Below are 44,122 nucleotides of genomic sequence, written 5' to 3'. Positions count from 1 at the left end.
GTATTGATTGCTCAATGCTGGCGCATCGCCGCCTCTAATGAGGCGCACGATTCGCTTTGATCTGGCTGAGCCTGATCAGTAAGTTGTTGGCGCAGGACCCGAAGGTCCGTTGCCGATATTGTTGACGTTTTGCTGTTCAGTTTTCAAGGTTCATGTTGTCACTGCTTTTTTCTCAGCAACTTTATTAGTATATCTCAATTCAATTTCGATGTCAACTACTTTATAAAAATTATAAATTCGTTTCAATCAAGTTGTTTTGAGGACGCTTATTAATATACCAAGTAAATCAAACTTCGTCAATAGTTTTAAGAAAAAAGTTCTGCAAAGAGTAAAGTTTTTTTCTCGAAGGAAACTTCTTCTAAAAGAGAAACTTGAGTTAAGAATATCCACTGCAACATTTTTTCTTCTCTCTATTATTTATAGACTAAAAATACATCGTTAATTTTCTTGATCATCTAAAGCTTTTAATCTATTTAAAAACCAGCCAAGAAAAAATCCCACTGGGAGATCCAGTGGGATAAAAATTATTCTTCATCTTCTTCTATTGTTTCTTCAACTTCAATGTTTCCATCAGCTACTACATCGTCCGCTTCTGTGTACACATCTGCTTCTGCACTTTCTTCAATTAGAGTTGCCTCGATGTTTTCATCTGGATTCTCGGATTCTTCCGGCAGATCGATATCTTTTTTCACTTTAGCAACGGTAGCGACGGTCTCGTCTTCAGACAAGCGTATCAACCGGACGCCTTGCGTGCTTCTTCCAGTAGTAGAGATATCATTCACATCCATGCGGATCAAAATGCCGTTGATTGTAATAAGCATAATATCTTCTGTGCCATTTACAGTACGAACAGCAACCAATGGACCATTCTTATCGGTGATTTGGCAAGTTTTGATTCCCATGCCGCCTCTGGATTGAACACGGTACTCGGCTTCTTTTGTTTGTTTACCGTATCCTTTTTCCGTAATGACCAGAATGTTGTCGCCCGGCTCAAGAATTTCCATGCCGACTACATTATCGCCATCGCGTAAACGGATGCCTCGTACGCCGCTTGCCGTCCGTCCCATGCTGCGAATATCTGTTTCAGGGAATCGAATTAAAGCACCGTCGCGCGTACCAATGACAATCTCTTTGGATCCGTCTGTCAGTTTGACCGAAATCAACTCATCTTCTTCACGCAAGCTGATGGCAATCAAACCATTTTGACGGATGTTTGCATAATTCGAAACCGGGGTCCGTTTGCTCACACCTTCACGTGTTGTAAAGAAGAAGAAAGCATCTTCCTTAAATTCTTCGACGCGGATTACGGCTGTAACTTTCTCGTTCTTCTCGATTTCCAGTAAGTTCACTAAAGGAAGGCCTTTAGCTGTCCGTCCGTATTCCGGAATATGGTATCCCTTTTTGCGGTAGACTTTCCCTTTATTGGTAAAGAACAAGATGGTGTCGTGTGTAGACGTATATAGAAGGTGTTCAACAAAGTCATCTTCGTTGGTTCCCATTCCTTGTACGCCCCGGCCACCGCGTTTTTGGCTGCGGTAGGTGTTCGCAGGCAAACGTTTAATATACCCATTGTGAGTCAACGTTAAAACAGAATCTTCCCGAGGAATTAAATCTTCGTCTTCAAACATTTCGGTTCCGCCTGAAGTGATTTCGGTTCTGCGTTTATCGCTGAAGCGCTCTTTTACTTCGAGCAATTCTTCACGGATGATTTCAAGGATGCGGTATTCATTCGCCAAAATTTCACGAAGCTCGTCGATCAGTTTCACCAATCCTTGATATTCTTCTTCAATTTTGTCGCGCTCAAGTCCTGTTAAACGCTGCAAACGCATGTCTAAAATTGCTTGGGATTGGCGTTCCGATAAATTGAAGTTGCTCATCAAGCCATTGCGGGCTTCTTCAGTCGTCTGTGACCCCCGGATCAAAGCAATGATGGCATCAATATGGTCTAATGCAATACGCAAACCTTCAAGAATATGTGCGCGGTCTTCCGCTTTTGTCAAATCAAATTGAGTTCTGCGGCGGATGACGACTTTCTGATGTTCTAAGTAATGATAAAGAACTTCTTTCAAGCCAAGAACTTTCGGATGGCCATCGACAAGCGCCAGCATATTGATCCCGAAGCTTGTTTGCATCGCCGTTTGTTTGTATAGATTGTTCAATAGAACACTTGCACTGGCGTCTCTGCGGACTTCAATAACGATGCGCATTCCGTTGCGGTCCGATTCATCGCGCAAATCCGTAATGCCATCAATTTTCTTGTCACGCACAAGTTCCGCAATTTTTTCGATCAAGCGGGCTTTATTCACCTGGTAAGGAAGTTCGTTTACGATAATGACTTCCTTGCCGTTTGGTTTAGTTTCAATATCAATGACCGAACGGATCATGATTGAACCGCGGCCTGTCTCGTAAGCTCGGCGGATTCCGCTGCGCCCTAGAATGATCCCGCCTGTCGGGAAATCCGGGCCCGGGATGAATTCCATCAATTCTTCCGTTGTAATGGCTGGATTTTCCGCCAATGCCAAGACGCCGTCAATGGTTTCACCTAAGTGATGCGGCGGAATATTGGTTGCCATACCAACAGCAATCCCTGAAGTTCCGTTCACCAATAAATTCGGGAATCGGCTCGGCAAAACAATCGGTTCTTTTTCTTGGCCATCGTAGTTGTCGCGATAGTCAATTGTGTTTTTATTCAAATCACGCAATAATTCCATGGAAATTTTTGACATCTTTGATTCAGTATAACGCATAGCTGCTGCTGCATCCCCGTCCACCGATCCGAAGTTTCCGTGGCCGTCTACCAGCATATAACGATAACTGAAATCCTGCGCCATCCGTACCATGGTTTCGTAAACAGCTGTATCTCCGTGAGGATGGTATTTACCAATAACATCTCCGACGATACGCGCTGATTTTTTATAAGCTTTATCTGAAGTAATCCCTAAATCATGCATTGCATAAAGGATGCGGCGATGAACAGGTTTTAGCCCATCTCGCACATCCGGTAAAGCGCGGGAAACGATAACACTCATCGCATAATCCAAGAATGAGGTCCGCATCTCCGTGCTTATATTTATTTCTTCAACACCACTGCTAGGCCGTTCAGCCATATCCGCAGCCTCCTCTCAACTCTACATCACTTAAACGTCCAGGTTTTTCACGTATTTTGCGTTTTCTTCGATAAAGTTCCGGCGTGGTTCAACATCATCGCCCATTAAAGTATGGAACGTTTCATCTGCCACCATAGCATCCGTTAATGTAACTTGAAGCAATGTCCGGACATCCGGATCCATCGTTGTATCCCATAGCTGTTCTGCATTCATTTCTCCAAGCCCTTTATAGCGTTGGACATTCGGTTTCGGCGTGCTTGATAAATTTTCAAGCGCCGTTTTTAGTTGGGCATCAGTATATACATATTCCACATGCTTGCCTTGTTTGATTTGGAATAAAGGCGGCTGAGCGATGTAAATATAGCCCGCTTCAAGCAATGGCCGCATGTAACGGAAGAAGAACGTCAGCAGCAATGTACGGATATGGGCCCCATCGACATCGGCATCGGTCATGATGACGACTTTGTGGTAGCGGGCTTTGTCCAAATTGAATTCTTCTCCGATTCCCGTGCCAAGTGCTGTAATGATATTGCGAATTTCCGCGTTTGTCAGGATTCTGTCCAAACGTGCTTTTTCGACGTTAAGAATTTTTCCGCGCAGAGGCAAAATGGCTTGGAAATGGCGATCTCGCCCTGATTTTGCTGATCCGCCTGCCGAATCGCCCTCTACGATATAGATTTCACTAATTTTCGGATCGCGTGAAGAGCAGTCAGCCAATTTACCCGGCAAGCTGGAAACTTCAAGAACCGATTTGCGGCGCGTGAATTCACGTGCTTTTTTAGCCGCCATGCGGGCATGGGAAGCCATGATCCCTTTTTCCACAATTTTGCGCGAAACGGACGGATTTTCCAAAAGGAATCGTTCAAAACCGGCTGAGAACAAGTTATTGACGATTGGACTGACTTCCGTATTCCCTAATTTTGTTTTCGTCTGCCCTTCGAATTGCGGATCTGGGTGTTTAACCGAAATGATCGCCGTCAATCCTTCACGCACGTCATCTCCTGTCAAATTCGCATCCTGTTCTTTCAACATGCCATTTTTGCGGCCATAATCGTTGATGACACGCGTCAAAGCCGTTTTGAAACCGGACTCGTGCGAGCCGCCTTCATGGGTATTGATATTGTTCGCAAATGAAAAGATATTAGCTGCATATCCAGCGTTGTACTGCATCGCCACTTCAATTGAAATGCCGTCTTTTTCAGACTCTACAAAAATCGCTTCTTCATGAAGCGGATCTTTTGATTTGTTCAGATGCTCCACATACGATTTAATACCGCCTTCGAAATGGTAGACCTTTTCTTTTTCTTCGCCTTCGCGTTCATCGCGGATCACAATCCGCAGACCGCGGTTTAAATAGGCAAGTTCGCGCAAACGGTGATCTAGAATATCAAATTCGTAGACCGTCGTTTCTTTGAAGATTTCCGCATCCGCTTTAAAGCGGATCGTCGTTCCTGTATGTTCAGATTCGCCGATTACTTTTAGTTCTTCCGTAACCGCTCCTCGTTCAAACTTAATGTAATGCTTTTTTTGGTCAAGATTGACATAAACCTCAGTCACTTCAGACAAGGCGTTTACAACTGACGCCCCTACGCCGTGAAGACCGCCGGACACTTTATATCCGCCGCCGCCGAATTTACCGCCTGCGTGCAAGACCGTCATGATGACTTCGACTGCCGGGCGGCCCATTTTTTCTTGCATGCCGACAGGAATTCCGCGTCCGTTGTCTTCTACACGGATCCAGTTGTCCTGCTCGATCGTTACTTGGATTTCATCGCAGTAGCCGGCTAAAGCTTCGTCTATACTATTGTCCACGATTTCCCAAACCAAATGGTGAAGCCCTTTTGAACTTGTCGAACCGATATACATTCCGGGTCTTTTGCGGACAGCTTCTAATCCTTCAAGAACTTGAATCTGATTTGCATCATAAGATTGTTTAAGTTCATTTTCTTCCATTGCCATTCCGTTCACCTGCTCTTCCCTACAACATTCTATTTCCTAATTGGCGTGCTATAAATTTGTTCGTTAAGACTCTTTAAGATTGCTTGCGCCTTTAAAGGCGAACCATAAACAAAATCATCAGTGACCACGTATGACTTTACATGCTCTATCGGCACGAGCAGCCGCACAAAAGCGGCCGGTACGTAATTTTCATAATGAATGACAGCGATGATTTCCTTTTTCCGGATGCTTTGCTCTTTACTGATTGAAATGTAAATGAGCGTTCACTCCTTAACGGTCCCTTTCGATACTTCGAAAAGCAAGGCATTTTGGATGGTTTCATGATGGATGCCTTCAACGCTGGTCGTGGTAACAAACGTTTGGACCGACCCTTTGATCGTATTCAACAAATGGGATTGGCGGTAATCATCCAGTTCGGACAACACATCATCCAATAACAGGACGGGCGCTTCTCCGACTTCTTGTTTGATCAATTCGATTTCTGCAAGTTTTAGCGATAAGGCTGTTGTCCGCTGCTGGCCTTGAGAGCCATAGGTTTGGACATCGTAGCCATTAACGAAAAACTGCAATTCATCCCGGTGCGGACCGACAAGCGTAGACCCCCGTTCGATTTCCCGTTTTCTTAATTCTGCCAGTTTCTGCTCTAAAAAAGACGCCATTTCTTCAGGCGTCCATTCGGGCTTTAAACCGCTGATCGGTTGATAGCGGATTTGAAGTTGTTCCAGCCCGCGGGAAATGCCGTGATGGATCGGTTCTGCCCATTTTTGCAATAAATCCATGAACTGATACCTTTTTCGGATAATTTTAACGGCAGCTTCAATAAACTGCTCGGTATAGACGTCAAACATCACGTCACTAATCGCTTGTTTGCCGTAATGCTGCTTTAATATATGATTTCTTTGCTTTAAAAGCTTTTGATAAATCAATAGATCATGCAAATAGACAGGAGAAATCTGGCCAATTTCCATATCGATGAATCGCCGCCGTACTTGAGGGCTGCCTTTGACCAAATTGAGATCTTCAGGAGCAAACATGACTACATTCAACTGACCGATATAATCACTAAGCCGCCGCTGCTCTAAATGATTGACTTTCGCCTTTTTGCCTTTTTTTGACAAAGTTATTTCTAAAGGCAATTTGCCGTATTTACGGTGCACATCAGCCTTTATTTTACCATATTCGGCTTCCCAGCGTATCAATTCTTTATCATTTGACGTACGGTGGGACTTTGCCATGGATAAAACATACAGCGATTCCATGATATTGGTTTTTCCTTGGGCATTTTCACCGATGAATACATTAATCTCCGGTGAAAACGACAATTCCAAGTTTTCATAGTTGCGGTAATTTAATAGTTCGAGACGGTCAATCCGCATCGAAGCTCATGCCTTCAGCGACAACGATACGAAACTCCCCAACTTCCGGAATCGCCACGGTGTCTTCTGGACGAAGTTTCCGGCCTCTGCGATCTTCCGCTTCCCCGTTTACAAACACTTCATGTTCACTCAAAAACCACTTGGCCATTCCGCCCGAACTAATGGTATCGGTCATTTTCAGCAATTGGCCTAAAGTGATGTATTCTGTTTCAATTCCGATTTCCTTCAAAATGCACTCATCCTTCGATTCGTAGTCTATCCCTCTATTTTACCCTATTTAGGGTAAAAAGTAAAAAGGATAGCCATATAGGCTATCCTCGAGGGTGCTTTTCAAATTTAATAGGTCCGGACAGGAAGAATCAGCTGCAAAATTGAGTCGTCCAATGCTGATTTCAAAATGAACGGACGCATAGCGCCTGTGAATTGGATCAAGACATCTTGTCCATCAATCGCTTTTAACGCATCCATCATGAATTTCGCGCTGAAAGAGATTTTCAACTCTTCCCCTTCAATGTTTTGCGCCTGCAGCTGCTCTTCTACTTTACCGACTTCCGGTGAGTTAGAAGAAACTTCCACTTCATTGCCGGCATTTGTCGAGAAACGGACCACATTATTGCGCTCTTCGCGTGCCAATAAAGAAGCACGGTCAATCGCTTGCAATAACGAACGGCCATTTACGACAACTTCCGTTTTGTATTCGGAAGGAATTAGGCGTGAAGTATCCGGATAATTTCCTTCTAACAAACGGGAGAAAAATAAAATATGTTTGGATTTGAACAGGACTTGCTGGTTGGTCATGACGATTTCGACCGGCTCTGACGTGTCATCAAGGATTTTGTTCAACTCGTTTAAACTCTTCCCGGGAATAACGACACTGTATTCGCCTTCTGGCAGAGTTTCCAATTTTGTTTTGCGGCGAGCCAAACGGTGGCTGTCCGTTGCTACACAAACCAGTTCCCCGTCTTTTACTTCCCAGTGTACGCCTGTTAATACCGGACGCGTTTCAGAACTTGAAACGGCAAAAACCGTTTCTCTGTTGATGGTTTTCAACAGATCTGCAGGAATTGAAAACAAACGGTCGTCTTGGATATCCGGCAATTGTGGATAATCCATCGCATCCAGGCCGATTAAATGGAACTCGGATTTGCCGGAACGGATATGCGTTTGGAAATTTCCTGTAATCTCCACTTCGACTTCATTGGTCGGCAGTTTCCGGATGATTTCACCGAATACTTTCGCTTGAAGCACGATGCTTCCTCCTTGGGAAACCCCAATGATCTGCTCGCCATCCTCTTCCGCTGGAATAAACGTCTGAATCGTGATGTCTGAATCGCTTCCTGTTAAACGCATCCCTTCTGATGAGACATCCATTTTGATCCCGGTCAAAATCGGAATCGTTGTTTTTGAACTGACTGCTTTCATTACATCATTTAAACCTTCAACTAAACGTTCACGCTTTATCTCAAATTTCATTATGGAACCTCGCTTATATATATATTTTATTTAGATCTTTAAAGTAATAATAGTAGTAGGGGTTGTGAATATGTGGATAACCCTGAAATAGTGAATAAAAGCAGCTTATCCACATGTAGACAGAATGTGCATAAACTGCTTTGTAACTTATCGGGTTATCCACAAGCGGAATTACCCTTTGCCAAGCGCGTTTCGAATTTCTTTTACATCTTGCTGAAGCTGCTGATCGTCCTTTAGCATCGTAGAAATCTTTTCATGCGCATGGATCACCGTCGTATGATCTCGCCCACCGAATTCTTCCCCGATTTTAGGCAGAGAAAAATCGGTCATTTCCCTCGACAAATACATGGCGACTTGGCGTGGATAAGCAATATCTTTTGTCCGGCGCTTCGTTTTAAAATCTTCCAATTTTACGTTGAACTGGCTGCCGACAGCGTTTTGGATGTCCAAAATCGTAATGACTTTCGGTTTTGAGTTCGGCATGATGTCTTTTAAGGCTTCGGCCGCAAGTTCGGCACTCATATCCCGGTTGATCAAGGAAGAATACGCCACTACACGGATCAAAGCCCCTTCCAATTCACGAATATTCGAATCGATCGAGTTAGCAATATAAGTCATCACGTCGTTTGGAATATCCAAACCGTCCGCTTTCGCTTTTTTGCGGAGAATTGCAATGCGCGTCTCCAGATCCGGCGGTGTGATATCGGTAATAAGGCCCCATTCAAAGCGGGATCTAAGCCGATCTTCCAAAGTTGGAATTTCTTTTGGAGGGCGGTCACTTGAGATGATGATTTGCTTGGATTCTTCATGGAGCGTGTTGAACGTATGGAAGAATTCTTCCTGCGTTTGCTCTTTGCCTGCCAAAAATTGAATATCATCGATCAAAAGAATATCGACGCTCCGGTATTTATTGCGGAAATCGACGGTTTGGTTGTCACGGATCGAGTTGATGAACTCATTCGTGAATTTTTCAGATGACAAATAAACCACTTTGGCATCGGGGTTGTGTTCGAGGACGTAATGTCCAATTGCATGCATTAAATGTGTCTTGCCTAAACCTACTCCCCCGTAGATAAACAGCGGATTATACGCTTTCGCCGGCGCTTCGGCCACGGCGAGTGATGCAGCGTGGGCAAAGCGGTTCCCGGATCCAATAACAAACGTATCGAATGTGTATTTTGGATTCAGCATGCCAGGAAGAAATTCCTGATGCTCATTCTGGCCGGGTTTAACGCGAGGTGCAGGAAGTTGAAAATCATCCATATCTTGATCTTTGGGCACGACAAATTTTATCAGCAGATCGTCACCAGTAAGGTCTGATAAGATTCCAGTAATTAAATGCACGTAATGGTTTTCCAACCAATCACGTGCAAACGAATTAGGTGCTGAAATTGTGACTGTCTCATTCTGATAAGATAAAAGTTTTGTCGATTTCAACCAAGTTTCAAAACTCGGTTTGGAGATTTTGGTTTCAACTTGGGCTAAGACACTTGACCATAGTTCGTCTAAGTGTTCCAATAGCTCTTCTCCTTTATATGTAAAATATTTTATAAGTATATCATACACAAAACCACAGCCTGTGGATAAACTTTGCAAACAAGCTGTGAAATAACTGTCCACATCTTATGCACAGTTTGTGGATAAGTATTTTGTGAATAAAATTGTCAACAAGTGAAAACAAGTTAATGTTAACAAAAAAACTGAGACATTACAAGAAGTTCTTAAACTTATCCACATTTCTTTTCTTGTGCACACGGAAGCTATCCACACGGGGTTCCTATGTGCAGAAGTTGTAGATAAGGGGTGTGGATAAAAAATTTCAAGAAAGTTTGATGCACATGGAATTTTTTATTTTGGGAAACGAATGTGGATAACTTCTATAGAGAAAGTGCGAGGCGGATCCTTGTCTTTTTTAATAAGACATTGACATTTCATACAAGAGGGCTTTATAATAGTCAAGACTGTCTTTGAGAAAAGAGTTACTTTTATTCAGGAGGTGTCACTACATGACATTACGCACATACCAACCAAATACACGTAAACACAGCAAAGTACACGGCTTCAGAGCACGTATGAGCACAAAGAACGGACGTAGAGTAATTGCTGCACGCCGTCGCAAAGGAAGAAAAGTACTATCAGCTTAAGTCCACTGACCGCATCAGTGGTCTTTTTTTCTTTTCTGCCGAATTTGAAAAAAGGATTCCAGCGTATATGGAGTGTTCAATGCCGCTCACTGGACGATCACTCCACCTTTTTCTTCAAGAATTGAGCAGAAATGAACCAAAATAAGCAGGTGAAAAGATGAACAAGCAGCAACGTATTAAGAAAAACAAAGAGTTTCAGCAAATTTTTAAAAAAGGGAAGTCTTTTGCGAACCGCCAGTTTATCGTCTATGTCTTGAAAAGTGATCAACCGGAATTTCGCCTAGGCTTATCTGTCAGCAAAAAAGTAGGAAATGCGGTGACAAGAAACCGTATCAAACGCTATATCCGGCAAACTTTCTTGGAATTGAAAGATGATTTAAAGCCGAATACCGATTATGTTATCATCGCCCGGCAACAGGCGGCCGAAATGGATTTTCACGAAAGCAAGAAGAGTTTAGAGCACGTTTTAAAAATTGCACGCGCTTTGCCCAAGAAGTAGAAAGCGTTTACGAATCGATGTTATTATAGAAGTAATCGAAAATTAGTTTGGGGGAAGAAGGTTGAATAAGCGAATAGTCATGCTTATTTCACTGATCGCAGTTGCATTGCTGCTTTCAGGCTGTACCGAATTTGATCAGCCGATCAGTGGAGATAGCGAAGGATTTTGGAATGAATTTATCGTTTGGCCCTTAGTTTCAGTGATTACGTATTTTAAAGGCTTGCTTGGAACTTACGGGCTCGGAATTATTGCTGTGACGATCATTATCCGTTTGGCATTATTGCCGTTGATGGTTAAACAGACAAAAAGTTCGAAGCGGATGCAGGAAGTGCAGCCGCAGCTGAAAGCTTTGCAAGAAAAATACAAATCCAAAGATGCAGTAACCCAACAGAAATACCAAAAAGAAATGATGGCGCTGTTCCAGGAAAAAGGCGTCAACCCGATGGCGGGATGTCTGCCGGTATTGATCCAGATGCCGATTTTAATCGGTTTTTACCACGCGATCAGCCGGATGAACAATACACCGTCAATCGATCTCGGGACTTTCCTCATATTTCCGCTTGCAGAACCAAGCATCATCTTGGCAGTGATTGCCGGCCTTATGCAGTTTGTAGTGCTTCGCACAGGCCCTGCGATGGACAATCCGCAAATGAAAATCATGATGTATTTCATGCCGATCATGATTATCGGATTTGGTATCGTCTTGCCATCTGCATTAACGCTTTACTGGGTAATCGGAAATATCATTTCCCTTATCCAAAACATGTTTATTTACCGTCCGTGGGAAAAGAAAGAAGTGCAGCAACCTGTTAAAACGAAAGCAGGAGGGGCTAAAAAGTGAAACAGATCACGCAAACGGGTACAACTGTTGAAAACGCGATCTCAGAAGCATTGAAAAAACTTCAAGCCACACGTGAAGAAGTAAACATCCGCATCATCCAGCAAGAGAAAAAAGGTTTTTTTGGCTTCGGAGCAAAACCTGCAGAGGTGGAAGTCGAAGTTAAGGAAATGGAAGCTGCCCCGGTTGAATCGGCAGTGACTGAAACACAAACGCCAGTAGCCGAACCGGAAGAGATTCTGGAGGAACTGGCAGAAGAAGCGCCTGCTGCAACGAATGAGCGGGCCATTCAAGAAACGAAAGATTATCTCCAAGCGATTGCAAAAGGAATGACGATCGAAGATCTGACCATCACCCATAGCCAAAAAGGCAAACAGGTCCGCTTCTTTTTAGAAAGCGAAAAAGTGGCCATGCTGATCGGGAAGCGCGGGAATACCTTAAATTCGCTTCAGCAGCTGGCTCAGCTTGTCGCCAATAAATACTCGAACCAATTCATGATGGTGGAACTGGACGCGGAGAATTACCGTGAGCGGCGCCAGGAAACGCTTGAGCAGCTGGCAGACCGAATGGCGGACAAAGCAATCCGGACAGGAGGGCGCGTTCAATTCGAACCGATGCCTTCCTACGAACGGAAAGTCATTCACCAAGCGTTATCCCGGAGAACTGACATTGATACGTATTCTGAAGGAAAAGATCCAAATCGTTATTTAGTAATTGAACCGCTGCGCTAATCAAAACGGTATGCATAAATATGCATACCGTTTTTTTTATGGGTTTTGGCGATAAAGCAGTTCTACAAATCTTATGCAAACTCAATAATAGAAATGATGCAGCTGAATGGGCCGATTAAGAGCCGCATCGATCTTTGTGAGCGGAGAATTCTGGTTTTATTGGCCTAAGCATTGTACCTTTCAGATTGGAGCACTTTGTGCTATTGTAATATGTTAGAAAGTCATGTGCTTTTACTGGTTGTCCACATGTGGACAACTTTTTTTAAGAGTAAAAATAGTTTGAGCTGAAAATGAATTTGTGGATAGATTTTAGTAGGTCCATGTTAAGCAGCAACGTTCGTTGTGCTTTTCATATAGAAGGAGGATTATCATGGAGTTCGATACAATAGCTGCAATCTCTACGCCAAGCGGAGAGGGAGCGATTGCGATCGTCCGTTTAAGCGGGCCGGAAGCAATCCCGATTGCAGACAAGCTATTCCAGGCGCCAAGCGGAAAGAAATTGGCTGAACAAGTTTCCCATACTATCCATTATGGCCATTTAGTGGACCCGTGGACGGAAGAGACCGTAGAAGAAGTCATGCTGTCGTTTATGAAAGCGCCGAAAACGTTCACGCGCGAAGATGTCATCGAGATCAATTGCCATGGCGGCATTGTGTCAGTAAACCGCGTGTTGGCTCTCGTTTTGCGGGCAGGTGCAAGGCTTGCTGAGCCGGGAGAATTTACAAAACGGGCATTCCTAAACGGCCGCATCGATCTGTCTCAGGCAGAAGCGGTGATGGATTTGATCCGGGCGAAGACGGACCGGGCCATGGATGTGGCGCTTAACCAAATGGAAGGCCGCCTGTCGAAGCTGATCGGTACGCTCCGCCAAGCATTGCTAGAATCGATTGCCCAAATGGAAGTAAACATCGATTATCCCGAATATGACGACGTTGAAGAAATGACGCGTCCGATCATGCTCGAAAAATCGATGTGGGTGCGTAGCGAAATTGACAAGCTGCTGCAGACTTCTTCGCAAGGGAAAATTTTGCGGGAAGGGTTGTCGACAGTCATTGTCGGACGGCCGAATGTCGGAAAATCTTCCTTACTCAACAGTTTGGTCCAGGAAAATAAAGCGATTGTCACAGAAATAGCGGGAACTACCCGTGATATAATAGAGGAATACGTAAATGTCCGCGGCGTGCCGCTTCGCCTCGTAGATACAGCAGGGATTCGTGAAACCGAAGATATCGTGGAGCGGATCGGCGTTGAGCGCTCTCGAAAAGTTCTCAAAGAAGCGGATTTGATCCTTTATGTGTTAAATTATTCTGAGCCGCTAACAGCAGAAGATGAACGATTATTCGAAGCGGTAAAAGATATGAATTATATCGTTGTGATCAATAAAACCGATTTGCCGCAGAAAATCGACTTGGAAAAAGTCCAGGCTTTAGCCGGCAGCCGGTTGCTGGTCACCACTTCGTTAATTGAAGAAGAAGGCATTGACCAATTGGAAGAAGCCATTGCCGATTTGTTCTTCGAAGGGGAAATTGAAGCGGGGGATATGACGTATGTCTCGAACGCCCGCCACATTTCGCTGCTCCACCAAGCGCACCAAACCATCTCAGACGCCATTGAAGCGGCCGAAATGGAAGTGCCGGTGGATATGATTCAAATAGACGTCACTCGAACTTGGGAAATCCTTGGGGAAATCATCGGCGATACAGCGGATGACGGACTCCTCAACCAATTATTCTCACAGTTCTGTTTAGGGAAATAAAACTCGAAGGGAATGAACGAACATGCCACAATACGAAGCAGGCACGTTCGATGTCATCGTCGTAGGAGCAGGGCATGCAGGAGCTGAAGCCGCACTTGCTTCTGCCCGCATGGGTGCCAAAACACTTGTGTTGACGATGAATCTGGATATGATCGCGTTCATGCCATGCAACCCGTCAATCGGCGGACCTGCAAAAGGCATCGTTGTACGCGAAATCGACGCACTTGGCGGAGCCATGGGACGCGTCATCGACAAAACACATATACAAATGAGAATGCTGAACACAGCTAAAGGGCCGGCTGTCCGCGCACTTCGCGCACAAGCTGATAAAGTGCTTTACCAACAGGAAATGAAGCGTCTGATGGAAGAAGAAAAGAATTTGACGCTCCATCAGGGAATTGCCGAAAAACTGTTAGTGGAAGACGGGAAAGTCCAAGGATTGATCACCCAAGTTGGCGGAATTTACCGGGCAAATTCCGTTGTCATCACAACCGGAACGTTTTTGCGCGGAGAAATCATCATTGGCGACCTTCGCTACTCAAGCGGACCGAATAACCAGCAGCCCTCGATCAAATTGGCCGAAAATCTGGAAGAACTCGGTTTTGAAACGGTGCGTTTCAAAACAGGGACACCTCCGCGGATCAACAGCAATTCAATCGATTACAGCCAAACTGAAATCCAGCCGGGCGACGACGTGCCGCGGGCATTCAGCTACGAAACGACTGAATTTATCATGGACCAGCTTCCTTGCTGGCTGACGTATACGAATGAAAAAACGCATCAGATCATCGATGCCAACCTTCATTTATCGCCGATGTACTCCGGCATGATCAAAGGAACCGGTCCGCGTTACTGCCCATCCATCGAAGATAAAGTGGTGCGTTTCAACGACAAACCGCGCCATCAGATTTTCTTGGAGCCGGAAGGGCGCAATACGCGGGAAGTTTACGTACAAGGGCTTTCCACGAGCTTGCCTGAACACGTCCAAAGACAATTGCTCGAATCGATTCCCGGGCTTGAAAAAGCGGAAATGATGCGTGCCGGCTACGCCATCGAGTACGATGCAATCGTACCGACGCAATTATGGCCGACACTCGAGTCGAAACAAATCGAAAACCTTTATACGGCTGGACAGATCAACGGGACTTCGGGCTACGAAGAAGCTGCTGGCCAAGGTTTGATGGCAGGCATCAATGCAGCTGCGAAAGTGCTGGGCAAAGAAGAAGTGATTTTGAGCCGTTCTGATGCTTATATCGGCGTACTGATCGATGATTTGGTGACTAAAGGAACGAACGAACCTTACCGGCTATTGACTTCCCGTGCGGAATACCGCTTATTGCTGCGCCATGACAATGCAGATATGCGTTTGACGGAATTAGGGCACCGAATCGGAATGGTCTCAGATGATCGCTACGAGAAATTCCTGGCGAAAAAAGAGCGCATTGGAGAAGAAATCAAACGTTTGAGAAACGTCATGATCAAGCCGAACGAAGCCACTCAGCAAATGATCCGCGACGCTGGCGGCAGCGAGTTGAAAGACGGCATCCGTGGGGCGGATCTATTAAAACGCCCGGAAATGGACTACGACATGATCCAGCGATTGACGGCTTCGGAAACCGAATTGGAAGATGAAGTGAAAGAACAAGTCGAAATCCAAGTGAAATACGAGGGATACATCGAAAAATCGCTTCAGCAAGTGGCGAAACTCAAAAAAATGGAAGACAAAAAAATACCAGAAAACATCGATTATCATTCGATTTCTGGGATTGCAACAGAAGCCCGCATGAAATTATCAGAAGTGCGTCCGCTTTCCATTGCACAAGCTTCCCGGATTTCCGGTGTAAACCCTGCTGACATTTCCATTCTTTTGGTGTATATTGAACAAGGTAGAATTGCGAAAGTATCCGTTTAAACAGGATAAATATAAATGGGCTGGCGCTGACCAGCCCATTTTTACATAGGAGAAACGAAACAGGCTTTATAGCCGCACATAACCTCTAAAGCCATACAGCATACATGAAAAAAGAGGGAGGAAGAAAAAATGAACGAACAGCAATTTAAAGAAGCCCTCAGCGAAAAGGGGATCCATTTGACGGATACCCAGTTAGAGCAGTTTCGTGTTTATTTCGAGGAATTGGTTGAATGGAATGAAAAAATGAATTTAACGGCCATCACCGATCAGCCGGATGTCTATTTAAAGCATTTTTATGATTCTATTACGGCCGCTTTTTACCTGGACTTCAGCAATCCGTTAAAAGTTTGCGATGTTGGGGCAGGCGCTGGCTTCCCAAGCATTCCCCTGAAGATCTGCTTCCCTCAAATCAACGTGACGATTGTGGATTCGCTTAACAAACGCATTCAATTCCTCACGCATTTAAGCGAAAAACTAAATCTGTCCGGTGTTGAATTTGTCCATGCGAGAGCAGAAGACTTTGGCCAATCTGCTCAACGTGAAAGCTTCGACCTTGTCACAGCAAGAGCAGTTGCGCGTTTGTCGGTGCTTGCAGAACTTTGCGTGCCTCTTGTTAAAAAAGGCGGAGTGTTTGCAGCGATGAAAGCGGCGTCGGCTCCGGATGAATTGAAGGATGCTGAAAGTGCTTTACAAAAATTGGGAGTGAAGTTGGAAGAAGTGCATTCTTTTAAACTGCCAGTAGAAGAAAGCGACCGCTATATTCAAGTGTTTAAAAAGTTCAAGGATACTCCGAAAAAGTATCCAAGAAAAGCGGGCATGCCGAATAAATCCCCAATCAGCTAAATCGATGCCAATGTTTCACGTGGAACATTCATTCATAAAGGTATTTTTATATAATGCAGCGAATAATGAACAAGTGAGCTTTTAAAAGGTGGTGCTTGAGGATGAAGAGTCCTTTTTCCCGTTTCTTCGGCGGCGGCGATAAAGAAGAACCGGTGAAGGCAGCAAATGAAACGACAGAAAATGTCGTGAAATTGCCGATTGAAAAAATTAGCGCAAATAAATTTCAGCCGCGAACCGTTTTTGATCAGGAAAAGATAGAAGAGCTGGCGAAAACGATTCATATCCACGGCGTGATCCAACCAATTGTCGTTCGCACAACAGGCGAAGACGGCCAGTACGAAATCATTGCAGGAGAACGCCGTTTCCGTGCCATGAGCTCTCTTGGTTGGGAAGAAGTTCCTGCCATTGTCCGGGAATTGAGCGATAAAGAAACCGCTTCGATCGCCTTGATTGAAAATTTGCAGCGAGAAGAACTGACAGCGATCGAAGAAGCGAATGCTTATCATAATCTTTTAGGGATCCACGGCATTACGCAAGAAGCATTGGCACAGCGGCTCGGCAAAGGGCAGTCGACGGTGGCCAATAAGCTGCGGCTCTTGAAGCTTCCGGCTGAAATCCAGGAAGCGTTGCTGAACCGGCAATTGACGGAGCGGCATGCCCGGGCTTTATTGAAGATAAAAGATCCGGAACTTCAGCAAAAACTGTTTAATGAAACCCTTGAACTGGGGTTGAACGTTAGCCAGTTGGAAGCGAAAGTGGCTAAGCTGTTGTCTGATGAACCGAAAAAGCCGAAGCAGCGGAGAAAAACGGTAAGCCGTGATGTCCGCATTGCGATGAACACGATCAAGGAATCGCTGAATATGGTGACCAAAACGGGCATCGAATTGACAACAGAAGAAGAAGACCATGACGATTATTATCAAATCACCGTAAAAATACCAAAGAAAAAAACGTAAAAAGCTCTTTCTGCTTACAGAAAGGGCTTTTTTAATAGGAATGTAATCATAAAAAGTACAAAGGTTTGCTACAATAGATAAAGAACTATCATTATTTCTAGGTTTCTAATGGTATTAAGCGTGTCACCGCAGTAAAATGGAAGAAGTATGAAAGAAAGTTGGTGCAAGTGTGGGTAGAATTATTGCGATCGCCAATCAAAAAGGCGGCGTAGGAAAAACAACCTCTTCAGTGAACTTGAGTGCCTGCCTTGCTTATTTAGGCCAAAAAGTTCTCTTAATAGATATCGATCCCCAAGGAAACGCGACGAGCGGAGTAGGGGTCAACAAAGGCGATGTCGACCAGTGCATTTACGAAGTGCTGATTGATGATGTCAACATCCAAGACACCATTATGGAGACCAAAGTGGAGAACCTTCATATTGTGCCTGCGACCATCTCACTCGCAGGAGCAGAAATCGAGCTGGTGTCGACAATTTCAAGAGAAGTTCGGCTGAAAAATGCCATAAATGAAGTGAAAGACCAATACGATTTCATCATTATTGATTGTCCGCCATCACTCGGGCTGCTGACGATCAATTCGCTTACCGCCTCTGATTCCATTATTATTCCGGTACAATGTGAATATTATGCGCTTGAAGGGTTAAGCCAGCTGCTAAGCACCGTCCGTTTGGTCCAGAAGCATTTAAATCATGACTTGATGATTGAAGGCGTGTTATTGACGATGCTGGATGCACGGACAAATTTAGGGATACAAGTGATTGAAGAAGTGAAAAAGTATTTCCAGGACAAAGTTTACCGGACGATCATTCCGCGGAATGTCCGGTTAAGCGAAGCACCAAGCCACGGCGAACCGATCATCATCTATGATCCGAAATCTAGAGGGGCCGAAGTCTATCTAGAATTAGCGAAGGAAGTGATTCGTAATGGCTAAAGGACTAGGCAAAGGAATCAATGCATTGTTTCCGGGCGAAACAGTGAGTGAATCCGAAAAAATCAATCAGATCAGCATCAGCCAGTTACGGACGAACCCATACCAGCCCCGTAAAATTTTCGATGAAGCGGCATTGCAGGAGTTGTCCGACTCAATCAAAGAGCACGGCATCCTGCAGCCGGTCGTGGTCCGGAAAGTCGGCACCCATTTTGAATTAGTAGTAGGAGAAAGACGGTTCCGGGCAGCCAAACTTGCGAAAATGAAGGAAGTTCCAGCGATTGTAAAAGACTTAAATGATCAGCAAATGATGGAATTAGCTATATTAGAAAACCTTCAACGGGAAGATTTAACGCCGATTGAAGAAGCGGAAGCTTATCAGAAGTTGATGGAAGCTTTAAACCTCACGCAAGAACAGCTGGCTTTCCGACTCGGCAAGAGCCGTCCGCACATTGCAAACCACGTTCGCTTGCTTGCTTTGCCGGAACCCGTCCGCCAAATGATTTCCGATAAGAAATTGACGATGGGCCATGGACGGACCTTGCTCGGGCTAAGAACGAAAAAGCTCATTTCAGAAACCGCTGAAAAAGTGGTAAAAGAGAGCATGAATGTGCGCCAATTGGAAAATTTGGTGCAGCGCTTGAATGAAGATGTTCCACGTGAAACAGTGGAAAAGAAAAAGAATTTATTTATCGAAGAAAAGCAGTCCGAATTGAGAGACCGTTTTGGGACCAATGTCCAAATCAAGAAATCAAAAAACAAAGGAAAAATTGAAATCGAATTTTTCTCTGAAGAAGACTTGGAACGCATACTTGAACTCTTAAACTGACAAGCGCCTATTTCCTGAAAAGGGAAATAGGTTCTGTTTTGTCAGAAGAAAAGCGGAGGTTCTCGTATAGGCTCGACAAGCTTAAGGCGCATGGCGTGGAAATCTTGATTTCCTAAGCCAGGTGACTTAAGACCTCGAGAGCCTGGGGGGCCGCAGCTGGACAAGAAAAGCGCAGGCCCGCGTATAGGCTTGACAAAAAGAGGAAGCGATTGAAAATTACATAGCACCGGGGAAGGGGAAGTAAAGCGATGGTTCTCTTAGGAACATTGGTAAATGCGATTTTGATCGTAGTGGGAACGGTGATCGGCAGGGCGCTTCGGAACATTCCCGAGAAGATGAAAGAAACGGTAATGTATGTGATTGGCTTGGCTGTAGTGGTATTGGGGCTGCAGATGGGGTTGGAAAGCCAAAACTTCATTGTTGTCATCATCAGTTTGGTGTTTGGTGCGGTAATCGGCGAATGGATGAACCTGGATAGAAAATTAAACGATTTCGGCCGATGGATCGAAGTAAAGCTAGGGGCTAAAGAAAGCAAAGACAGCATTGCCCAAGGATTTGTGACCGCTACGCTCATATTTGTAATTGGCGCGATGGGCATTATCGGGGCGCTTGAAAGCGGATTGAGCAACGAACATGGCGTATTGATATCAAAAGGTTTGATAGATGGCTTTACATCGATTATACTGGCGTCTACCCTTGGAATCGGCGTGCTTTTAGCGGCCATTCCGGTATTTGTTTACCAAGGGCTGATCGCTTTATTCGCCACTCAGATCAGTTTGATCGTACCGGAAGCGGCATTGGATATGTTCATTACGGAAATGACCGCGACCGGAGGCGTCATGATTGTCGCCATTGGATTGAATTTGATGGGGCTGACAAAAATGCGCGTGGCGAATCTATTGCCGGGTGTTGTCGTTGTTGGATTGATTGTCACGGTGATGTTTAAAATGAACATAGGATAATTGTTTGCAAGGAAGGTGAAACAGTGGCAGTAGATACAAAAGAAATCGAAGATCCGTTAGAAACAATGGATCCGGTAGGTGCAGTAAGTACATTTACGGAAAATGTGAAAGAAATATTAACCGATGAAGCAATGTGGGTCGGCGTCGGGTTTGTGGCGATTAAAGTGATGCTGATCATTATCGCAGCCATGATCGTCGTGAAAATCGCCCGTCCATTGATTCGAAAAACGTTTTCAGTGCGGATTAAAGGGCCGCTGCATTACAACGAACGCCGCCAGCAGACGCTATCGAAATTGCTCGAAAACGTGGTCGCTTATGTCGTTTATTTTGTAGCGATCATCGCCGTGCTGTCGGCTTTTACCATCGATGTGACCGGGCTGATTGCCGGGGCCGGGGTGCTCGGGCTCGCAATCGGTTTTGGCGCACAGAACTTGGTTCGTGATGTGATCACCGGGTTTTTCATCATCTTTGAAGACCAGTTTTCAGTAGGCGATTATGTCCGGGTGGGCCAAGCGGAAGGAACGGTTGAGGAAATCGGCCTTCGCACCACGAAAATAAAAGGCTTCACGGGAGAGCTGTTTATCTTTCCGAATGGCAATGTAACCGACGTTGTGAACTTTTCCATTCATAACTCGATTGCTGTGGTGGATGTAAACATCTCCTACGAATCGGATATTGCGAAAGTGGAAAAATTGATTCAGGAATTTCTCGTGGATCTGCCTCAAAAATACGAGCAGATCATCAAGCCGCCCGAATTGCTCGGCGTCCAAAATATTACGACAACAGAAATCATTATGCGCATCACGGCAGAAACGCTGCCGATGCAGCATTTTGCCGTTTCCCGCGGCATCCGGAGAGATTTGAAAGAATACCTGGACCGCAAAGGTGTGGAGATTCCGTATCCACGGATGGTCATGGTGCAGCGTTCGCCGGAAGAATCCAATCCTTCTGTTATTAATAAAAAATAATAAAGGAGACTAACATGGATGGAAATGAAAGAATTTGGCTTAAATGATGTAGTGGAAATGAAAAAAGGGCATCCTTGCGGGGCCAATGCTTGGAAAATCATTCGCATGGGCGCAGATATCCGCATTAAATGTGAAGGCTGCCAGCATAGCGTGATGATTCCGCGGGTCGAGTTCAATAAAAAAATGAAAAAGGTTTTAGTCAAAGCGGAAGTGCAGGAATAGGTTCTTTGGTTTTGATGAAGTTTTGAAGAATGGACAGATTCGTGTTTCATTTCTATAATGGAATGGTTGCATAAAAATAATTCGTTTGATATAGAGGAAAGGTCGTGAATCCTATGGCATTAACTGCAGGGATTGTAGGATTACCAAACGTGGGGAAATCCACATTATTTAACGCTATCACAAAAGCGGGGGCTGAAGCAGCCAACTATCCGTTTTGTACAATAGACCCGAACGTCGGAATCGTAGAAGTTCCGGACGAACGTTTAGACAAATTGACTGAATTAGTCGTACCGAAAAAAACCATCCCAACCGCATTCGAATTTACCGACATTGCCGGAATCGTTAAAGGCGCAAGCAAAGGGGAAGGACTTGGAAATAAATTCCTTTCGCATATTCGTGAAGTCGATGCCATTTGCCAAGTGGTCCGTTGCTTCGCTGACGAAAACGTGACGCACGTATCCGGAAAAGTAGATCCGGTTTCCGATATTGAAGTCATCAATTTGGAATTGATCCTGGCGGATATGGAAAGCATTGAAAAGCGCATTGCGCGTGCTGCAAAACTGGTCAAACAAAGGGACAAAGATGCGGTTGCAGAAGAGCCTGTATTGATGAAGCTGCGTGAAGCATTTGAAGCAGGGCAGATGGCGCGTTCTATCGACTTTACCGACGATGAATTGCAAATCGCGAAGAACTTGAACTTGCTGACGCTGAAGCCGATGCTTTATGTAGCCAACGTTTCTGAAGATGAAATCGCAGATGCAGAAGACAACGAATACGTTCAAAAAGTGCGTGAATACGCAGCAGAACAAAATTCTGAAGTGATCATCGTCTGTGCGAAAATCGAAGAAGAAATGGCTGAATTGGAAGATGAGGAAAAAGAAATGTTCCTGGAAGAGCTCGGCATCCAAGAGTCAGGGCTTGATCAATTGATCAAGGCTTCTTATAATTTGCTTGGACTGGCTACTTACTTCACAGCAGGCGTTCAGGAAGTGCGTGCATGGACCTTTAAAAAAGGAATGAAAGCACCGCAATGTGCGGGGATCATCCACTCGGACTTCGAACGCGGATTCATTCGCGCTGAAACAGTGGCATACGAAGATCTAGTCGAGTTAGGTTCGATGGCTTCAGCAAAAGAAGCAGGGAAAGTACGCCAAGAAGGCAAAGAGTATATCGTAAAAGACGGCGATGTAATGCTGTTCAGATTCAACGTTTAAAAAGTTAATTTCAACACCACTGATGAGAATATAAGGTCGCAGCAGCGATAAAAATAATAAAAACCGGATGCCTCAACCGCATCCGGCTTTTTTTCGGGGAGGCATATCAAAATGTTATTATTTGTATACGGAACATTGAAACAAGGCGGCAAGTATCATGCGTATTTGGAAGAAGCGAATTTAGTAGCCGAGCATGCATCAGCAAAAGGAGCGCTTTATGACACAGGACTTGGCTATCCAGCCCTTAGTTTAGCTGAAAACGATGAGGTGGCAGGAGAAGTCTACGATATTCCGGACGTCTTGTGGCCGGCCCTCGACTTTTTAGAGGATTGTGTGGGCGAAGAAAGCGATCTTTACGAGAAAAAGGCGATAGCTGTCCAGACGGAAAACGGGACGCTAGAGGCGGTCGTCTACGAGGCAAAACAAAAGGATTTATTGAAAACAAAGATTTCTTCAGGCAACTGGGAAATCGCATACGCATAACAAAAGCCCTGAGTGATTCACTCGGGGCTTTCGTTTATCGGCTTGCTGTCATAAAGGTGAAGGCGCGGAAGTTCCGGATCGTCCAGCACCCAAATATCTTTCTTTTCTTTCAGAAGTTCACGGTACATGATGAAATCGCCGGCCGCTCCGGCAGCCAGCATGGCGCCAAGCAGCACCAGGATTTGGCTCTCGATCCAAAAGCCGATAAGGGTCGGAAGGACAGCGGTCGTCCAAAAGGGCAGCAGCAGCGCTTTTCTCATGGCCGAACTGGGCAGCGGGGTGCTGGTCGTGGCATAGGCAATGCCCAATTTTAAATTGAGCCCGTATTTTAAAGAAGCGAACGAGACTTTTCCAAAGAGCAGAAAACCGATTAAATGAAAAAGTTCATGCAGCACAATCAAAAGGGCATAGCCGATGATGAAATAAAGAATAGCGGAAAGAGAAAAACCAAAAGACAGAGGTTCCGCGAAAAAATGAAAAGCAGCGGCAAAAACAGCCAACAGCAAAATATTGATCCATAACAGTTTAGGGGCAATCTCTTCCAAATTGATGTCGATAACGCGAGAAGGTTCCATTTGACCACTTCCTTTATTATTTTCTAACTCCACTATAGCTTATGGGAATGCGAAAACACACTTGCAGAAGCAATGGCTGTGTGATACAATACAGTGATGTGAGTAATATTATGAATTGCTTGCTCCTTGCCCGCTGGAAACAGCAGGGCCCAAGTCCATGAGGAGGTGAAAACACGATGAGAGAATACGAATTAATGTATATCATTCAGCCTGCAATTGAAGAGGAAGCGAAAAAAGCTCTAGTTGAGCGTTTTAACGACATCCTTACTTCTAACGGTGCTGAAATCATCGAGTCGAAAGAGTGGGGTAAACGTCGTTTAGCTTACGAAATCAACGATTTGCGTGAAGGTTTCTACCATATCGTAAAAGTAAACGCTGGTTCTGAAGCTATCAACGAATACACACGTCTTGCGAACATTAACGAAGACATTATCCGTCATATCGCGATCAACAAAGAAGCGTAAGCGGTAAACCTGTAAATATTGACTAAAAGGGGGTTGAATTCTGATGATTAACCGAGTTGTTTTAGTCGGAAGACTGACAAAAGATCCTGACCTTCGCTATACGCCAAGCGGAGCGGCAGTCGCTCGCTTTACACTGGCTGTAAACCGGACGTTCTCCAATGCGCAAGGTGAGAAGGAAACGGATTTTATCAATTGTACGGTTTGGCGCAAGCAAGCTGAAAACACGGCAAACTTCCTGAAAAAAGGAAGCCTCGCTGGTGTAGAAGGCCGCATTCAAACTGGCAGCTACGAGGGACAAGACGGAAAACGCGTTTACACGACTGAAGTAGTAGCAGACAGTGTTCAATTCCTTGAACCTAAAAATTCTGGTGCTGGTGCAGATCGTTCACAAGGGCAGCCATCTTATCAGCAGAACCAATCGCCAAGTCAACAAAACCATACCCGTGTAGACCAAGACCCATTCTCAAGCGGCAGCGGCCCGATCGAAGTATCGGATGACGATTTGCCATTCTAAGAACGGCTTGAACTGACGGACACAAATTTAGTATAAAGGAGGTAATTCGATATGGCACCACGTCGCGGAGGCAAAAAACGCAAAAAGGTTTGTTATTTCACTTCAAACAACATTACGTACATCGACTATAAAGATACTGACCTATTGAAGAAATTCATTTCTGAAAGAGGAAAAATCTTGCCACGTCGTGTTACAGGCACAAGCGCTAAATGGCAACGCAAGTTGACAATCGCTATCAAACGCGCTCGTATCATGGCACTTCTACCGTTTGTTGCGGAAGAAAAATAAATAAGAAAAGCGGAAGCACCTGATCAGGTGTTGGAGTGTGGACAAAACATTCTCCTTTTAAGCTATTTTCATATGATGAGAAAGGCCGGGAAACCGGCCTTTTTTTATTTGGCGATTTCTCGTCTCATCAAGTAGACTCTTCTTTCCATCCTCTTCCGCTTCTTTGGAAGAGGCGTTTTTTGTTCCTGCACTTCAATCATGTTACAATTACAAGGATGAAATAAACCCGAAAGAAGGGGACAACCACTCGAATGCAGAATCAACAAACAAGACAACTTACACAGGGTGCCATGATGGCCGCAGTCTTTACCGTGCTGCTGGCGATTTCTGTTTATGTGCCTCTTTTACAGATTGTCAGTTCGCTATTTCTGGCGCTGCCAATCGCTTGGTATAGTGCAAAATACGGCGGCAAAGCTTCTGCGCTTTTCTCAGCCGTCTGCCTGATTTTGACGTTTATCGTCGGCGGGCTCCTGTCGCTGCCGCTAGCACTGATCCATATCCCGCTCGGCTTGGTCATCGGTTTGTCCATTTTCAACCGAAAAAGCAAGCTTTTTATGTTTATGGGAGCAAGCATTGTCCTTTTGATATCGATCATCGTGCAATATGTCGCATCCATTGCGCTGCTCGGGATCAATATCTTAGAAGAAGCGATGACCGAGATGAAAAATTCATTTGAGCAGACGAGTGCTTTAATGGAAAGTATCGGCACGTTGCCGGAGGATTACAATGAAAACGTGATTCAGTTTTTGCTGGCGATGGAAACCTTAATGCCAACGTGGTTGGTATTGGGCGTATTTATAGGGACATGGGTCCTGTTTCTCCTCCTGCTGCCGGTTTTGAAGCGGCTTGGAACTGAAGTTCCGGCATTTCCGCCTTTCCGGGAGTTGAAATTGCCAAAATCGGTCCTATGGTATTACTTAATCGTTATCGTGGTTTCCGCATTCAGCGAATTCCAGCCGGGAACCATGCCTTATATGGTATTGATGAATGCCACTGTTATGCTTCAATTCCTGCTGTTCCTGCAAGGGATATCGTTCTACCATTTCTACATCAAGCAGGAAGGCTGGCCAAAATGGGTAACGGTCATCGTGACCATTTTAGCCATTCCGCTGCAATCATTTACGAGCATCGTTGGAATCGTGGACCTTGGATTTGATATCCGGGGCTGGGTGAAGCGGGCACACGAGTTTAAAGGAAAATAAGGAGCTGAAGAGAATGTCGGCTTTTTTTAGGAAAAGAAAACTTCGATATCCGCTTATAGCGCTGCTGATCCTTGGGATCGCAGCCGCAATTCTGATTTCACTTTGGTCGGAATGGGCAGCAGGAGGATTTGTCCTGCTTTTTGCGGCAGCATTTGCCGCTGCCTGGATGACAGAAAAAAGAGTGTACGAAGAAACGGAAAAGCATATCGAAACGCTATCTTACCGCGTCAAAAAAGTGGGCGAAGAAGCGCTGCTGGAAATGCCGATCGGGATTTTGCTCGTCAATGAAAATTTTGATATTGAATGGGCCAATCCCTATATGACAACTGAATTGGAATACGACACCTTAATTGGTGAATCGATTTATACGTTATCGGATGAATTCCATACGATGATAAAATCAGAAGAAGCGAAAGAAACCATCATTACGCTGGGCGAACGGAAATACCGGGTCTATTATAAAGCGGATGACCGCTTGTTCTATTTATTCGACATCACCGAACAAGTGGAAATCGAAACGCTCTATTATGCCGATCGGACGGTTCTTGGAATTCTCTTTATCGACAACTACGATGAATTGTCCCAAGGGATGGATGACCAGACGCGAAGCAATTTGAACAGCCTGGTCACATCGCTGATCAATGAATGGGGCGCCGACCACGGAATTTTCGTGAAGCGCATTTCTTCGGACCGGTTTATGGCCGTGTTCAACGAATCCATTCTAAAAGAGCTGGAGCTGTCGAAATTCGCGATTCTGGACAATATCCGGGAAGTGACGTCGAAAGATAATTTGGCGTTGACTTTGAGCATTGGAGTCGGTGCGGGATCGGCTTCCTTAGTGGAGCTTGGCAGCATGGCACAATCCGGGCTTGATCTGGTACTAGGGCGCGGCGGCGACCAAGTGGCGATCAAGCACCCAAGCGGAAAAGTGAAATTTTATGGCGGCAAGACCAACCCTGTTGAAAAACGCACGCGGGTGCGGGCGCGCGTCATTTCCCATGCACTTCGCGATTTGATGCAGGAAAGCGACCAGGTCTTTGTCATGGGCCATAAAATGCCGGATATGGATGCCATCGGGGCGGCAGTCGGCGTTGCGAAAATGGCTGCGATGAATAAAGTCCAGGGACGCATCGTTCTGGATTTCAATGAGTACGACCGCAGCGTGATGCGCTTGATGGAAGAAATTGAACAGGATCCGGATCTGTTCGACCGCTTTATCACACCGGAAGAAGCGCTTGCCGATATGACGGACAATTCGCTGCTCGTCATCGTCGATACGCACAAACCTTCGATGGTCATTGATGAGCGGCTGCTCCAGCGCATGGAGCGGATTGTTTTGATCGACCACCATCGCCGCGGCGAGGAATTCATCACCAATACGATGCTCGTCTATATGGAGCCATATGCGTCTTCGACGGCGGAACTGGTGACCGAATTGATCGAGTATCAGCCGAAATATGAAAAACTGTCGATGCTTGAAGCGACGGCCATGCTTGCCGGCATCATCGTCGACACGAAAAGTTTTACGCTCCGTACCGGGGCGAGAACCTTCGAAGCGGCCTCGTATTTGCGCTCGAATGGTGCGGATACGGTGCTGGTCCAGCGTTTACTAAAAGAAGACCTGGACACATACGTGGAACGTGCGAAAATCGTCCAGACCGTCGAGTTTGTCGGAGACGGCATCGCGATTGCGAAAGGCGAACCGGGCCGCATCTACAGCCCGGTGCTGATTGCCCAGACTGCGGACATCCTGCTGACCATGAAAGACGTCAATGCGTCGTTCGTGGTTGCGGAAAGAAGCGAAGGCGGCATTGGCATTTCGGCGCGCTCCCTTGGAGAAGTAAACGTGCAGATCGTCATGGAGAATATGGGAGGCGGCGGGCATTTAACGAATGCGGCGACGCAAATCCCCGGCTCGACGATCGAAGAGGCGGTTGCCCAATTAAAAGAAGTCATTACCGAACAATTTGAAGGAGGCACAACGGAATGAAAGTGATATTCTTGAAAGACGTTAAAGGAAAAGGCAAAAAAGGCGAGATCAAAAATGTGGCGGATGGCTACGCACATAACTTTTTATTGAAAAACAACTTAGCGAAAGAAGCCGACCAGGCAGCAATCAGCCAATTGGCCGGCCAGAAGAAAAAAGAAGAAAAAGAAGCAGAAAAAGAATTGCAGGAAGCAAAAGAGCTGAAAGCAAAACTTGAAAACCTGACCGTCGAATTAAAAGCGAAATCAGGGGAAGGCGGCCGTTTATTCGGTTCGATTACAACGAAGCAAGTGGCAACAGAACTTGAGAAGAAACATGGCATCAAAGTGGATAAGCGCAAAATGGAATTAGATGATGCAATCCGTGCACTTGGCTATACGAACGTGCCTGTAAAATTGCACCACGACGTCACAGCTACTCTTAAAGTCCATGTAACAGAAGAAGCGTAAGGTGATGAACCGATGAACGAAACACTGGATCGCGTCCCTCCGCATAACCATGAAGCCGAGCAATCGGTTATTGGGGCCATCTTTTTAGAACCGCAATCGCTGATCACGGTGGCAGAAATTGTCATGCCGGAAGATTTTTACCGCATTGCCCATCAAAAGATTTTCCAGACGATGCTGACCTTGTCAGACCACGGGAAAGCGATTGATGTCGTGACCGTGACGGAAGAATTATCGGTCAAGAAAGAACTGGAAGACGTTGGCGGATTGTCGTATTTGACGGAAATCGCCAACGCGGTTCCGACAGCGGCAAACGTGGCGCATTACGCCCATATCGTCGAAGAAAAGTCGCTGCTGCGGCGCTTGATACGGGTGGCGACTTCGATTGTGGAAGACGGGTTTACACGCGAAGATGAAGTGGAAGCCTTGCTGTCGGAAGCTGAGAAAAAGATGATGGAAGTGTCGAACCGCAAGAACGCGGGCGACTTTATCCACATCAAAGATGTACTCGTAAAAACGTATGATAATATCGAATTGCTCCATACCCGAAAAGGCGACGTTACAGGCATTCCTACCGGCTTCCGGGACTTGGATAAGGTAACAGCAGGGTTCCAGCGAAACGACTTGATTATCGTGGCTGCACGGCCTTCAGTCGGTAAGACGGCATTTGCCTTGAATGTGGCCCAGAACGTAGCAACAAAAACCGATGAGAACGTCGCGATCTTCAGCCTCGAGATGGGTGCTGAGCAGCTGGTCATGCGTATGCTTTGTGCAGAAGGAAACATCGATGCGCAAATTATGCGGACGGGTGCGCTGCAGAACGAAGACTGGCGCAAACTCACCATGGCAATGGGAAGCTTGTCGAACGCCGGAATCTTTATCGATGACACGCCGGGAATCCGGGTCAACGATATCCGCGCCAAATGCCGCCGTTTGAAACAGGAATACGGCCTTGGCATGATCATGATCGATTACCTTCAGCTGATCCAGGGCCCCGGCAAATCAGGAGAAAACCGGCAGCAGGAAGTATCGGATATTTCCCGCTCGCTGAAAGGCTTGGCGCGTGAACTGGAAGTTCCGGTTATCGCCTTGTCCCAGCTGTCGCGGGGCGTTGAGCAGCGGCAAGACAAACGTCCGATGATGTCCGATTTGCGGGAATCCGGAAGTATTGAGCAGGATGCCGATATCGTTTCCTTCCTTTACCGGGAAGATTATTACGATAAAGAAACCGAAGACCAGAACATGATTGAAATCATCATTGCCAAACAGCGTAACGGCCCGACCGGTACAGTGAAATTGGCATTTGTGAAAGAATACAATAAATTCGTGACCATTGACTGGAGCCAGCACGAAGGCGGTCCGGATTTCTAGAAAAAAGCGAACGATAGATGAGTAATTTCGTCTATTGTTCGTTTTTCTTTGGGATTTTATTGACGAAAGGGCATTTCACTGCTACAATGGAGACTGTTTGAGATAGGGCAGAGGCCTAACGGAGGTGCGGACAATGACATCAGTCGTAGTAGTAGGAACGCAATGGGGAGACGAAGGAAAAGGGAAAATCACAGATTTTCTATCTGAGCACGCAGAAGTGATTGCGCGTTACCAAGGCGGAAACAATGCTGGACATACCATCATTTTCGGCGGCGAAACGTATAAATTGCATTTGATTCCATCGGGGATCTTTTATAAAGACAAAATTTCAGTGATCGGCAACGGAATGGTTGTAGACCCGAAAGCGTTGGTAAAAGAGCTGAAAGCTTTGCATGAACGCGGCGTCACAACTGAAAATCTGCGCATTTCCAATCGCGCGCACGTGATCTTGCCTTACCACATCAAGCAAGACGAAGTGGAAGAAGCGCGCCGCGGAGCGAATAAAATCGGAACAACTGGCAAAGGCATCGGACCTGCTTATATGGACAAAGCAGCACGTGTCGGTATCCGCATGGCGGATCTTTTAGACCATGTCGTGTTCGAAGAAAAATTGCGCATGAACTTGAATGAGAAAAACCGGATGTTCGAGAAATTCTACGAAACTGAAGGATTTACAGTAGAAGAAATTCTGGAAGAATACTACGAATATGGCCAGGAAATTGCCAAATACGTAACCGATACGTCGAAAGTATTGAATGATGCCATCGATGACGGCCGACGCGTTCTTTTCGAAGGCGCTCAAGGCGTGATGCTCGATATCGACCAAGGAACTTATCCGTTTGTTACTTCTTCCAACCCGGTAGCGGGCGGTGTAACCATCGGAGCAGGCGTTGGACCGACTACGATCCAGCACGTCATTGGCGTATGCAAAGCCTATACGTCACGCGTTGGAGACGGCCCGTTCCCGACTGAACTCTTTGATGAAGTCGGACAGCAGATCCGCGAAGTCGGCAAAGAATACGGTACCACTACAGGCCGTCCGCGCCGCATCGGCTGGTTCGACAGCGTAGTCGTACGCCACGCACGCCGCGTCAGCGGGTTAACGGATTTGACGGTCAACTCAATCGACGTATTGACGGGCCTTGAAACGGTGAAAATCTGTACAGCGTACCGCTATAAAGGCGAATTGATCACGGAATATCCGGCGAACTTGCGCATGCTTGCAGATTGCGAACCGGTTTACGAAGAACTGCCAGGCTGGTCAGAAGACGTAACGAAATGCAAATCACTGGATGAACTTCCGGCCAATGCCCGCCACTATTTGGAGCGCATTGCCCAGTTGACAGGGGTACAGATTTCGATTTTCTCCGTCGGACCCGACCGCAACCAGACAAATATCGTTACAAGCGTTTGGCGCTAAGAAACGGCAACGCCTGTTAAGTAAAAAATAGGATAAAAGAGTTGAAGTGGATCTCCATTTCAACTCTTTTTTGCGTTTTTTTGTTATTTTAACAAAATGTACACATTTATCGAGGTTGGACAGGGCTCCTATGTAACATTTATGACAATAAAACATCATTTCGACAAAAAATATTAGAAAATATTTCTAATAACGCGGGAAAAGCGTGAAAAAATACATAAAAATAGCCAGTAATTAGAATTTATTGCCAAGAATGCGACAGCTGTTTTACAAAAAGGCAATTGGTGTTATTTCAAAATAAGAATGTGCTAGAGTGGTAAAAGCTTCGAAAAAGAGCGGAAACCATACAGGAATTTATACAGATAAAAGCAGGAGGAAAACCGATACAATGAAAGAAATAAAGAAAGCCGGCCAATCGATCAAATTGAAATGGGCGGCTGCATCTATTTTGTTAGTGACAGGCTTTGGGATTACTACCGTTTCAGCAAAACCGATTGAAGAATCCGGGCTAGAACCCGTTTACCATATTTATAACAATGGCGAATACTTAGGTGCTGTCAGCGACAGCGCATCGCTGAAAACCGCAGCAGCAGAGCGAATCGACCATATACAAACGTCTTATGAAGAACTAGATCTCCAGGTGGACCGTGGCGTGAAGGTAATCGAGGAGAAAGTCTTCGCTTCGCCTATTTCAAGGGTTGGCGAAGCATTCGACCGGGTAGCGGCAGCGTTGCCAATCAAAGCAGCTGCTTTCAGGCTGGCTGCAGGCGATGAGACGGCAGTGTATGTGAAAGACCGGGAAGCTTACAATGAAACCATCAAGCAAGTGAAGCTGGCATTTGCATCGCCCGAGGAGTTGGCGGAATGGGAAGAGCGGATGGAGACAGGGAAAGCACCTGCAGAAATCGGAGTCGGCGAAAGCCGGCTAACGGATTTAGCTATTGCCGAGAAAATTTCCGGCGCTTCCCAGCAAGTCGATCCTTCGGAAGTAATGACGGTGGACCAAGCCGTGAGCTACTTGCTGAAAGGTGAACGGTTCCACCGAGCGGCAAATGGGGAATCTGCCCAAATGATCGCGGAGAAATTTGATGTGACCGTAGAAGATTTGAAGGAAATGAATCCGAAGCTGAATTTGGCTGCGTTTGACTCCGGCACTTCCATAAAGATTGCTGAAGAAGGGCCGAAAGTGACCGTGTACGTTCAACGTGAAGAAAAAACGGCAAAAGCCATTCCGAATAAAACCGTCACGAAAAAAGACAAGCATGTGCTGGTCGGCGAGAAAAAAGTGAAAGAAAAAGGCGCGGCCGGGGAAAAGCAATTAACCTATGCAATCCGGGAAGAAAACGGCAAGAGGACCGGGCGTACATTGGCAGCAGAAGCTGTGGCGAAAGAGCCGGTTGACCGGATCGTCCTCGAAGGCACAAAGCCATTGCCGAGTGTCGGGACCGGAAAATTTGCTTGGCCAGCTGAAGGCGGCTATATCTCAAGCGGCAGAGGCGAACGGTGGGGCCGTCTGCATAATGGCATCGACATAGCCCGCCCGGACGGACTGGCGATCAAAAGTGCCGACCACGGTGTAGTAAAAGCAGCCGGAGCGGCCGGAACTTTTGGCAACCGCGTCGTAGTAGACCATAAAAACGGCTATGAGACCATCTATGCGCATCTTTCATCCATCGATGTCAAAGTGGGCGAAAAAGTCCCGAAAGGCAAAAAGCTGGGCGTCATGGGCTCGACCGGACGTTCTACAGGCCTCCATTTGCATTTTGAAGTTTCTTATAAAGGCGTCACCAAAAACCCGTTAAATTATATTAAATGAACGTTTCAATCGATCCACCCCGGTGGATCGATTTTTATTGTTTTATGGGAGTTTCCAAATTAGCGGAAATACAGCCAGCATTATTTCCCGGGGAATACCGGAGAGGGAGTCATAGATGCGAAACCTCTTCAACAATGATAAAGTAAAGGGTAGAAAAGAATGTACAGCGAAGGAAATTCCATCGAAAGCTGGAATAAAAAGGGGAGAAAAACTGATGAGTAAAACGATTTTGGTTGTAGACGATGAGAAGCCGATTGCAGACATCCTGCAGTTTAATTTGAAAAAGGAAGGCTTCAATGTCGTTTGTGCGTATGACGGGGATGAAGCTGTCAAGATTGCAGAAGAAATTCAGCCGGATTTGATGCTGTTGGATATCATGCTGCCGAACCGCGACGGCATGGAAGTATGCCGGGAAATCCGCAAGAAATTCGATTTTCCGATCATTATGCTGACGGCGAAAGACTCGGAAATTGATAAAGTGCTCGGGCTTGAACTGGGAGCGGATGATTATGTCACAAAGCCGTTCTCTACCCGTGAATTGATTGCGCGCGTAAAAGCGAATTTGCGCCGCCAGAATGTTACGCCTGCAGACGAAGAAGGGCCAAGCTCAAACGATATCGAGGTAGGTTCTTTGACGATTCAGCCGGACGCTTATTTGGTTCAGAAGCGCGATGAAACAATTGAATTGACGCACCGCGAGTTTGAATTGCTGCATTACCTCGGAAAGCATATTGGCCAAGTGATGACCCGCGAGCATTTATTGCAGACGGTATGGGGCTATGACTATTTTGGCGATGTCCGCACCGTCGATGTGACGATTCGCCGCCTTCGTGAAAAAATTGAAGACAACCCAAGCCACCCGGCCTGGATCGTCACCCGCAGAGGAGTCGGTTATTACTTGCGGAATCCTGAACAGGAGTAGGTTGAATGCACAAGGTAGGATTTTTTAAATCGATTCACGTGAAATTTGTGCTGATCTATATTCTGCTCATTTTACTTGCGATGCAGATTATCGGCTTGTATTTCGCGCAGCAACTGGAAGAGACATTGAGCAAAAACTTTAAGGACTCCATCGAAGACCGTATGAACATTGTGGAGTTCAGTGTCCGGGAAGAAATGATCAAGGTCCGGTCAGAAGAAGATTTAACGCTGGAACAAAGCTTGTATTCCGTCCTGTACGGATTCCAGTCGGAGGATATTGACGAAATTCGGGTCATCGATTCGAGCTATCGGATCTTGGCCTCTTCAGCGATTGAAAATCAATCCTTGGTAGGGCAGCGCTCGACCGATGAATTGGTCATGCAGTCGATTGTCGGCGAAACGCCGCTCGACCGGACGAAAATCAATCGCCAATCCGAACGGCGCATCTGGATCCGGACGCTGCCGATTATGACAGCAGGCGGCGAAGTGCTTGGCACTTTATATATGGAAGCGGATATTGAAAACGTCTATGAACAAATGAACGAAATCAACTCCATCCTGGCCGTCGGAACCGCTATTTCGATGGCGATCACGGCAATCCTCGGTGTCCTAGTGGCGCAGACGATCTCAAAACCGATTTCCGATATGAGAAGGCAGGCCCAGGCAATGGCAAAAGGCAATTTCTCACGGAAAGTCCGCGTTTACGGAGAAGATGAAATCGGCCAGCTGGCCCGTGCTTTTAATAATTTGACGAACCGGCTGCAGGAATCGCAGCAATCGACAGAAAGTGAACGTAGAAAATTGGCATCGGTCCTGTCGAATATGACAGACGGCGTGTTGTCGACTGACAGAAGAGGGCGTGTCATCCTGATTAACGATCCAGCCCTTCGCCTGCTCAATGTTTCACGTGAAACGGTCATTAACCGGCCGATTACGTCGGTTTTAAACTTGGAATCTGAATATACATTTGAAGATTTGATCCATATCAAAGAAGCGATTACGCTTGATTTCAGCACGTATGAAGAAAGCACGCTGCTCCGGACAAGCTTCTCGGTCATCCAAAAAGAAACGGGCTTTGTCAACGGGGTTATCGCAGTTTTGCATGACAATACCGAGCAGGAGAAAATCGATATGGAACGCCGCGAATTTGTGGCGAACGTGTCGCATGAATTGCGGACACCGCTTACGACGATGAGAAGCTACTTGGAAGCACTGGCAGACGGTGCGTGGGAAGATCCAGATTTGGCTCCGAATTTCTTGAACGTCACCCAAACGGAAACCGAGCGGATGATTCGGCTTGTCAACGATTTGCTGAAACTCTCGAAAATGGATTCCAATGAAACGGAATTGAACAAAGAAATGGTTGAGTTCAACGTATTCTTTAACCGCATCATTGACCGTTTTGAAATGTCGAAATCTCAAAACGTCCATTTTGAACGCCAATTGCCGAAAGAACAGTATTTCGTGGAGATCGATCCCGATAAACTCACCCAAGTAATCGACAATATCATCTCCAACGCATTGAAATATTCGCCTGAAGGCGGAAAAGTCCGTTTTGACATGATGGAGCAAGATGGATACATCATGATCCGCATCAGCGACCAGGGAATGGGTATTCCGAAAGAAAATATCGATAAGATTTTCGACCGGTTCTATCGAGTCGACCGCGCGCGTTCCCGGGAAATGGGCGGCACAGGCCTTGGCCTTGCGATTTCAAAAGAGATGATCAATGCGCACGGCGGCGTAATCTGGGCGGAAAGCCAATATGGCAGAGGGACGACGATTTATTTCACCTTGCCTTATGAACTTGATGATGGAGATGAATGGGAATGAAATACATTGAACAAATCAAATCCATTGCCTTAGCCTTATTAATTTTCCTGAGTTTAGCCCTGACTTTTACCATTTGGACGTTTACCCCGACACTTGAAACAATTGAGACGACTTCGGCTGTTGAAGTGGAGTTGGGCGAAAAGAAAATTGTGGATCAAGTGATCCAGCCAACCAATGTGCTTTATCAGTTCAGTGATGAAAACATCACTGGCACCAGCGAGCAGGAGCAAATCACGCTTCTGCTGAGCGAGATGGAGCAATGGCAAATCCATGATTTAGCGGTTGTGGTGGAAGATGCGCCGCTTGAAACATTGAGAGCCTATCTTCATGGGACAAACCGGGCCGTCCTCTACTATCCGGCACCGGTGCCATTTCCCGTCTATGATGACATGATGGATATCACGGACAAGACCATTCCGGAAGCGTCTTTTGACCGGGTCGTCATTGATTGGGGCAATATGAATGCTAATAACTTTAACCTGTATTTTGTGAACAGCAAGTCGAAACGAATTTATACCGGAAGCGTATCAGCCATTCAGTTGGAACGGTTCGAATCGACGATTGTCCAGCGCGCGTTTGAGTACGCTCCTTATGTGACAAATGAAAACATTGGAGAATTGCCGATTTACATCCAAAGAGATGCCAAAGATGTAACGACTTACCGCTATTTGCAAGAAGATATCCCGCCGCAGCGGTTTGTCGACGGCCTGTTTGAAAACCCGGGCAGCGTCCAATCAACCGGCGCCATCACCAATAAAGAGTACAGCGACGAGTCGGATGCGATCATGGGCGTCGAAGATACAAATAAGAGCATTACGTATGTCCAGCCAAAAGCGGAAACGTCCGATCCCGCGATTCCGTCCGATTTGATTTTTAAAACGGTGGATTTCATCAACAGCCACAGCGGATGGACGAATGATTACCGCTATTTCAATATGGTGCCACTGAACCAGCAGATCGAATACCGCCTGTTTGTCGACGGGGCGCCGGTCTTTGGGCCGCTTGCCACCGATTTAAAGCTGAATTGGGGCATTGATTCGGAAGTGGAGCAGATTTTCCGCTACGAACGGCCATTTTATATCCTGGAATCCTGGGGAGAAACCGGCACGACGAAGATGGAGGCCGGCGAATCCATTTTGAAGGCGTTCAACCATTTGGATGAAAAGGATTTAGCGACCATTACGGACATCGTACCCGGCTATGAACTAAGACGTGATGACCGGGAGCCCGAGCGGCTATTGAGCTTAGAGCCGGCTTGGTATTTCAAAGCCGACGGCAAATGGCATCACCTTTCAAAAGAAATGCTGGGAGGTGGCAAATTTGGATTGGAGTAAAACGAAATCCATCTTTATCATCGTCTTTGCCATTTTGAACATCTTTTTATATTCGCTGTATTTGGAACGGTATAACGCCGGCCAGCGATTGGAAGAGCTGACGATTCCATCGATTGATGAAAAGCTGGAACTGGAGAATATCACCTACGATGAGCTGCCGGAAAATGTGGAAAACCAAGCCTATTTGACCGGCAAGAAGAAATTATTTGTAGCGAATGACGTTCCGGGTGTAGACTTACAGATGAACACGACAAATGAAAATGCGTTAATCGTGACATTCGATGAACCGCTGCCACTCAGCGGAGACCCGAGTGAAGAAGTTTTGACCGAATTTGTGGAAGAAACCATCTATGCGGGGGACGATTACGTCTTCTGGAAAATGGATGAAGAAGAGCAAGAAGCGGTCTTTTTCCAAGAGTTGAACGGGAAGCCGTTGTTTTACAGCGACAATGGGCTGCTGACGCTGCATTTTAATAAAGATGCGAAAGTCACTCATTATGAACAGACCTTATTTGAAAATGTGGAAGAAGCGGAGCTGCAGAAGAAAGTGATTCCGCCGCTTCAAGCGATCCACACCCTTTATCAGCGACAAGTTTTAAAGCCGGATACGCATATTGATTCGGCAGCGCTTGGCTACACGGAATATGTCACGGTTTCCGAAAACACAGTGATGTTTTTGCCGACTTGGCGCATTCGGGCTACGCTTTCAGATGGCAGCAAAGATGAATATTTTGTCAATGCCATCAAAGACGGTGTAGTGGAAGTCAAGAAAGATGAGATTGAGCTCGAAGAATAAGGAGTTTTTATTATGCGTTTTAGTGTGTTAGCAAGCGGCTCAAGCGGCAATGCTATCTATATAGAAAACGATCAGCATTCATTTCTTGTGGATGCGGGGTTGAGCGGGCGGAAAATGGAAGAGCTTTTCGCTTCGATCGGCAAAAGCATGAGCAACCTGGACGGCATCTTGGTGACGCATGAACACAGCGACCACATCAAGGGCCTCGGGATTGTTGCCAGAAAGCATAAAGTGCCGATCTACGCGAACGCCAAAACATGGGAAGCCATGGACGGCTTGGTCGGTGCGATTCCGGTGGAGCAGCGATTCCATTTTGATATGGAAACGGTGAAAACCTTCGGTTCGATTGATATCGAATCGTTTGCAGTGTCCCACGATGCGGCGGATCCGATGTTCTACGTATTCCACGAAAACGGCCGGAAATTGGCGTTGATCACCGACACCGGCTATGTCAGCGACCGCATGAAAGGCATTATTCAGGCATCGGATGCGTTTGTCTTTGAAAGCAACCACGATGTCGGGATGCTGCAAATGGGCCGTTACCCGTGGTCAGTCAAACGGCGCATCCTGAGCGATGTCGGCCACGTATCGAACGAAGATGCCGCTGTGGCGATGAGTGAAGTGATGGCGGAAAAACCGACGCGCATTTACTTGTCCCACCTGAGCAAAGACAATAATATGAAAGACCTCGCACGGATGAGCGTTGAACAGACCTTGCAGTCAAAAGGCATCATCGTCGGCGAATATGTAGACCTGCTCCACACGGATGCGAATATCCCAACCGAGTTAGTGATTGTATAATTGGGAGAGCCGGAAGCTTTGATGCTTCCGGCTTTTTTTAGTTTGGAGCGTATTTTGTCGGCAATGGGGCGTATTTTGGGTATTACTGTGCGTATTTCCAGCGTTATCGAGCGTATTTTGAATTCAACTGGAGCATGATCAAATCCAGGTTGCTGCAGCTTTGCATTGTCCGTTTCGGATTCTTAAACTAAGGTTATATAAAGAGTAGTTGAAGAGAGAAAGAGAGGATGAACGCCATGGGATACTATAATAGCCCACAGAAGCCGAGCCGTGCTGGAACGTTCCTTGCAGGAGTAGCAGGTGTCGCGGTCGGTGCGCTTCTTGTGTGGCTTTTGTTTTATTCAGTGCCCGGTTTAGCGCCTGGCAATAAGGAAGAATCGGCGAACACGTCGGAAGCGGTAAAGACAAACAGCTCTACAGAACAGTCGTCAACAGCAGTGGAAATTACGACAGATGTCACGAAAGCCGTGGAAGAAGTGGCGGATGCGGTGGTCGGGATTACGAATCTACAAGCGGGATCTGATTTCTGGTCGCAGACGCCAGGACAGGAACAAGCCGTCGGAACAGGTTCAGGCGTCATTTATAAAAATGAAGGCGGGACCGCTTATGTGGTGACGAACCATCACGTGATTGAAGGAGCCAACGGAATTGAAGTCACGCTTTCGGATGGCTCGAAAGTGGAAGCGAATTTGGTCGGAAGTGATATTTGGACCGATTTGGCGGTGCTTGAAATGGACGGCGCCAATGTGCCGGATGTAGCTGAATTTGGTGATTCGGACGTCTTGAAGCAGGGCGAAACCGTTATTGCCATCGGAAATCCACTCGGCCTTGATTTTTCGGGATCGGTGACGACAGGCGTCGTTTCCGGAACGGATCGTGCGGTTCCGGTGGATTTGGACGGGGACGGCCAGGAAGACTGGCAAGCTGAAGTTCTTCAAACCGATGCAGCGATCAATCCAGGAAATAGCGGCGGCGCGCTCGTGAATTTAGCCGGCCAGCTTATCGGCATCAACTCGATGAAAATTGCCACTTCTGCTGTAGAAGGGATCGGTTTTGCCATTCCGATCAATTCCGCGCGCCCGGTGATTGAGTCGCTGGAGGCGAATGGGGAAATGGTGCGTCCTGCAATGGGTGTTACCTTGCTCGATTTGGCGCAAGTGCCAAGGACTTACCGCGCTGAAACGTTGAAACTGCCGGAAGATGTGACGGAAGGCGTCGTGGTGAATTCCGTTGTGGCAGGATCGGCTGCTGCCAAAGCGGGAATGGAGCAATTTGACGTCATTGTCGAAATGGACGGAGAAGCGGTCGGCGACATTATCGAACTCCGCAAACATTTATACAATGAAAAGAAAATCGGCGATACGTTGGCCGTCAAAGCTTACCGCAACGGAGAGCTCATGGATTTTGAATTGGAGCTTGTGGATAACTCCGCATTATAATTTTTGAAAGAAGCTGTTTTCGCAACAGCTTCTTTTTTGTGTGTGGCAGGAATTCAATCCTCCATACCGAATAAAACACGGTAACACATTAAATTTTTGGAGGGATTCCATGTTTGCAAGCATTGATGAATTTTTGCGGGAATGGCAGCCGGAAGCGGAAGGCACTCAGAAGGTTTTGGATAATTTAACAGATGCGTCGCTCGCCCAGCAAGTCACAGCGGACCACCGGACACTGGGACGGCTTGCGTGGCATTTGACGACGACTTTTGATGAAATGGTAGCTGGGCATACGGGTCTGGAGTTTGAAGCGGCTAAATTCGGAGAACCGGTTCCGGCAACAGCTAAGGAAATTGCGGATGCGTACCGACGCACGAATGAATCGATGATCGGAGCCATTCGCGACCAGTGGACAGACGAAACCTTAACCGAAGAACGGGATATGTATGGTGAGATGTGGACGATTGAAACGGTCCTGAAAGTCCTCTTTACCCATCAAATTCATCATCGGGCGCAGATGACGGTGTTAATGCGGCAAGCAGGTTTGGAAGTTCCCGGATTATACGGTCCGTCAAAAGAGGAATGGACGGCGATGGGCGGGCAACCGCCAGAAATTTAATAAAGTTTTAGGAAGCCATCTTTCATTTTTAACCGGAAGATGGTTTTTTTAAGGATAAAATTTTGTAATACTATTGTAATCTTTGTAAAGAGTTTTAATGAAAATGCTCTGCATCGTTCGGGAAAGCATAAAAATAACATGTGGATAACTTTTTTAGAAAAGCCAATCTATTCACAATCAACAGGCATTTAAAACCCCGGCTTTCAGTAACCGTTTTCTTCTGGTAAAATAGCTTGTGGATAAACGTGAACGAATTGTGCATAACTGTGTGGAATATTCGGAAATTAAAGGAGGCGGAAAATATGGAGATCAAATCATGCAAAACCCACGTGGAGCATGCGTTGGACATGTTTGTAGCGGAAACAAAAAGTTATCCTATTCTTACAGAATTATCAGATGACAAAAAGTTATCCACAAAGTGTGACTACTGTGAAGAGGCTGCTACGTATCTTGTGGCGAACGGATGAGCGGACACAAGATATAGGAAATACTGTGGATATGTGTATAACTTCTGTTAATAAGTTGTTTGTAAAGATCGTGTAAAGGGGGATAAGTTGTGAATATCTCAATTGTCAGTGTAGGAAAGCTAAAAGAGAAATACTTGAAATCGGGAATTGAAGAATACACAAAGCGGCTGGGAAGCTACGCAAAAGTCAATGAAGTGGAAGTGGCGGATGAAAAAGCGCCGGAACAATTGAGCGAAGCGGATATGGAAATCGTTAAAAAGAAGGAAGGCGAACGGATCCTGGCGAAAATTTCACCGGATGCCTATGTCATCGCTTTAGCTATCGATGGCAAGATGAAAACATCCGAACAGCTCGCCAAAGACATCGAATCGCTGATGACTTACGGCCGCAGCAAAATCGTCTTCGTCATCGGCGGATCTCTCGGGCTGCATGACGAAGTGTTGAAGCGAGCGGATGAGAAGCTGTCGTTTTCGAAGATGACCTTTCCGCACCAGCTGATGAAGCTGATTCTGGTGGAGCAGGTGTATCGTGCTTTCCGGATTATGAAGGGTGAACCGTATCATAAATAGGAAGAAGCATGGCTTTAGAAAATTTAAACTAAGCAAAGAAGAGGCATTAAAGAAATTTAATGTTTCTTTTTTATTGAAGTCCAGCTACTAAATACAAATACAAATAGATATATTTCATCGAAATGTAAATTTTTGTTATAATGAAAGTGAATTATTAGCAAAAAGAAACTTTAATTAATCCATAAATGAGAAAGGCGTGGTTTAAATGAATCAACTGCTTCAAATGGGGGCAAACACCGCTTTGAATTCTCCAAAAGGCAATGTTGCGGTGAGCTACGAAGTTTCTGATGCAATAGATATTTCCTTAACGGCTTTTCTCTTAACAGATTCAGAAAAGGTACAGGGAGACACTGGAATTATATTTTATAACCAGCCAGAGAGCTCTTCCGGAGCAGCCACACTTAGGCCTTCCGCGAAAATTGGGAATACAAAAGTACATAACATCGATTTTGATTTGAGTAAAGTCCCTCCAGGTATTACTAAAATAGCTGTTACGCTTACAGAGGACAATAACACGGGTTTTTCAAATGTAAAAAATTTAAAGGCAGAGATACGCAGTGGTGATAGTAGCATCCAGTTAACCCCTGCTAATTTCTCAAAGGAAAATGGGATCGTCGTATTGGAGTTGTACTTAAGGAATGGCCAAACAAAGGCCAAATCAATCTGGCGTGGATTTGATTCTGGTCTTGAAGGGCTATGCAAGAATTACGGAGTGGAAGTTGAGCCGGTGGAGCCGATAAAGCCTTCAGAGCCAAAAGAGCCTGCGAAACTCTTTGCAGAACCCAAAAATAAAAGCAGCCAGAATCCATTTTCATCGATAAATCTTGAAAAAGTAAAAGGCAAGGTAAATCTTGATAAAGGCCAAAAGCCGATTATAATTGATAAAACACCGGAGATTACAGCTACAGTATCTTGGAAAACGGGGACAGACTACGATATATATGCGTTAGTTTACACAAAGAATGGCAAGCAGGTGGATGTTGCTATGTTCGGGGCGGCGGGAACCCCGCCTCTCAGCCGGTTTGGCAACGGCGCAGTGGAACATATGGGGGATATCGGGCGAGACAGCAGCTCAGTTAAGAAAGAGATTATTAAAATAAGATTGACGAATGATATTCTCGCAGTGGTTCCTGTGGTTTATTCGGCCCAGTCAAATGGGACAGGCTCATTCTACAGATATAAGGTATCTATGAGTATAGATAACCACAACGGGACTTCTGTTACCATCTCCTCCAAAAACGCAAATAATAATGACAGAATTTATACTTGTGTGCCGGGAATTCTTCAAAATACTGAAGACGGGGTGATGATCAGTCCAATAGAGCTGTACAGTAAGCCGAACTCGGAATATAGACCTAAACTTAAGAAGGGCTCTTCAAATATAGTAGAAGTTATGATGGATGAAGGACCAAAAAACGACTATAAGTAAACAAGGGTATGATTAAATCTTGTACTAGAATCCACTGTAATCGAGGAGAATACGGTTAAAAGAAGGTTACTGATCAAACCATGATAATTGTGAACTCGCGCTGTCTTTGTTCGGCTTAAAATCGAATTAAGCAAGGACAGATGCGTTCTGTGAAGAGCTAATAGACTTATTTAGTAAAGCAACTTCGCAAAAAGAGCTTAGTCATTAGACTTAGCTCTTTTTGTTTTAAAGAAGAGTTAATTAAACAAATCTCAATTAGATACAGTACTGAGAGCCTTATTATAAGTATCTGATTAGGTCACGGTGCCTACTAAAATCACCCCATCACCAAACCAACCAGGTCCCTTTCCCTTTCTCTTTTTTTAAAAAGCTATATAATGATAAATGATAAATTTTTTAGCTGGAATCTTCTCGTAAGGCGTTTTTACACATAGAGTTAAGAGAAAGCTTGAAGCATAGAAGGCGGGACGGAAATTAATGAAAAACATTGGATTTGATTCGGAGAAATATTTGCAGGAACAATCAGCTTACATCCTGGAACGGGTGGAGCAGTACGATAAACTTTATTTGGAATTTGGCGGGAAATTGATCGGCGACAAGCACGCGAAGCGTGTCTTGCCCGGATTTGATGAAG

The 44,122-nt window shown here is 45.7% G+C and carries 42 protein-coding genes (1 of these 42 cut by a window edge); 35 read left to right on the top strand and 7 right to left on the bottom strand.

The annotated features are described in order from the left end of the window. Nucleotides 1-524 precede the first annotated feature (524 nt). From gyrA to dnaA, 6 genes are all read right to left on the bottom strand, one after another. The gene (gene gyrA / locus MTR82_RS11020; RefSeq protein ID WP_246809047.1) at nt 525-3,107 is read right to left on the bottom strand and encodes a DNA gyrase subunit A; all 2,583 of its coding nucleotides are present in this window, start codon (nt 3,105-3,107) and stop codon (nt 525-527) included. A gap of 30 nt (nt 3,108-3,137) precedes the next feature. Beyond that, the gene (gene gyrB, locus MTR82_RS11015) at nt 3,138-5,066 is read right to left on the bottom strand and encodes a DNA topoisomerase (ATP-hydrolyzing) subunit B (RefSeq protein WP_425024019.1); all 1,929 of its coding nucleotides are present in this window, start codon (nt 5,064-5,066) and stop codon (nt 3,138-3,140) included. Nucleotides 5,067-5,329: 263 nt separating this feature from the next. Next, nucleotides 5,330-6,442 carry a DNA replication/repair protein RecF gene (gene recF / locus MTR82_RS11010; protein WP_246809046.1) on the bottom strand — a complete coding sequence of 371 codons (1,113 nt, stop codon included), beginning with the start codon at nt 6,440-6,442 and terminating at the stop codon, nt 5,330-5,332. Then, nucleotides 6,432-6,671, bottom strand: coding sequence for a S4 domain-containing protein YaaA (yaaA, locus tag MTR82_RS11005; RefSeq protein ID WP_052649554.1), 240 nt, complete (start codon nt 6,669-6,671; stop codon nt 6,432-6,434). The genes recF and yaaA overlap by 11 nt, the downstream gene beginning before the upstream one ends. Before the next feature lie 107 nt (nt 6,672-6,778). Continuing rightward, nucleotides 6,779-7,915 (bottom strand): DNA polymerase III subunit beta, encoded by a 1,137-nt coding sequence (dnaN, locus tag MTR82_RS11000; protein ID WP_246809045.1) that lies wholly within the window; start codon nt 7,913-7,915, stop codon nt 6,779-6,781. Between the two features lie 171 nt (nt 7,916-8,086). After that, nucleotides 8,087-9,433 carry a chromosomal replication initiator protein DnaA gene (gene dnaA, locus MTR82_RS10995; RefSeq protein ID WP_052649556.1) on the bottom strand — a complete coding sequence of 449 codons (1,347 nt, stop codon included), beginning with the start codon at nt 9,431-9,433 and terminating at the stop codon, nt 8,087-8,089. Nucleotides 9,434-9,921: 488 nt separating this feature from the next. Between dnaA and rpmH the strand changes: the two genes are divergently transcribed. The 15 genes from rpmH to MTR82_RS10920 all read left to right on the top strand — a co-directional run bounded on the left by rpmH (nt 9,922) and on the right by MTR82_RS10920 (nt 23,200). Beyond that, nucleotides 9,922-10,059 carry a 50S ribosomal protein L34 gene (gene rpmH / locus MTR82_RS10990; protein WP_006830546.1) on the top strand — a complete coding sequence of 46 codons (138 nt, stop codon included), beginning with the start codon at nt 9,922-9,924 and terminating at the stop codon, nt 10,057-10,059. Between the two features lie 157 nt (nt 10,060-10,216). After that, entirely contained in the window at nt 10,217-10,558 is a 342-nt protein-coding gene (rnpA, locus tag MTR82_RS10985) for a ribonuclease P protein component (RefSeq protein ID WP_246809044.1), read from the top strand. 61 nt (nt 10,559-10,619) lie between these two features. After that, nucleotides 10,620-11,399, top strand: a complete 780-nt coding sequence (gene yidC / locus MTR82_RS10980) for a membrane protein insertase YidC (protein ID WP_052649558.1) — start codon at nt 10,620-10,622, stop codon at nt 11,397-11,399. Beyond that, a complete protein-coding gene (gene jag / locus MTR82_RS10975; RefSeq protein ID WP_246809043.1) occupies nt 11,396-12,127 on the top strand; it encodes an RNA-binding cell elongation regulator Jag/EloR in 732 nt (243 codons plus the stop codon). The genes yidC and jag overlap by 4 nt, the downstream gene beginning before the upstream one ends. A 370-nt stretch (nt 12,128-12,497) precedes the next feature. After that, the gene (gene mnmE, locus MTR82_RS10970) at nt 12,498-13,883 is read left to right on the top strand and encodes a tRNA uridine-5-carboxymethylaminomethyl(34) synthesis GTPase MnmE (RefSeq protein WP_052649560.1); all 1,386 of its coding nucleotides are present in this window, start codon (nt 12,498-12,500) and stop codon (nt 13,881-13,883) included. Between the two features lie 22 nt (nt 13,884-13,905). Then, nucleotides 13,906-15,795 carry a tRNA uridine-5-carboxymethylaminomethyl(34) synthesis enzyme MnmG gene (gene mnmG / locus MTR82_RS10965; RefSeq protein WP_052649561.1) on the top strand — a complete coding sequence of 630 codons (1,890 nt, stop codon included), beginning with the start codon at nt 13,906-13,908 and terminating at the stop codon, nt 15,793-15,795. Between the two features lie 129 nt (nt 15,796-15,924). Next, nucleotides 15,925-16,638: a 16S rRNA (guanine(527)-N(7))-methyltransferase RsmG gene (gene rsmG / locus MTR82_RS10960; RefSeq protein WP_052649562.1), complete on the top strand. Its 714-nt coding sequence runs from the start codon at nt 15,925-15,927 to the stop codon at nt 16,636-16,638. Nucleotides 16,639-16,739: 101 nt separating this feature from the next. Continuing rightward, nucleotides 16,740-17,594, top strand: a complete 855-nt coding sequence (gene noc, locus MTR82_RS10955) for a nucleoid occlusion protein (RefSeq protein WP_246809042.1) — start codon at nt 16,740-16,742, stop codon at nt 17,592-17,594. A 169-nt stretch (nt 17,595-17,763) separates the two neighbouring features. Further along, nucleotides 17,764-18,525: a ParA family protein gene (locus MTR82_RS10950; protein WP_052649564.1), complete on the top strand. Its 762-nt coding sequence runs from the start codon at nt 17,764-17,766 to the stop codon at nt 18,523-18,525. After that, nucleotides 18,518-19,351, top strand: a complete 834-nt coding sequence (locus MTR82_RS10945; RefSeq protein ID WP_246809041.1) for a ParB/RepB/Spo0J family partition protein — start codon at nt 18,518-18,520, stop codon at nt 19,349-19,351. The genes MTR82_RS10950 and MTR82_RS10945 overlap by 8 nt, the downstream gene beginning before the upstream one ends. Before the next feature lie 248 nt (nt 19,352-19,599). Continuing rightward, nucleotides 19,600-20,313, top strand: a complete 714-nt coding sequence (locus tag MTR82_RS10940) for a DUF554 domain-containing protein (RefSeq protein WP_052649566.1) — start codon at nt 19,600-19,602, stop codon at nt 20,311-20,313. Between the two features lie 131 nt (nt 20,314-20,444). Continuing rightward, entirely contained in the window at nt 20,445-21,281 is an 837-nt protein-coding gene (locus MTR82_RS10935; RefSeq protein ID WP_407674794.1) for a mechanosensitive ion channel family protein, read from the top strand. Nucleotides 21,282-21,299: 18 nt separating this feature from the next. Then, the gene (locus MTR82_RS10930) at nt 21,300-21,503 is read left to right on the top strand and encodes a DUF951 domain-containing protein (RefSeq protein ID WP_052649567.1); all 204 of its coding nucleotides are present in this window, start codon (nt 21,300-21,302) and stop codon (nt 21,501-21,503) included. 113 nt (nt 21,504-21,616) lie between these two features. After that, nucleotides 21,617-22,717 carry a redox-regulated ATPase YchF gene (ychF, locus tag MTR82_RS10925; RefSeq protein WP_246809067.1) on the top strand — a complete coding sequence of 367 codons (1,101 nt, stop codon included), beginning with the start codon at nt 21,617-21,619 and terminating at the stop codon, nt 22,715-22,717. 111 nt (nt 22,718-22,828) lie between these two features. Next, on the top strand, nt 22,829-23,200 hold the full coding sequence (locus tag MTR82_RS10920) for a gamma-glutamylcyclotransferase family protein (RefSeq protein ID WP_246809040.1): 372 nt from the start codon (nt 22,829-22,831) through the stop codon (nt 23,198-23,200). Between the two features lie 17 nt (nt 23,201-23,217). Here MTR82_RS10920 and MTR82_RS10915 read toward each other — a convergent pair whose 3' ends face one another. Beyond that, nucleotides 23,218-23,775, bottom strand: coding sequence for a DUF3267 domain-containing protein (locus MTR82_RS10915; RefSeq protein ID WP_246809039.1), 558 nt, complete (start codon nt 23,773-23,775; stop codon nt 23,218-23,220). Nucleotides 23,776-23,951: 176 nt separating this feature from the next. Between MTR82_RS10915 and rpsF the strand changes: the two genes are divergently transcribed. The 20 genes from rpsF to MTR82_RS10815 all read left to right on the top strand — a co-directional run. After that, nucleotides 23,952-24,239, top strand: coding sequence for a 30S ribosomal protein S6 (gene rpsF, locus MTR82_RS10910; protein WP_052649570.1), 288 nt, complete (start codon nt 23,952-23,954; stop codon nt 24,237-24,239). A 43-nt stretch (nt 24,240-24,282) separates the two neighbouring features. Next, the gene (gene ssb / locus MTR82_RS10905; RefSeq protein WP_052649571.1) at nt 24,283-24,753 is read left to right on the top strand and encodes a single-stranded DNA-binding protein; all 471 of its coding nucleotides are present in this window, start codon (nt 24,283-24,285) and stop codon (nt 24,751-24,753) included. 51 nt (nt 24,754-24,804) lie between these two features. After that, a complete protein-coding gene (gene rpsR, locus MTR82_RS10900; protein ID WP_052649572.1) occupies nt 24,805-25,041 on the top strand; it encodes a 30S ribosomal protein S18 in 237 nt (78 codons plus the stop codon). 251 nt (nt 25,042-25,292) lie between these two features. Continuing rightward, the gene (locus tag MTR82_RS10895) at nt 25,293-26,243 is read left to right on the top strand and encodes a YybS family protein (protein WP_246809038.1); all 951 of its coding nucleotides are present in this window, start codon (nt 25,293-25,295) and stop codon (nt 26,241-26,243) included. 13 nt (nt 26,244-26,256) lie between these two features. After that, nucleotides 26,257-28,233, top strand: coding sequence for a DHH family phosphoesterase (locus MTR82_RS10890; protein WP_246809037.1), 1,977 nt, complete (start codon nt 26,257-26,259; stop codon nt 28,231-28,233). Continuing rightward, entirely contained in the window at nt 28,230-28,679 is a 450-nt protein-coding gene (gene rplI, locus MTR82_RS10885) for a 50S ribosomal protein L9 (RefSeq protein ID WP_052649575.1), read from the top strand. Before MTR82_RS10890 ends, rplI begins: the two co-directional genes overlap by 4 nt. A 12-nt stretch (nt 28,680-28,691) precedes the next feature. Continuing rightward, the gene (gene dnaB, locus MTR82_RS10880) at nt 28,692-30,047 is read left to right on the top strand and encodes a replicative DNA helicase (RefSeq protein WP_052649576.1); all 1,356 of its coding nucleotides are present in this window, start codon (nt 28,692-28,694) and stop codon (nt 30,045-30,047) included. Nucleotides 30,048-30,180: 133 nt separating this feature from the next. Further along, the gene (locus MTR82_RS10875) at nt 30,181-31,467 is read left to right on the top strand and encodes an adenylosuccinate synthase (RefSeq protein WP_052649577.1); all 1,287 of its coding nucleotides are present in this window, start codon (nt 30,181-30,183) and stop codon (nt 31,465-31,467) included. A 388-nt stretch (nt 31,468-31,855) separates the two neighbouring features. Further along, on the top strand, nt 31,856-33,283 hold the full coding sequence (locus tag MTR82_RS10870; protein ID WP_246809036.1) for a LysM peptidoglycan-binding domain-containing M23 family metallopeptidase: 1,428 nt from the start codon (nt 31,856-31,858) through the stop codon (nt 33,281-33,283). 214 nt (nt 33,284-33,497) lie between these two features. Then, nucleotides 33,498-34,205 carry a response regulator YycF gene (gene yycF, locus MTR82_RS10865; RefSeq protein WP_052649579.1) on the top strand — a complete coding sequence of 236 codons (708 nt, stop codon included), beginning with the start codon at nt 33,498-33,500 and terminating at the stop codon, nt 34,203-34,205. Between the two features lie 5 nt (nt 34,206-34,210). Then, a complete protein-coding gene (gene walK / locus MTR82_RS10860) occupies nt 34,211-36,037 on the top strand; it encodes a cell wall metabolism sensor histidine kinase WalK (RefSeq protein WP_052649580.1) in 1,827 nt (608 codons plus the stop codon). Further along, nucleotides 36,034-37,371: a YycH family regulatory protein gene (locus tag MTR82_RS10855; protein ID WP_246809035.1), complete on the top strand. Its 1,338-nt coding sequence runs from the start codon at nt 36,034-36,036 to the stop codon at nt 37,369-37,371. The genes walK and MTR82_RS10855 overlap by 4 nt, the downstream gene beginning before the upstream one ends. After that, the gene (locus tag MTR82_RS10850; protein ID WP_246809034.1) at nt 37,358-38,167 is read left to right on the top strand and encodes a two-component system regulatory protein YycI; all 810 of its coding nucleotides are present in this window, start codon (nt 37,358-37,360) and stop codon (nt 38,165-38,167) included. Before MTR82_RS10855 ends, MTR82_RS10850 begins: the two co-directional genes overlap by 14 nt. Before the next feature lie 12 nt (nt 38,168-38,179). Further along, nucleotides 38,180-38,968 carry an MBL fold metallo-hydrolase gene (locus MTR82_RS10845; protein ID WP_052649583.1) on the top strand — a complete coding sequence of 263 codons (789 nt, stop codon included), beginning with the start codon at nt 38,180-38,182 and terminating at the stop codon, nt 38,966-38,968. A 236-nt stretch (nt 38,969-39,204) separates the two neighbouring features. Continuing rightward, complete coding sequence (locus MTR82_RS10840; protein WP_246809033.1) at nt 39,205-40,407, top strand: S1C family serine protease; 1,203 nt, start codon at nt 39,205-39,207, stop codon at nt 40,405-40,407. A gap of 109 nt (nt 40,408-40,516) precedes the next feature. Then, nucleotides 40,517-41,023 (top strand): DinB family protein, encoded by a 507-nt coding sequence (locus MTR82_RS10835; protein ID WP_246809032.1) that lies wholly within the window; start codon nt 40,517-40,519, stop codon nt 41,021-41,023. Nucleotides 41,024-41,325: 302 nt separating this feature from the next. Beyond that, entirely contained in the window at nt 41,326-41,490 is a 165-nt protein-coding gene (locus MTR82_RS10830; protein WP_246809031.1) for a CxxH/CxxC protein, read from the top strand. Nucleotides 41,491-41,579: 89 nt separating this feature from the next. Beyond that, nucleotides 41,580-42,059, top strand: a complete 480-nt coding sequence (rlmH, locus tag MTR82_RS10825; RefSeq protein WP_246809030.1) for a 23S rRNA (pseudouridine(1915)-N(3))-methyltransferase RlmH — start codon at nt 41,580-41,582, stop codon at nt 42,057-42,059. A gap of 205 nt (nt 42,060-42,264) precedes the next feature. After that, a complete protein-coding gene (locus MTR82_RS10820; protein WP_246809029.1) occupies nt 42,265-43,488 on the top strand; it encodes a TerD family protein in 1,224 nt (407 codons plus the stop codon). Nucleotides 43,489-43,965: 477 nt separating this feature from the next. After that, nucleotides 43,966-44,122, top strand: partial view of a DUF1846 domain-containing protein gene (locus tag MTR82_RS10815; RefSeq protein WP_246809028.1) — the 5' portion only. Its footprint extends 1,352 nt past the window's final position; only the first 157 of its 1,509 coding nucleotides appear in the window; its start codon is at nt 43,966-43,968; its stop codon lies off the right edge, out of view.

It is taken from the genome of Planococcus ruber, from assembly GCF_022819085.1.
Taxonomy (GTDB): domain Bacteria; phylum Bacillota; class Bacilli; order Bacillales_A; family Planococcaceae; genus Planococcus; species Planococcus ruber.
Note: the sequence above shows the minus strand (reverse complement) of the source record. Positions and strands in the feature narration are given on the sequence as shown.

Bases quoted from the DNA above. Each gene is read 5' to 3' on its own strand.
- gyrA (WP_246809047.1), bottom strand. From the start codon at position 3,107: ATGGCTGAACGGCCTAGCAGTGGTGTTGAAGAAATAAATATAAGCACG.
- gyrB (WP_425024019.1), bottom strand. From the start codon at position 5,066: ATGGCAATGGAAGAAAATGAACTTAAACAATCTTATGATGCAAATCAG.
- recF (WP_246809046.1), bottom strand. From the start codon at position 6,442: ATGCGGATTGACCGTCTCGAACTATTAAATTACCGCAACTATGAAAAC.
- dnaN (WP_246809045.1), bottom strand. From the start codon at position 7,915: ATGAAATTTGAGATAAAGCGTGAACGTTTAGTTGAAGGTTTAAATGAT.
- rpmH (WP_006830546.1), top strand. From the start codon at position 9,922: ATGACATTACGCACATACCAACCAAATACACGTAAACACAGCAAAGTA.
- rnpA (WP_246809044.1), top strand. From the start codon at position 10,217: ATGAACAAGCAGCAACGTATTAAGAAAAACAAAGAGTTTCAGCAAATT.
- mnmE (WP_052649560.1), top strand. From the start codon at position 12,498: ATGGAGTTCGATACAATAGCTGCAATCTCTACGCCAAGCGGAGAGGGA.
- mnmG (WP_052649561.1), top strand. From the start codon at position 13,906: ATGCCACAATACGAAGCAGGCACGTTCGATGTCATCGTCGTAGGAGCA.
- rsmG (WP_052649562.1), top strand. From the start codon at position 15,925: ATGAACGAACAGCAATTTAAAGAAGCCCTCAGCGAAAAGGGGATCCAT.
- noc (WP_246809042.1), top strand. From the start codon at position 16,740: ATGAAGAGTCCTTTTTCCCGTTTCTTCGGCGGCGGCGATAAAGAAGAA.
- MTR82_RS10945 (WP_246809041.1), top strand. From the start codon at position 18,518: ATGGCTAAAGGACTAGGCAAAGGAATCAATGCATTGTTTCCGGGCGAA.
- MTR82_RS10940 (WP_052649566.1), top strand. From the start codon at position 19,600: ATGGTTCTCTTAGGAACATTGGTAAATGCGATTTTGATCGTAGTGGGA.
- MTR82_RS10935 (WP_407674794.1), top strand. From the start codon at position 20,445: ATGTGGGTCGGCGTCGGGTTTGTGGCGATTAAAGTGATGCTGATCATT.
- MTR82_RS10930 (WP_052649567.1), top strand. From the start codon at position 21,300: ATGGAAATGAAAGAATTTGGCTTAAATGATGTAGTGGAAATGAAAAAA.
- ychF (WP_246809067.1), top strand. From the start codon at position 21,617: ATGGCATTAACTGCAGGGATTGTAGGATTACCAAACGTGGGGAAATCC.
- MTR82_RS10920 (WP_246809040.1), top strand. From the start codon at position 22,829: ATGTTATTATTTGTATACGGAACATTGAAACAAGGCGGCAAGTATCAT.
- MTR82_RS10915 (WP_246809039.1), bottom strand. From the start codon at position 23,775: ATGGAACCTTCTCGCGTTATCGACATCAATTTGGAAGAGATTGCCCCT.
- rpsF (WP_052649570.1), top strand. From the start codon at position 23,952: ATGAGAGAATACGAATTAATGTATATCATTCAGCCTGCAATTGAAGAG.
- ssb (WP_052649571.1), top strand. From the start codon at position 24,283: ATGATTAACCGAGTTGTTTTAGTCGGAAGACTGACAAAAGATCCTGAC.
- rpsR (WP_052649572.1), top strand. From the start codon at position 24,805: ATGGCACCACGTCGCGGAGGCAAAAAACGCAAAAAGGTTTGTTATTTC.
- MTR82_RS10895 (WP_246809038.1), top strand. From the start codon at position 25,293: ATGCAGAATCAACAAACAAGACAACTTACACAGGGTGCCATGATGGCC.
- MTR82_RS10890 (WP_246809037.1), top strand. From the start codon at position 26,257: ATGTCGGCTTTTTTTAGGAAAAGAAAACTTCGATATCCGCTTATAGCG.
- rplI (WP_052649575.1), top strand. From the start codon at position 28,230: ATGAAAGTGATATTCTTGAAAGACGTTAAAGGAAAAGGCAAAAAAGGC.
- dnaB (WP_052649576.1), top strand. From the start codon at position 28,692: ATGAACGAAACACTGGATCGCGTCCCTCCGCATAACCATGAAGCCGAG.
- MTR82_RS10875 (WP_052649577.1), top strand. From the start codon at position 30,181: ATGACATCAGTCGTAGTAGTAGGAACGCAATGGGGAGACGAAGGAAAA.
- MTR82_RS10870 (WP_246809036.1), top strand. From the start codon at position 31,856: ATGAAAGAAATAAAGAAAGCCGGCCAATCGATCAAATTGAAATGGGCG.
- yycF (WP_052649579.1), top strand. From the start codon at position 33,498: ATGAGTAAAACGATTTTGGTTGTAGACGATGAGAAGCCGATTGCAGAC.
- walK (WP_052649580.1), top strand. From the start codon at position 34,211: ATGCACAAGGTAGGATTTTTTAAATCGATTCACGTGAAATTTGTGCTG.
- MTR82_RS10855 (WP_246809035.1), top strand. From the start codon at position 36,034: ATGAAATACATTGAACAAATCAAATCCATTGCCTTAGCCTTATTAATT.
- MTR82_RS10845 (WP_052649583.1), top strand. From the start codon at position 38,180: ATGCGTTTTAGTGTGTTAGCAAGCGGCTCAAGCGGCAATGCTATCTAT.
- MTR82_RS10840 (WP_246809033.1), top strand. From the start codon at position 39,205: ATGGGATACTATAATAGCCCACAGAAGCCGAGCCGTGCTGGAACGTTC.
- MTR82_RS10835 (WP_246809032.1), top strand. From the start codon at position 40,517: ATGTTTGCAAGCATTGATGAATTTTTGCGGGAATGGCAGCCGGAAGCG.
- MTR82_RS10830 (WP_246809031.1), top strand. From the start codon at position 41,326: ATGGAGATCAAATCATGCAAAACCCACGTGGAGCATGCGTTGGACATG.
- MTR82_RS10820 (WP_246809029.1), top strand. From the start codon at position 42,265: ATGAATCAACTGCTTCAAATGGGGGCAAACACCGCTTTGAATTCTCCA.